Below are 45,878 nucleotides of genomic sequence, written 5' to 3'. Positions count from 1 at the left end.
CAGATCGCTTCAGCGTCGTTGCCGTCGTTCTTCTGCCGGCGCACAAAGGGCTTCACATATTGCGGGCTGATGATCTTCACCCGGTGGCCAAGTGCCTCAAACTTACGAGCCCAGCAGAACGCGCCCGTGCATGCTTCGACCACGATCGTGCAGCGCTCGACCTGTGCAACAATGTCGAGAAGCTGATCGCGCATCACCCGCCGCTTCAGCACGACGCTGCCATGATGATTGACCCCGTGAAGTTGAAACACGTTCTTGGCGATATCGATACCGAGCGTCTCGACGGTCATTGCAGCTCTCCTTCCTCTTCCAGGCTCTCAGCCTGAATGGTGGAGGGAGAGCCGTCCATCCCATTAGCTGGTATGACCGTTACCTTGAGGGCGGGCCGGAAGCGTTGGAAGATCGTCCATCCCGGCCAGGTCGCGTGTGGAACCGCATCGATGCCGATATCCAGGGTCAGATCATCGAGATGGCGCTGGAGCAATCCGAACTTTCGTCGCGCGAACTGGCAGTGCGCTTTACCGATGAGAAGCGCTACTTCGTCTCCGAAGCCAGTGTCTATCGCCTGCTTAAGGCCCACGATCTCATCACCAGCCCAGCCTTCATTGTGGTCAAGGCGGCTGATGAGTTCAAAGACAAGACGACAACACCCAACCAGATGTGGCAGACCGACCTACTTCAAGATCATCGGCTGGGGGTGGGTGTATCTGTCCACCGTACTCGATGACTTCTCTCGATATGTCATTGCCTGGAAGCTGTGCTCGACCATGCGCGCCGAGGACGTCACCGATACGCTCGAACTGGCCCTTGCAGCTTCAGGCTGCGACAACACCAAGGTGTTGCACAAGCCCAGACTGCTCAGCGACAATGGTCCCAGTTACATCGCCGCCGAGCTTGCCGAATGGATCGATGCCAACGGCATGAGCCATATCCGCGGCGCACCGCTGCATCCGCAAACCCAAGGCAAGATCGAGCGATGGCATCAAACCCTCAAGAACCGCATCCTGCTCGAGAACTACTTCCTGCCCGGCGATCTCGAGTGTCAGATCGAGGCCTTCATCGAGCATTACAATCATCGCCGTTATCACGAGGGCATCGGCAACGTCACACCCGCCGACGTCTACTTCGGACGTGCACAATCCATCATCAAACAGCGTGAAAGGACAAACGACAGACAATCGAATATCGGCGCTTGCTCCACCGCAAAATCGCCGCTTAACATCAACCAACAAATGAGGCCCGCTCTCCGCTAAATCTCGCCGCTCTTTGCGCCAAATGTTTTGATGACGGACACTCGCTTCGACAGCGCCCGGGGTCCGATCCTTCGGGAGGATGGTCATGCTTTCGGTCTTGCTGGCCTTCCTGTTCGCCCTGTATGCCTTCACCGTTGCCCTTCCCTTCGGGAAGGCTGCGCGGCTCGTCGCTGTCGCACAAATGATATTCGTCCGGCAGGACAAACACTCCGCGCCCGCCAGTTATCCCCGCGCGGAACTTGCACGATTTCCTAGCGTGCTACACGGGAAAGACCTAGCGGGGGCTGGGTGCAGAGAAAGGCCTCTTGCCCCCGCAGGATGGCTTTCTTTGTTGATGGGGGAATGTTGCTTGCGGTCGTCTTAGAACGGTGAAGCAGCAGGAAGAGCGATTGCGTCGGAAGCCCCTGCTTCTCCCCACCACGGAAACGTCGTTGGAGCCCCATTCTCGGTACAAGGCAGTGCGGAGGGCCGAGCCACACGGATACCTCACGACATCGGGCGCACGAGTCGGAGCGTACTTTGAAAGATTGCAGTCGGGGGAGTGATAGGATGCGCCTTATAAGTGCGTCTGAAAGTGTAAATGCGGGACGCCGCACGGGGCACTCCACCGTTTGCATTTTTTTGAAGTGCGCGGCGCCGCCTACAAAACCTCTCTGGACCTAGCTCATTGCTAGGAGGGGGGAAGGAGCCAAGGACGAGAACGGAGCAGCGGGACATACACCATGCGACGGGAGAGAAGGAAACGGAGTGGAGGGGGTAGGAGAGCGGAGCTTTTAAAAGCGTCGTAAAATATTTTCCAGAACGACGCTTAGGTATCAAAGGTAAGCTGCTGCAACGCCGGGTTCTTTAACTATATCTGGCCTGGCTAGAGGGTTTCCTCTCCTGCAGGTGCTGGGCGTCTAGTTCGTCCAGCTTCCCTTCGAGCGCTCTAAGCTCGTCCTTGTTGATGCCGATAGCGGCGGGGTCCGTCAGCCCAAGCGAAAGCCCGCGGTTACGGGCGATCTCCATGCGTACGTCATCGCATTTGCTGCACATGGCTCGTTCCTCGTTAGGCGGGTGAGCGCGCCGCTCTGTTGCCGCAATAAATCTTTCGGCGCGTATACTCCCCAGCTCGTATCCCAGTCCGACGCTTAATGCACGGTCTTTTCCGCGATGACGATGACCTGGCTTGTGTCAGGCGGAGGGCTGTCGTTGCAGGCGCACGGTATGCCCTCGGCGCATGCGCATCCCAGCTCATGGTCGTAGGGCTTGTCCGGATGGTTCTCGCACACCCATCTGATGCCTTGGCAGATAGGGCAGTCGTTCTTTGGGGCAAAAGCTGCGGGACCGTGCGTGGGGCCTCTTGGGGGAGAGGGCCCCGCCGCGCTAATATGTACGCCTCGACCATCTTTGAAAGCCCCTTGAACGAGCTTTGCCGCAGCAATCCCTCAGATGTGATGTCGCGGTAGCGGCCTGGTTTCCTTAATAGCTAGCGCAGCACTGCCTCGACAATGATGATGACGCGGCTCGTATCAGGCCGGTTGCTGTCGTTGCACTCGCAAGGCGCCGCGTAGCCGCACGCGCAGCCTGCCTCATGGCCGTACGGCCTGTTGGGATGGCGCTCGCACACCCAGCCGATGCCGAAGCAGGTGGGGCAGTTGTCTTTCATGAGAGCGTTCCTAGCGCCGGCCTTGCTTCGCCGCGGGATGGAGCTCCGCGAGAATCTTGGCCATTCTCTCTTCGAGAGCCTTGATGCAAGCTTCCGTGAGCTGATTTGCGATCCATTCTGCGGTCGGATGCGCGGTCAACCCCAAACCACAGGATTTGCCGTCGGCCGTGGCCCATGATCAGCAACCCATAGAGCAGTCGGAACGAGATTGTCGGCACCACGAACAGGTCCATCAGTCCGTTCTGGACATGGGCAAAGACAAGCCAGACGGCAGACGATGGCTAATAACGATGCCAGATGCCTTGGTAAAATAGCCCACTCATTCCATCACCGCCGGACATCGAAAGGTATGCGCAGTTGCCGGCGAACGGTGGACCCGTCCGCCGGGTCGATACCGCGATCTACTCGCCAGGCCGACCATCAAGGCCGAGGCCACGCTCGAGGGCGGCGATCTTAGCGTCTAGTTCAGTTAGCCAGTCTTTGGCGGCGATCATACGAGGCTTGCCCTGCCTGGCCTCCGACACAACCAAAGCTTCTTTCAGCCGGCGTAGACCTTGAAGTTCGAATGCCTTTGGTAGGCTCCCAACCATGGCGTCCTCCTTCATGCCGCTTCTGAGATTCGGGAGGTCGATCGGCGCCGAGCCGGCTTCCCGCCGGGTGGTCGCGGACCGCTGTCGAGTTCGGACAAAGCTTCCAGAATGTCGTCGATCAAAACTGGTTGGCGCCGTCCCGGAATTGCCCTCAGCGATGGGCACGAAGTGACAGCGGCGGCGTCCGAGGCCCAAGATGCCAATATCGATCTCTTCTCGGCAAGAGTCAGTTCTTTGTCCGCCAGGACGTAGCGGGGGTGGTCATAGATTGACCCGGGATGAAGGATTGCGTTGAGATCGTAAACGTTGTCGTCAATTGCATGGCCGCGATTGGTCATGTTGTCCTCCTCTCTCCTTTCGTTTCGGACGACGAAAAAATTAAGAATGGCTGTGGCGGCGGTCAAGATTTTGAAAGCAGAATTTTTCTAATCGCCTCCACTAGCCGACGATCTCGTTGCTCGAGAAGAACTGGGCGATTTCGACTACAGCGGTCTCAGTCGTGTCTGATCCATGCACGGAATTTTCGCAGACCGACTTCGCATAGAGCTTGCGAATGGTGCCGTCGGCCGCCTTGGACGGGTCGGTTGCGCCTATGATCTCACGATGCTTGAGGATCGCGTTCTCGCCCTCGAGCACCTGCACGACCACCGGCCCAGAAATCATGAAGTCGACGAGTTCTTCGAAGAAGGGACGCCTCTTGTGCACGGCGTAAAACGTCTCGGCCTGCTCACGGGTCATGCGGATGCGCTTTTGGGCCACGATCCGAAGCCCGGCTTTCTCGATCAGGGCGTTGATCGCGCCGGTCAGGTTTCGCGCGGTTGCGTCCGGTTTGATAATCGAAAACGTGCGCTCAATCGCCATGATATCGTCCTGATGTAGCGATCGTGGGAATTACGACGCTTCGCGGATACTCCACATGCGGTGTCATAGGTAATAAATTGGGGCCCCGTATCGGGAGTCCATTCGAAGGTAAATCGATGGGAACGTCCCGGCGCTGCTGTTTCTCCGCCTACTCAACCGCACAGTCCGCCACCTCACGACTCGAGATAGGTGTATCGCCGCCGCGCACCGCGCATCCCGCTTATGTTGGACTCGCTCGGACTGGATGGAGCGCAGCCGGCCAGGGGATCAGCGCCGCCGGTCGCTGCGCGCAGCCAGGAACCGCCAGGTCATTTCAGAATTAAACAGCCCGGACGGGCGGGCGTCCCCCCGTCTGTCCATTCAAGACGGCCCGTCGGCGATCCACCCCCGCCGGCGGGTTTCTCTTTGCGGAACAACTTTCGTCCAATCGTATTGAACCGCTGGAACGGTCTATCACTCACCGCCCGTTGTGATCCCCGAGCCCGAATTGGCCCCCGTGCCACCCATCCCGGCGGGCCTTTTGGGGATTCAGGAGCAAAGCTGTTCGAGCAGAACGGTACGCCCAGCGATTCTTTGGAACGAAGAGGCTTGCCCCTTAGCCCTCATCACCGCACGGACCGTGGCTTTTATCGGTGATGAGAACGCTGGTTTGCGCTCCCGCCCAACACAGGGGAGCGTGCTATGCGAAATCCTGATCCCATCATTGGAACGCCCGTGCAGGCCAGCAAAATCCCGAGTTGGAACATGTGAGCGGCCCCCAGAAGCTCTTTCTGCTTTTCATTGCCAAGGTTTTCTGGCTCTGATCGGACTGTTGGCCTATTTGCCGATCGTCGCGACGCCCTTCAGATAAACCCTCACCGAAGCGGATTCGAATAAGCAACAGCCGCGGGATCCGATGCTGACTCGAATGGTTTATCTGCCATTTCTGTATTTAGGGACGGTCGTCTTCGTCGCCATTTACATCTGAGTTGGCGCAAACGTCGCTGCGATAGGAGATCAGATGGATGAGCAGACCCTAGACCCTACGAAAGCCTTGGCCGATATCCAAGCACTGACTCGCGTTGCTCTAGAGAGCGCAGACCCTGCCGTCATGCGGCGCGATTTAGAGATGATCCTGATGATCACGGAAGAGGCGCTGCAGCCGCCGGATCCGCCGCCGGAGCGGGGTTTACTATTAGGTCGCAGCTCGCCATGGCAAAAATGCTTGGATACGACTGCTTCTGGCCATGACCCTCCGGCCTGGCACTCGACCCACCAGGCCCATTTGCTCCAATACATTTAGATCGCGACTTAAGGTTTTTTGGTCTTCCCGGCGTACTCTGTGAACTCGATCTCACCAAAAGGCCGTCCTCGCCCTTTGCGGGTTTTTTTCGGTGGAACAACTTTCAATTTGAGTGAATTGATTAGCTAGAACGGGGATAGCCATCCCATTGGGACGACCCGTTCTGCTTCCCGATAAACTTGGCCCGCCCTAACAGGCGGGCTTTTCTTTTGAAACTACATCCTCTCGCCTGCCCGGTTGATCGCTTGGTACGGCTGATCCCGTTCCCGAAAGGCCCGCTAATATTCCCCAACTCCGGCGGGCCTTTCGCTGTCTGATCCAGCCCGCTGTCTCCCTTCCGGCGGGCTTCAACCCGGTGATCCGCAATCTCGGAACGCTTCCCAACCCCAGGCATTGCTCCTTAGTCTGGCGCAAAGAACATACCCTACGCCAAGGCGTAACCTTCATAAACAGGAGATCAGCATGGATGAAGGCAGAGAAGATGAAATGCATCAGGACCCGACTAACAACCTGTTCCTCGCTGCAGGAAGTTTCGGACTTCTGGCGTCTCTCATCGGGTCCGGACTCATTGTAGCGGCGGTTAGCTTCTAGCCTACTTACGAACGGTCCAGCCAGCAGTTTGCGCTCGCATCCCGTCGGCAACCCATGCCGGCGGGTTTGCACATCAGTCGGCGCTTCGCAGCCGCTTCATCGTGAACTCCATCTCTCCGCCGGGAAGTTCGCGCCAGAATCAACCGCGGTCATATAGGCGGCAGCCGGAGCGCCACGATTCGACAGCATTTTCCGGATCGCGAGGTGCGGATTTAAACAATTTTAGAAGCCGGTGAAAACCTGTGTGAGGACTTTTTTAGCTACGGTACGGAACGTTTGGAGGAGATTGCTCGAATGCCCGCGCTGCTTGAAGACCACGGATTACCCCTTGTTCAACTTAGGGAGCGGAGGCGTGATCTAATCGTCGCACTGATCGGACAACATGGCCTGCCGTCGGAACAAGAGATTTCGGAAATAGCCTCCATCCAAAACGCAATCGCAGCCTTTGAGGCCGTTGTCGACGATCTGGACGCTGAGGCGGAAGTCGCGTCACGCGCGGAATAATGTTTCAGTCCAGCATTCTCCCGAAATCTCGCCGGGCCTTTTTAATGCTGTGCGTGCTTCCAGCTCCGCCTGATTTTCCGCGCTCGGTGCAACGACCGTCCGACAGGTCAAGGTACGGATTTGCGCACTGTCACCGCCTCTCCTCTCCTTCACCCTAACTCGACGTAAGCAACGGCAAGGGGAGCACGGCGGCCCATTCGTGTTCATGGCGAGGATCGTCTTTTACAAGGCGGTGGACGGCGAGACATCACCGCCAATTGGAAACCCGGAAGGCAAGAAGCCCACAAGTGGGGAAAGCGGAAGCTGGCGAGAGATCGATAACGAAAAATTTTTCAGCCGAATTCAAAAATCAGTCGTTAACGTTTTACCGTATCGTCTTGCTTCGCCTCCCGCCGGCAATAGAAATGAGTGACCAGCCGCACCTCGATCCTAAGAAAACCCTAGTTTATATCCGGACGCTGATCCGCCTCGCGTCGGGCAAATATGACATTGCCGTTTTACATAAGCTCTTGAAGGAAATGCATACTCTTAAAGATAAGGCCCTGCCTAAAGGCCAGAAATAGAAAACCCCGCCAGCTCGGAGCGGTGAAAGGCTGACTTGCAGCAACAGGGGGATTCGATGGAAGAAGATGAAAGCCAAGCCCAGCCTGAGGCGAAGCCAAATTCGCTTTACGACCTCCCCCTTGATACCGCAATCAAACTTCGCTGGGTGCTGCGTGACATCCGAGCGGGACGCATCAAGCTGCTGGCACCGTCCAGCGATGATCTGGCGTTACTTGAGCATCTTGGTTTGATCACGACGGAGAACGGCAAGCCAGTCCTGACCGACGCCGCGAATTCGGTAATTGGCAGCCCATGAATAGAAGCCCGCTCCCATAGCCTGCAAATGGAGGATGTTCGATGAAATGGGCCTTATTGTTTATTGCCATGGCGATGCTCACCAGCCCGGCCCTCGCCGTCTGTCGCGCCTGCTCCCGCGGTTGGGTGAAAGTCTCGCGCGCATAGCCGTCATCGGCCTTGGTCTGCCGGCGTCGCACTGCCATTCGATCAGCCAGGTCGCGGGGCGTTTTGGCCATGCAGGGGCACGCGATGTCCAATGGGCCTCTAGTTCTGACGATCACGCAATCCCTTAATGCCTTCGTTCTCTGCGCAATGTTCGCAGCAGTAGAATTTGCCGGCCGATTCAAGCCCGTGCCCTACGATTCGAATGCCGCAATGTCCGCACACCGGAGCTAAGGCATGAATCGCACATTCGAAACTGTCGTAGGTGTGGGTTTTACCACCCATGATCACTTGGAATGCCTTGTCGTAGTTATTCCCGCAGGTTTCACACTGAGACATACTCACTCTCCCAAAGGTAGTTGACGTTCAGTCAATCGCCGCTGACGGGGATCTGTTCCACTCCCGTGGGCTCGATACGCAGAAGCGCACGGCGATCTGGAACCCTTCCCCCACCTATGCATTATAGAGCCCGGATGGTTCCTTGGCCGGGTACCGTCTATCGCATCACTCCACCTAGCCCGTCACAACTTGGCGGCCTTTCTTTTGAAACCACATTCCCTCGCCTGCATTATACGGCCGGAACGGTTGATCGGCCGGAATCCCCGATCCCGCTCCCGAAAGGCCCGCTGTGACTGCAACCGGCGGGCCTTTTTGTGGACCCATAAGCGCCCCCTCCGCTCAAACAAGCACCTGACGTCACGGTTGAGACGGTGGACCTCCGCCGCCCGAGGTACGGATTCGCGTACTTTCCGCCGCTTCTCCCTCGCCCTAAATCGACATAAGCGACGGCAAGGGAAGGCACTTCTAGTGAATGACGCTCAGCGTATTTTAGTAGTCGGGCTGCTCTTGATGGCCGGCGCGACGATGTCGTTTGCTTTTTTGAATTTTGGCCAAGGCGCGTTTATATCGCTATCCTTGTTTTATTTGGTCATGGCAAAGATTCTACCATCGGACCCGGATATGGACTTTATACGACAAACGGAGTTCCCGGTGTTCTCTTTGGGCTAATAGCCCCGATATTCCTGTTTGCAATTTCCGTTTTTGTAGCACTCGGTGCCAGAAAGCGAGACTGATCAATACTAGCTTAAGCGTTCGTGCGATGGACGGGCCGGCTTCCTAACTGACCGTTGTTCGGAGCAGCCACATCACCTCCGGTAACGATTGCCAAATTCAATTTCGACTCGCGCGGCCGTGGTCCCTGGCACCAAAAGCGAGAGGAGTAGCTTCATGCTTAAACACCTCACCACCCTACAGGATCGCCTTTCGGCATGGGCCGACGACATTCGAGCGCAGGCAGAAACGATGGCGCCCGGGTCTGAAAAAGACGCTCTGCTCAAAAAAATTTCCCAGGCTGAGAAAGCTTCAGAGTTGGATAATTGGATCAACTCGCCGGAACGTCAACCGCCGAAGTGATCGTCACGGGACCGTTGTTTCGCGCCATCGCTTGATCTCAGCCCGGTTGACGGCACAGTCGGCAACTTCGCGGGTTGATATCGGAGGCTCGCCGCTGCGGACGGCACAGCCGGCCATATCGGCTTCAGTCGGCCCTGACGGGTCACAGCCGGACACGACAATCAACACCATCGTCACGGACGGGATCAGGAAGGCGCGCAGCATCAGCAACTCCGGCGCGGTGCGGCCGCAGCCGCAGGGGCAGCAGTAATGGAACGACTGCTCGCGATCGCTATCCGGCTCAGTGACGCGAAATGAGCCCGGGACCTTTCCGACCGCGGGCCTATCAGGATCGCGGAAGTCGTCCCAATTCTGAAGATTCAGAGCAGCCACAGGCGACGTCTTCACTTCTGCCATCACGCACCTCTCGGATCGACGATCGCCCAGCCCGCGGTTGATCTCGGATGGACGCGGGTACGATGCCGGCCGGAATTGGCATCGTAGACGAGCCAGGTCGGCCCGTTGATGTGGCGCAGGAGTACGAAAACATGATGCCGTTTGACAGCCGCAGCACCAGGCGCCGGCGACGTGCGCGGGAAACGAAACCAGTTGGCGGCACGCCAAAGCGATCGGACCGGCTTGCCGAAAATGCGCACCGCAGCGCCGCAGCCGCAGAAGGCCCGAGGCGGGCATCCCGGCGGATGACCGACCACCCTCCCCGCGCCTTCGGCCATGACGCGGTGAAGGCCGGGAGGCATAGGGCGAACAGTTCTTTCAGTTTTTGAAACAACTGATCCGCTATGGACGGCCAGCCGGTGATGATGTCGCGGCCGCGCGTGAGCCGCATGTGTCATCAGGACGCACAGCATCGCAGCGGCGAGAAGTCGCAAGATCATGGTCTCTCCGGTGATTTCAGATATGGTCAGAGAGCTGGCTCCAACCGGCAAGGGACTGCCGGCCAACGGCCCTCAATCCCATCGAAGGTCGGCAGTCCCGACTTACCGAACCGCGAAAATCAGATTTGGCGTCGGTACGCACAGTGGCTTGACGAATTGCTGAAGCGGATTGCAGCCGTAACACACCTCCGCCCTGTAAGCGATCGGACCGCTCGGCAGCCCGCGCGGCAAGGCGAAGGTTCGATTGAGATACCCATCGCGGACACTCTCCGACGTGGCGGCCGGTATCGGATCGTAGTTCGCGAGGATGATCTTGGTCTTCGGGTCAAAGAGAACCCGTTGAGCGATTCCCGGACATTCGCGGTTCACTTTCTTGAGCCGCCATTTGACGGTCACCTGATCGCCGTCATTAGCCGGCGACGGAACGACGAAGCTGGCATTCTCATCGTATTCGTAAGGTGGCGTCGTATCGAATGCCATGAAGACGACCGAGCCAGCCAAAAAGGCGATCAGTATTGCGATGGCCTTGCGGCTGTAGACGTGTGCTTTCGGGATCATGGTTTCCCCATCCACGGTCCGAATATCGATTTCCAATATGTCGCCGCGAAACCGAGCGCTGCTCCGATGACGGTGATCGAGAGCATGAACCCCTTACCGCTCTGGACATAACCTTCCATGCGGGCAACACGCTGTTCGAGCTTTAAACGTTCTGCTCTTTCCTCTCGCAGATCGCGCTCGACATCCTCTTTCTCTTTCGTGAGGGTATCGACCCTGACCGCCAGCACATCTAGGCTCGCCGCCTTGCTGCGTTCACCGCCGGTGAATTCCCAGGTTGGCGCCATTCCAGCATTCCCCATTAACCCAGTGTTGAATGCTGGCGTGCCTCATGACTTCCAGCCGCTTGTTGCCGACCGACAATCGGTTAGGCCCGGCTTTGTCGCTCGCGGCGACGGCCGGGCCGATCTATTGTTTCCCCTCCACGCCGAGGAACTCATAAACCGGATCACGCGGGGCGGGTGCTGGTTCAGCGACGACAGGCGCCGGCGATGCATCAATGTAAGGAACCGGCTCGACCGGCTTACCCGTGACGCGCGCTTTGACTCTCGAAAGGAAACTCGGCTTCTTCTTCGGCTTGTGGACCGCGGGCTTTTCCGTCTTCGGATCCTCATCAAATCCCGGCGGCCGAGCCGCCGGCCGTTTCCACCCACATCCGCCGACACCAGCCTCAACGTTGCCGTCGATGTAGTCCTGATCGTATGTCGTCTTGCCGCGAACCTCGTAGCGAGGGGCTTCGAAGATCCGACACTCACCGCCCGCTACACTGGCCGGAAGTTTGGTCCCAGCGCATCCCGCGAGCGCGACAGTCAAGAACAGCGCCGCGATACTCCTTGGCGCGGGCAATCGCTTTGCTGTCCTGCTTTGCAACGTCTGCCAGTGCGCGACCATAGCCTCTGCTCCAAACTTTGTAGTGCCAAATTCCGTAGACGGTCACGAGCGTTACGACCGAGACAGCGATGATGGAAAGCTTCTTTGCCCAACTAGCGAGTTCTAATGCTGAGAAGATTGTTTTGATCATTGTCGCGCCCCGGTCGTGACTGATGTCTTGATCGCCCTCATGCCAGTGAAGGCGTTGTATGCGAGGAAGGCAAAGCCGCAGCCGGCGAGCGCGATCCACAGCGAGATCGGAACGCTGGCGAGATGGCCCTTCACCGATTCCAGGAATCCCGGGTCGGTCGGCAGACTGTCTTTGTGATCGGTGAAAAATGACCAGGCTTGCGACACATAATCGCTGATCGACGTCCAGATCGCGGAGAAGAACGCTGCGACCGATGCCCAGGTCCGTGCTCGCCTGTGTGGCGCTGGTCGCGGGCGCGGTCATCGCCGTCATCTTTCATCCATTGTTCGTCGCTGGCGCGCTCGGCCTGCTCGGTCTGTTGTGGTGTGTCGGACGGGCAATCGAGGCACTGATGGGACGCGCGCCTTGACCAAAATCGAATGGGCTAGAATTCGCGACGGCAGCCAGGGCAAGAAGCGCGCCGGCTGGCTGCTCGACGGCGTCACCCATGACTGTATGCCGGAGCGTGGTCGGTGAACCGCGATCATATATCGGGACCGCGGGGCGGCGCTTGGAATGCGTCGACGATCAACGGCAGCCGAACACGGCGCAACGGAATCCTGCAGAACGATCTCTACTCCGGGCGCATCGTCTGGAATCGGCAAAGCTTCGTGAAGGATCCAGACACGGGACGGCGCATCAGCCGCGTGAACCCGCGCGAGCAATGGATGACGGCCGACGCCGAGCACCTTCGAATTGTTGACCCTGAGACATGGCAAGCCGTACAGGCGCGCATCGGCGAGCGCGCCGGCAGACCGCATAAGGCGCGGCCGGTGCATTTGCTATCGGGCCTATTGAAATGTGCTGCTTGCGGCTCCGGCTACATCGCCAGCTCTCGCGACAAGCGCGGCGTGCTGCTGGCCTGCTCGCGTTATCGCGAAACCGGACTGTGCGACAACAGCAAGTTCGTGGCGCGGGCATGGGTCGAGGAAAAGGTGCTGGCTGGGCTCGAGCAGCATCTCGCCGACCCTGAGATGGTCGCGGAGTATGTGCGGGAATATCACCGCGTGAGCCGTGAGCTTGACGCTGACGCTGCCGGCAAGAGCCGCGCATCGACAAGAAGATCGGCAACATAGCCGGACAGATCGCGCGCCTGGTCGACGCGATAGCGACCGGCACCGTGGAGCCCCGAAGCATCGCAGCCCGGCTTGGCGAGCTGGAGGTCGAGCGAGACCGGCTCGAGGCCGAAAGCGCGAGCATCATGCCCACGCCGGTCGAATTCCATCCCAACGCGGCCAGCGCTTATCGCGATAAAATTCGGTCGCTGAAGCAGACACTCGCAATCGCCGGCGAGGACAGCCGCCAGGCCGCATTCAAAGGGATTCGTGAAATCGTGGAGAAGATCGTCATTCACCCCGGCCGAAACCGGGAGGCGGCACGGCTGGAGATCTACGGCCAGCTGGCGGCGATTTTGAACCTCTCGGTAGCGTCAGCCGAGCCGGCCGACGCTACACGGAGGGTACTGGTTGCGGGGATAGGATTTGAACCTATGACCTTCAGGTTATGAGCCTGACGATTACCGAACCGCTTCCTGTCAAAAGAAACTGGAAAGAGTGCGACGGCAGAACGCCCTTCTGTAACTGGAATCTTGTCGTCGAAAGAGCAGCAAGATTGCTCAGAAACCACTGGCATTGCTGGGCGATCGGAGCGGTACTGTCAGCAAGTTGAGTGCCTGCTTCGCGGCAGCCCCGCCGGTGTATTCGCCGTGACGGGGCTTCGGTGGTGGCAGCGATGATGCTGCATCAACCGGAGAAGCCAGATGACCAAGACACAATCCCGCAAAACTGCAACTCGGTCGACGGCGTCCCGACGCGGAAAATTCGCGCGCCGCTCGGCGGCCAAGACGACCAAGGTTGCACCCGTTAAGAAAAGCAGTTCAGCACCAGCTCGATCGTTGGATCGGCAGGTCAAGCACCGCGCCGGCAGCAAGCAAGCTCGTGTCATCGATATGCTGATGAAGCCTGAGGGTACAACGATCGGCGACATTATGAAGGCCACGGATTGGCAGCAGCATTCGGTGCGCGGCTTTTTCGCTGGTGTCATACGGAAGAAGCTCAAGCTGACGTTGACATCGGAAGCTACTGAAGCCGGTCGGATCTACAAAGTAACTGCCTGCGCCGCGTCGATCGGATCGAAGCCTGACAAGGCCGCGGCCTGATGCCATGGCAGGAAGGTCAGGATCTCGAAAAGCCGTCAGTCGGGGCAAGATCAGCTTGTCATTGGAGGACGAGATTGCGCATCTGCGCAGTCTCGATCTGATCGGCCTGCAGTGCCGCTGGCGGAGTGCTGTGGGGCGCCCGGCCCCAGAGCACGTGCCCAAGCATTTTCTGTTCGGCATCCTCGCCTATCGCATCCAAGCCGATGCACTCGGGGATCTCGATGCTGCGACGGTTCAACTTCTGAAGCGTGCGGCTACCGTAGAATCTTTGGACCAAGTTTTGTCACTGGTAGCGGTTCAGGATCGGAAGATGCAAGGCGTGGTGCTCGGCACTGTGTTAACGCGGGAATGGAATGGCCAACATTATCGGGTGATGGTCGTCGACGACGGCTTCGCTTTTGAGGGCAAGACCTTCGACAGCCTGTCCGGGATTGCATTCGCCATCACCGGCACGAACTGGAATGGACCCCGCTTCTTTGGTCTGCGCGCCGGTAACGGCAAAGGTGTGCAAACATGAAGCCGGCCGACAACCGGGTCGTCCGGTGCGCGATCTATACGAGGGTGTCCACCGACTCCGGCCTTGATCAGGAGTTCAACTCGCTGGATGCCCAGTATGACGCGTCCCAAGCCTATATCCGAAGCCAGGCGCATGCAGGCTGGTCGCTGGTCAAGGCGCGATATGATGATGGCGGGTTCTCGGGCGGATCGACCGACCGCCCTGCCCTGCAGCGGTTGCTTGCGGATGTTGCGGCCCGCCGGATCCACATCATCGTCGTCTATAAGGTGGACCGGCTGACCCGATCGCTGGCTGATTTCGCCAAGCTGGTCGAACTGTTCGATGCCCATGGCGTCTCGTTTGTCTCGGTGACCCAGCAGTTCAACACCACCACATCGATGGGACGATTGACGCTCAACGTCCTTTTGTCTTTTGCGCAATTCGAACGCGAGGTCACCTCGGAGCGCATCCGCGACAAGATTGCAGCCTCTAAACGCAAGGGATTATGGGTCGGCGGCATGGTTCCGCTAGGCTACATCCTCAAGGACGGTCAGCTTCACCTTCACGAGGAAGAGGCCAATACCGTTCGTCTGATCTTCCAGCGCTATCTGCAACTCGGCAGCGTCAACCGTCTCGTCAAGGACCTCAAAGAACGAGGCTTTAAGTCCAAGGTCCGGCAGTTGGCGTCAGGCGGGACACGAGGGGGTGTGCCGTTCACGCAGGGACCTTTGTTTTACATGCTGCGGAATCGCTTCTATCTCGGCGAGGTCAAGTTTAAGGGCGAGATCCTCCCAGGGTCGCAACCTGCCCTGCTCGACCGCACACTGTTTGAGGCGGTTCAGCAAAGGCTGACCGAACAGTGGTCACATCGCACGACGACACGTATCCGAACCCGCGCTCTCCTTACTGGACTGCTGTTTGATGACGCGGGTCATCGGATGATCTTGACCTACTCCAGTCGGGACCGCGTTCGACACCGCTATTATGTCTCTGCGCCCTGCATCCGGGGTCAAACGGATGAGCCGGTTGGCACTGTCACCCGTGTGCCCGCGTCAGAGGTCGAAGCCACGATCTCCAAAGCGGTCATTGCCGACACGGACATCGATGAACCGCTTTCGAACGAAACGTTGTCTCGAGACACCCTTGAGCGGTTTGTCACCCGGATTGAGGTTCGCAAGAACCAGTTGGCCATTCATCTAAGGTCTGGCGAAAACGATATCCAACGGATCCAGAACCACCACCATCCGGATCCGGCTGAACAATCCGCCCTCACCTCGCGCACCATCGTCGTACCCTGGAAGAAGCCACCAAGGCCCACCCGAGAGATCTTGCTGCCGGCGAATACGCCCGAGCATCGCGCTCGGCCCATGAAGGCCGAACGCCGGTCGGCTCTCATCCGAGCGATCGGCCGCGGCCGTCTCTGGCTTCAGGAGATCGTCGAGGGCCGCGAGACGATTGAAAGCCTTGCCACCCGCCAACATTGCAGCACCCGACATATCAATATGACCATCTCCCTTGCCTTCCTTGCACCGACCTTGGTCACAACAGCCGTTGAAGGACGTTTCCCGCGCGGGATCGGTGTTGCTGCCCTCCGCGATGCGCCGGCTGAATGGTCCCAGCAGATGAGGCGGCTCGGCCTGGCGCCCACGGGCGCTTCCGATTCTGAGAACCGGTAACCGCGCCTTATTGATTGATCTGATTCCCAGGAACGGGAAATTGCGCCGCTGAGACAGCGTCCCCAAACCCGCCCAGGCGGGTCACAGAGACCGCGCCCCCGTAAATCAAAGTGCGGAAAGCCCGCCAGTAGCGCGCCTTTTTCGTCAGTCTCTGGAAACGCGAGAAATAGCAGACTAGGTGGTGGCGGACGCAGTCAGATGCGAACCGGTCTCTCCCTGCAATTTGGCGAAATGCAGGGAGATTCTTTAAAAGTGCAGCGAATGTGACCTTCGACGCGGCAAGCCAAAGGCGCTTTTTCAACAACTTAGTGGAATGCTCCCTACTCAAAAAAGCAGGGAGCATCCGTGTTGATGCAGGGATTAGGAGAGGACACTCTACCGGAAACCACGATCAAGATGCGAGAATCTCGCGGCCTCCAAGTTCATTCAAGCGATCTACCGATGCCGCTCGCGTTCGTGCGCCAGTGAAAATTGGCAGGGTTATACGCGCGGCGAAAAGCCTGTGCTTCTTTGTGCGAGGCCGTCATACAAATGCGGTCGCCTTCTGAACCAGATACTGCAGGATGATCTCTGGTGATTGCCGTCGAGTTCGCCGGTGCACTCTGTCGCGGAACCGGTCCTATCGGCAATCAGGTCCTGGCGCGAGCTGCCCGCGGCGTTTACGATGAAGCGGCCGCAGCGAGGGTATCAAAGGAAACGCCAACCGTGCGGCGAGGAGTTGATCCGGACGCCACCGCACGGACTTTAGGTAGGCCGCTGTCAGCGATCCAGGAACGTCCTCGCCGTTCCGCGCGCTTCAGGCTTTCGAGCCCAGAATGTTTCAATGACATTGATGCTCCAATGCGTCTTCCATGAAGCAATCGCAAAGTCGCGTTCCGCCTTAGAATCGTAGAACTCGCCGTCGACCCACGAACCGTCGGTTGTCCTCACGAATATGCCAAATATCGGTTTGCCCGTCGATGGATCGATGTCGTCAAACAGGTCTAGGCGCTCGGATTGCGGAGCTGCTCGTTTTGGAAAAGGGGTAACGTTGCTCATGCTATACGCTCCAGCAAGCCAAAGACGTAGCTGTCACCCCTGCCCCTCACAAGGGGCCGCATCATGCCGGGCAACCCGCAAATGCAAGTAGCGCGGAGCTTGCCGCGGGGCGCCGCTGTCGGGTTGAATTCAAACAAAACCCTTGGTCGCGTTGAACCATTTCACAGTACCAAATGGCACTATAGCACTCCTAGAATGATTTCGCTGAACCAATCGAAACGTTGACGCCTTTGAGCATAAGCGCCACCGCGCTTGCGTCGCCAGCCGGCGTTTTAACGCGGGCCTAGAGATCACTTGAACAGCGTCATCAATCTTCAGGAGTAACCATGGCCAAAAATGCAAAAACAACGGCAAAGAAGGCGCCGAAGAGCCCCGTAAAAACGAAGACAAGGAAGAACGCTGCCGCGACAATCGAAAAGAAACCAACTGGTCAGCCAGTTAACCTCATGACGCAGCCCATGCAGCTTCCACTCGTCGACCCGAACTTTCGCTTTGTCGAACGTCAGCCGGAGCAGCTGCATGCCTACGCCCGAGGGCTTTTGCAACATCTGCGTCAAATTCGTGCTGGAGGAAAGGCAGGAGGCTATCACATCACCACCGTAAAAGCGGCTGCGGTGTGGCTGATCGAATCGTATGCAGAAGCCGGCGTCGCGCCCGTGTCGGAAATGGCTCGACTGATCGACGAGATTGTTCAACCGCAACCCACCGCGAGCACGCTGCCTGTTCGTCGGTCGAGTGAAGACACTTACTGGGCAGCGATTGAGTTCGAGGCGGGGCATCATCTCGACCCAACAGCCAGGCAACCATCGGCGGCCTCTCTCTATGCTGTTGCTAAACATGTGCGGGCACGGTTCCGACCGCAGTACTCCTCTCAAAAGACCGCAGAAGCGACGGTTCGCGGTTGGCGGCGCCTTCTGCACTATCGCACAAACGTTGCGCTGCAACGGTCGAGCGCTCTTAGAGTGAAAACCTGATCGAAATTTTACGGTATGCGCCGCTTCACGCGATCGCCTATCTCCCTGTCGTAATCGCCACGGAGAACGCCGCGATGAACATGGTTCGCCGAAAAGACTTGCAACTATCGATCCGAGAGATCAAAATTAATCCGCGCAACGCGCACACCCATTCGAAGACCCAGATCCGCCAGATCGCGGAAAGCATCAGAGGTTTGTGCTTTGGCGCTCCCGTTCTGGTGGATGAGAAGTTGAACTTAATAGCCGGAGAGGGACGCCTAAAAGCGGCAGAACTTCTCGGCTTAGAGAAGATCCCGACGGTCCAGCTTCTCGGCCTCTCTGAGGTCCAGAAGCGCGCCCTAGCTCTCGCGGATAATAAGATAGCCAGCAATGCCGGATGGGACCGCAAGCGGCTGGCAATCGAGTTGCCTGAACTTGGCGAACTGCTGCTGCAAGAGAGTTTAGACATCTCGATCACAGGCTTTAGCCCAGCCGAAATCGACCAACTGCAAATTGACTTCGAAGAATGCTCGGCAGATCCGGCGGACGAGATCGCCCAAGGTTGGCAATCCGGCCCGATTGTCAGCAAGCGAGGAAGTTTATGGTTTTTGGACCAGCATCGGATTCTGTGCGGCGATGCACGTAGCGAAAATGATCTCGATCGCCTGATGGGATCTAACCGCGCGACATTCGCGTTCCTCGATGTACCCTACAACGTACGTGTGCGCAGCATTGGAAGCCGCGGGCGCATCAAGCATGCCGAATTCGCATTCGCATCCGGTGAGATGTCAACGTCGGAATATGGCGTGTTTCTGCGTCAAACACTGAGTAATGCAAGTCGACTCTCAGCAGATGGTGCCGTCCATTTTGTCTGCTGTGATTGGCGGCATGTAACCGACGTCGTGGATGCGGGCAGCGTCGCTTACGGCGACACACTAAACATCGTTGTCTGGGTCAAGTCGAACGCTGGGCAAGGCTCATTTTATCGCAGCCAGCACGAGTTTATCGTCGTATTTCGTGTCGGAAAAGCTGCGCATTTGAATAACATCGAACTCGGACGGCACGGCCGGTCGCGATCGAATGTCTGGCACTATCGAGGCGTGAACACATTCGGCGTCGGACGCATGCAAGAGCTTCGTGCCCATCCGACGGTAAAGCCGGTTGCGCTTGTTTCCGATGCGATTCGGGATTGTACGCGGCGCCGCGACGTTGTGCTCGATACCTTTTCCGGCTCAGGAACGACCATTATGGCAGCAGAGCGCGTTGGGCGGCGCGCTTGCGCGATAGAAGTGGAGCCTCGCTATGTAGATGTCGCTGTTCGTCGTTGGCAAGCCTTTACCGGAAAAGACGCGGTGGATGCCGAGACCGGATTGACCTTCAATGAGTTCGCGGAGCGAGCCGGTGCCGCTTCGGGCTCAGAAGATCGTCCAGCTGCGGGCGGTGATGAGATCGATACCAGCACGGCCTCTAAAGACGGCACCGATCGCGAGGACCCGGAAGATCGCGCGATATAACGCGCGCTAGATTCGCATTTAAACGGTCCGTACTGTCGCGTAGAGAGTCAACGATGACGCAAAAGCCACCTTCAAAAGCCGATCGCCAGAAAATCGACGATCTTCCCATGGATGCTGGATCTGTCACAACGCCATCGGAATATAAGGTCGGTCCGGGCCGTCCTCCGAAGGAGTTCCAATTCAAGCCCGGTCAAAGTGGCAATCCGAAAGGCGCCAAACGTAAGAGCCCCTCAATTACCCCTAACCTCAGGTCCGCGCTGCAGCGCGCGCTCGATAAGAAGGTACGGCTCAATCAAGGCGAACGTGAACAGACGGTCTCTATGGCGGAAGCCGGAATCAGGCAATTGGTTGCACAATTCGCTAGAGGTGACCGCTATGCCAGGCGCGACCTCATTGCTCTCGCTAATCAACTTGGTGTCGATCTCACGGCCGGTCAGGCCGACGCCGTTAAGGAAGCGATCGCTTCGGACCATCAAGCACTGCTCGACGCCTATGTCGATCGACAGTACGACAAGGTCATGGAACGCGAATCGGTGTTGGCGCCGCCGGAATTGCTGGACGATGATTCTGACGATCAGGATGGGACATAAGCCGATGCCCATAAGGCCTGACTTTCATTCGCAGGACGTTTTTCAAGCGCTGTTAGCAGAGGACCTGCTGGCTTTTTCCGAATTTTCCTTTTCCGTTGTTCGCCCAGGAACCCGATTTAAGCCCAATTGGCATATTGATGCGATCACCCACAAGCTGTCTGAGGTAGCGAAAGGTCGGGTGCGGCGTCTTATCATCACGCTGCCGCCGCGCTCGCTGAAGTCGCTATGTGCTTCCGTGGCCTTACCTGCATGGTTTCTTGGGCATCATCCTTGTGAACGAGTGGTGGTAGTTTCTTATTCTGACCTCCTCTCTCGCAGCCACGCCAATGACTTCCGCCGTCTGATTAATGATCCGATATATCAAGCCACCTTTCCAGATATGCGCCTCGATCGGGAGACAGACCGCGAGATCACGACGACCCAGCGGGGAAAACGGATCGCAACCTCAATCGACGGGACGCTTACGGGGCTTGGCGGAAACCTGATCATCATCGACGATCCACTCAAGCTTGGCGATGCCATGTCGGAGGCTGTACGGCTGCGGGTCATTGAGTGGTATCGCTCAACTCTGCTTTCGCGCGGTGACGACAAGACGATGACACGCATCGTGGTGGTGATGCAAAGGGTGCACCAGAATGATCTCATCGGCTACTTGCAGGAACAAGGCGGCTTCGACATTCTGAACCTTCCGGCCGTCGCTCAACGCTGCCAAAGCTACGAGCTGGGTTGCGGCCGCACTTATGTCCGAAAAAGCGGTGAACTCCTCCACCCCGAGCACGAACCGGCCGATGTCCTGATTGAGCTGAAGCGTGAGATGGGGCCTATCGCATTTTCAGCTCAGTATCAGCAAAGTCCCATCCCGCCCGGTGGTACAATCATCAAAAGGCGATGGCTGAACACATACGATAAGATATCGTCTCAAGAAGGCGACCGTATCATCATGAGCTGGGACATCGCCCTGAGTGAAATGGAGACCGGTGACTATTCCGCATGTGTCGTTCTACTGGCTCGTAAGGAGGTCATCTTCGTTCTCGACGTGGTGCGAGGCCGTTTTCCTTTCGGTAGGCTGAAGGAAACAATCATTGAGCTCAAGCGCAGGCACACCCCCCCTCCACTCTTTTGATCGAAAACTCGCCGATCAGCCTTGGTCTCATTCAGAGCCTACGCGAGCAATCAATCAACGTCGTGGCCTATAAGCCTGACACGGACAAGCTGGCTCGACTGATTGCCCAAACCGATCTGTTTGCCGGAGGGTCTGTTCGTTTACCCCAGCGCGCCAAATGGCGAGAGGCGTTCATCGCGGAGTTACTCGCCTTTCCAGGTCGGCATGACGATCAAGTGGACGCTCTCACTCAAGGGATTGCATGGGCACGTCAAAGCTGGAGCCGAAGGACTATTGTCACTGCGGCCGGAGGACATTTCTGAGTTTTGCGATTAAACGGTTGGGAGGTCCCTGCCCTCACCCCGGCCTTATATCAGCAGATCAACGTCTGACCGCAACGCTACCGTGCCTTTTGCGAAATGTGGCCGCGTGAGAAAATGCATTTGACCGGATCAACCTAGTCTGGGCGAGAAAGACCATCCGTGCGCAATTTTCCCGCTTACCCCCTAAGAGCCGGTCTTTTGGAGATGTTCCGCGACATGCGCACTAGCAGGCTGTTGAAGAAGTCCAGTCTGGCTTTAGGGACGGCTTGATTGCCGTTGTGATGGCGAACGTGATCTGGATCGAGCCGTTGAGCAGTTTGGCGTTCAGCGCGCCTTGCGCTCCGCTCTGTTTCCCACAGTGGGTCAGGTTCGACCTCTTTCTCCAGTGCCAATTATTCCGAACGCCGTTCGACTGTCAGGCCATCTCTCTTCGATCCTTCCTCCAACCCCGTTGGACTACGCGAACTATGCGCAGCGCTGATCTCGTTAAACCACGGCTACCGGGTAACTGCGTTCAAAGCGCGCTTCCTTGCGCAAGATGGCCCAAGCTATCCGCGCCAGCTTGTTGCCAAACTACTACGGCGTTACGGTGTACGCCCCGCTCGATCATTGCCTTTAGCCACTACCCCAGTGGCGTATCGCTTTGTGACAGCGATGGCAAAGCCGCGCGAGCGCCGTGGATGAGTAGAGTGCGCAAATAAACGTTGCCACGCTTGGAATTCTGAGAGCCGAGCCTTACCTCCCGTGCTTGATTGTTTCGGAACCAACCCGAGCCAGGCGCCCAGGGCCTTGGCCAGACTACTCCCCTTGAATTCGTACCTCGCCATGTGGATGTCCTCACTGAGCCTCTGCGCTCGATGCGCGCCCGCTCCGCCGGGCTGGCGGCGCGACGGCGAGTCGAGCGCGGCGATGTCGGCGTGGCCTGTTCGTCACTCGGCCGAATGTGGCTCAACGACAACACCAACATGAAATCGTGTGATTGATGCCGCAATAGCTCTCGTCTGGCTTCGTTCCGCCCCGATTGGATTGCGACTCTTGCGTGTCGGATTCGGTAGGCGGAGGACGATATGTTTTCCAGCAGCTATGCCAGAACTTCGTACGTCGGCATCGAAGCAATTTGCATTGGCCCGCCTTTGAGCTTGTGTTCTGGTGTTCGGTGCGCCATGCAACGGCTTGCCGTTGTTCTGGGGGCAGCTTCGCTTGCGGCCTGCACGCAAATCAACGTTGCTGCCAATAAATCCGAATTGATCTCGCCAGGTCGCCAGGGATCCCAAGAATACAATCGAACAACCATACCGTTTGCGCTGAAAAGGCGTGTGGCGGTCGCAAGAAAGCACACGCCTTTCGCGTCGAGCAAGAAAGCAGCTGCGTCACAGATCGCATCGCACGGGATCGCCAGCTTCTATACGGAAGGAACAAACACCGCGTCCGGCGATAAGTTCAATACGCACGAGTTAACGGCCGCCCATCCTACGTTGCCGTTCGGCACCCGGCTGCGCGTAACGAACGTCGCAAGTGGGCAATCCGTGACCGTCCGCGTCAATGACCGCGGTCCTTACGTTCGCGGACGAGTTGTTGACGTTTCCTACGCTGCGGCCGAATCGCTGGGGATGGTCGGAGGCGGTGTCGCAAAGGTCAAACTTGACGTCGTCCATTAGCTGGCACGACCGACCGACATGTACGTGACCATAACTCACAATGACCGTGACCCTTAAGTACGAGAATGATGACAAGCTCAGCCGGCGTCGACGTGGTTTTCTCTTTTGACGACCCAACTGGGCCTGATCAGGCGGTCCTGAAAGAGGCTGCTCGCCTTGGTTGTAAGCGAGCCCGTGAGCCCGGCGATGCCGGATGAAGCGCCGAACGTCTGTTCGAGGAACTGCTGGGAGACGAGCGCGTCACTGTCCGCGATGCGCTCGCGATTTTCGTCGCGACACTCGATCGCCCGACCGAAACTGGGGAGGCGCCCGCACAACCCTGTGCCTACCGCATATCAAATCCGGGCATATTGATGGTGCAGTCCGCCCAGGAACCGGCACACCGCGAGCCAGACCCTGGACGCTAGAAGTCCCACGGGTCTTGACCTGGGAGCGGCTTGACGTCTCCCCACTCGCCGGGTGCGGAGCCGAACGGATCTTTACTCGGGGACGGCTTACCCCGCCTTGTCGCCAGCCCGGCCGAGGCCGGTGAGGGGATGTCGGTCGGGACAGGTGCGGGCCGGCGCTTTTTGTTCACGGATTTCTTGACCCGTTCGAAAGCGGCAGTGTCCATCGTCAAGGTCAACTTGGCTCTTTTTGCGGATTGCACGAATGGCCGCACCAGACCCAGATCGTGCAGGGTTCTGATACATCGCACGAAGTTCTCCACCGATACCAGCGTGCGCGGGTTGGCAGATGCGGACCAAGCGGTCGCGCCGCTCGCCCCCTTGGTCGCTGACGATTTTCTGCCCTTGCGAGTCGGCGATTTCTTGCGTTTGGAAGCTGCGACGCGTCGCGATGTTTTGGGGGCCACGGGAGTCTCCTCTTTCACGGCTGGACCTGCAGCTTGAATTCCTTGCTCTTCTGTTGATCGATCGCGATGACGGCGAGAACCTCGGACGGGGTGCCGCCACCCGTCACGCGTCGCCCGGCGTACAGCAGGCCGGCCGGCTGTCGCGCCGTGGAACGCCGCCCGGCGATAATGGCGCCGCCGTCGCTTCCACGGCTGAACAGGAAGCCGCGCAGCGAGTCAACGCCCGCCACGTCCACGGCAAGGCCGATCGTGACCTGATGCTTGTCGCTGCGCCCGACGCTGAGATTGAGCGAAGCGTCAGCGACGCGCAAGAGAGTGCCGACCGGAGCGAAGACGACCTTCGGGGTGCCCGACAGACTGACCGTCGTGGTGAAGATCAGATCATCGGTCATGCTCGGCGCGGCGCCGGCTTTGCCCTCTTTGCCGGCCAGGCCTCCGAACAGCAGCAGCCTGCTGAAATCCTTGACGGTGCGGTCCACGCCGACACGGCCTACGATGGGATAGACGTAGTTCGGTCCGACGATCTGCCCGTCGCAGTAGCGGACGTTGCGCGGCTTCGCCGCGTTCAGATCGGCGAGAAGAAAGCCGAAGGTGTCGGTCACCGTGAATGTGCGCTCGTTCGACCGCCTGCGTTTGGCGTTGCCTTCGATGGGGGCCGTGAACTTCGGCATCACGTCACGCAGCAGGTTCACGTTAGCGATGAGGTCGTTGTCCTCGAAAATGTCGAAGTCGAACGTGTAAGCGGCGCCCGCCTTCAGAAGCAGGTCGATGGCGGCACGCTCCCGCACATATTGGGGTCCAGGAAACAGGCTAGAGTTGAACGTGTCCATCAGTTCCGGGTTTTCCGCGTAAAGCGCCAGCAGATGGTCGGCGATGGGATTGCGGACCCCCTCAGGGTACCCCGCGAACAGGCCGTCCGCGATAAAGACCAGAAAATCCTTCAAGGTCGATTTGACCGCCTCGCGCGTCTCGCACCGGATCTGTCGCACGATATGGGGAGTGTCGACGCCGGCGACCTGTTCCGGCAGTGGGTGGATAGCGCAGCCGCCGAGACTGGCGGAAACAACGGCGGCGGTGAGTACGCGACGGATCTGAATCATGGCACCCCCTGCCAGATGGCGCATTCTCTGAGCAATGACACGTCCAGCTTGCAATCAGAGATTTAGACATCGGACAAGGCGAAAGTCTGTAGTATTAACGCAACAGTTGTAATGTGTCCCGCAGCTTGTGCCGGTTCGGCAGGGCGCGCTTACTCGCGCCGCTTAGCAGCAGCGCGAACGCGGCAACACTCCAGCGACATGATTGATTGCTTCCTCACACAAATCATACGCACCACGGATGCCTTGGGTGGAGACGCCGGTCGGCGAATCCCGGCGATGTCCAGATTGGCAATCGTCTCGCGCGCAGCCGGTCAGCGTAGCAGCGGCATGGCCACGGTGGGGTCTCCGGGGATCACGGTGGTCTGGCGATCCGTCGCTGCCGATAAAGAGAAGTCCCGCATTCCGGCGACGTTGTCGTTTATCTGCTTCACGGCGGCCTGCCCTCCTCCGTAGAACGCGCAAGCTTCATTGAAGACGTCCTTCAGCGCGTAGCCGATGGGCGTGCGCATGTGCTGCTGATAAGATTCTTGTAGAGCGCGGCCCTGAGCACGCGGGTGATGACCTGCTTGTTCTTGGGGTCTCGCAGTGTCCAATCGAAGGTCGGCTCGACATGACCCACGAAAGCGCGCAGCTGGCGCGGCGCGCCAAGCAACGCCTTGGCAGCGGCGCCACCGTCGCCCCGGCGGCGCGCGCTGCGGCCTTGTTGTCGAGGGGAGCGGTCATTCCATGGCTGGTCGTTACCTTGAGGGAGGTGTTCCTTCCTACTGCACTGCGCTGAGCGCGGCCCCAGTGGCCTCAGCGAACTCGCCGCTTTAGGTCTTCATCGGCCACGAATTCCTGCCAGAGCTTGCCGGTAATCGCCTCGGCCATCAGCCAAGTAATGTCCGAAAGGCCATAGTCCATGCTCCACACCACTGGCGCCCGCGGCTTGGAGTTCTGTCCAGCCCAATCGCTGTTGAGCGCATTCACGTAGTGGCGCAGGCCTTCGTGAGGAAGGTCGAGGCGACCGACGAAGGTCGACATGTTGAGTGCCTATTGTGCCGCCCACGGAATCTGCTCCGGAGATCCGACGATCAGTAGACATTGCGGGATCCTGCACTTGCCGATACCGGGATTGGACGCCTGCACCGAGAGGTCCTGCAGCGGCATGTCCGGATAATAGAGTCGCAAATATCCCTGCTGCAGCTCGGCGCGATAGCGCAGGACAGGCGCGTTCTTGCGCGCCCTGAGCAGCTCGCGAATCAGCGCGGGTGCGTCGTCGCCCCCCTCGCGTTCTCGGAGGCGCTAATGTGATCATTGTCGGGAAGAACGATACCCCAACCGACGTCCGGATGACTCCAGTCGCGCTGGTCGGCAGGCGCGGAAGGCGCGAGCCATTGCAATTCGCGGCGGCCTTTTCGATCTGCGCCCACGGCGTGCGCTTGCGTAGCGCGTCCTGCACCGCCTTCGACCCGTCCCAGGCGTTGATCTGCAATGCCTCTTGTCGTCCGATTCGATCGGTCATGCAGCGCCTATCACCCCAAAAACGTTGGGCCGGATTTCCATCGGGACCGCAGGGGCCTCATCGAGCAGCTTGAGGATATTCTGGCGGATCTCGGCCGGCGTCGTCGGCGGCAGGATGCGCAGTGCCTCGGCAACCATTTCGATTCGCTGTTTCATTCTGGAATCGATGCAGCCGCTCCACCACCTTGCCGCCCGAACAGCAGTTCAGCACGGTCATTTTATCTGGACTACAACAAGAGCGGTGAACTTCATGGTCGCGCAGGTTGCAAGCTTTGACTTGACCAAGTTGGAAATTCATATCACAATTTCAAGTATTGGACTTACGACTGATTTATCGTTGCCAACTCCGAACGAGATTGATGTTTTGGAGAAAGCGCAATCTTCAACTGAACTGACGGAAAGATTCTGAAGCGACGCCGCACGCATGCCGTGCGATGGCGGATGTTTGTCTTATTGTTCGGCAGGAGTGTTTCAAACGAGAGGAAGCGAATATGGCCACCAATGAATCTCGGTTTTGTATGTGCCTTAATGCTCCCGATCCAAGCGCTCTAAAGCATTACAGGGCGGCGATTCTGAAAAACTCGCGGTGGCAACCGGGAGATAAAATCTCGATTCGGTTTCTCGATGGCGATCCCGCGCTCCAGCAGCGCGTGAAAAACGTGGCGCTTGAATGGACCAAAGTTGCCAATCTAGTTTTTGATTTCGTGAATCGGTCGCCGACCGATGTCCGTATCGCGTTTACCCAAGGCAATGGCTCATGGTCTTATATTGGTACGGTGTGTAAGACGATCCCGGAGCCACAGCCGACGATGAATTATGGCTGGCTTACGCCCGCTTCCGATGACGCAGAGATTCGTCGTGTCGTGCTCCACGAGTTTGGTCATGCTATCGGCCTGATACACGAGCACCAGAACCCGAAGGGCGGCATTCATTGGAACAAACCGGCGGTTATCCGCGACTTGAGCGGGCCACCCAACAACTGGGATGACGCGACGATCGAGAACAACATGTTCCGACACTATCCGTTGACTGACGTGATCCCGACTGACGTCGACGCGACGTCAATCATGATGTATCCGATCCCCAAGGCATGGACGACTGACGGCTTTTCGGCCGGTTTCAACGGCGAGCTTTCGGCCAGCGACAGAACGCTCGTGGCCAGTGTTTATCCGCCGTAGCTGCCATGAAAACCGATCATTTCGCGATCGTGATCGGCTTGTCGAGTTATCCGAACCTCGGTGACCCACCGCCGGATAATTTGCAAGGTCCGGAAAACGACGCGGATGCCATTGCTGCCTGGCTTACAGACCTCAAGGGCGGCGGGGTGCCTTCAGGCAACATCCGCATCATTCGCTCGCGTGACCTGCAATCGCCGCCCAAGGCCGAGCCGACGCGTGATCAGCTCGAAACCGCCTTTCTCTGGCTCGACAAGCTCGCTGCCGACAATCAAAGTGCGGGAAAAGGGCGAAAGGTCGGTGCGCGGCTCTATTTCTATGTTTCAGGACACGGCTTCTCGCCACGCTTTCGTGACGGTTGCCTGCTGGCTGGCAATGTTGCGGAGCGCCAGTTCAGTGCAAATGTATGCCCTTCGGCTTGGCTCGACTGGCTGAGGGACGCGGATTATTTCGGCGAATACGTGCTCTGGATGGACTGCTGCATGGATCGGCAGGTTTTGACGCCGCCAACAGCTCCGCCCCTTACATTCATGGGTGGAGGCGGAGCCGGGAAGACGTTTATTGTATTTGCCGCCTCTCGGCCGCTCAAAGCCGCGGAGAAAGAGATCCCGCCGGGCAGTGGGCAATGGCACGGGGTCTTCACGTGGAATCTGCTGCAGGGATTGCAGGGGGCGGCAGTAAATCAATTCGGACTGGTGACCGCCCGTTCGCTTGCCGATTGGCTACGCCAAGCGCAGTTGGGATGGCTCGACGCCGTCGACCGCAGTGGTGCGTCGGTCGCCAAGGAACCCGCGATCATCGAAAAGGACGAGAGCATTGTCTTTGCATCGGGTGTCGCGCCGCTCAAATTCGACGTGACGCTTCGCGTCAGTGGCGCGACTTCACCAACCGAAATTCGGCTTTGGTCCGGGTCGCCGCCGATTCCTAGTTCGTCGATCATGATCGCGCACGGTGGCTCGACAATCCAGCTTGCGCCCGGCCTGTACCTTGCCGAGGGCGCCGGTCTGCGTCACGGATTTGCGGTGACACGTTCCATGACCCTCGATCTCGAGGAGAGCGGTGAGCCCGTCAAACAAGCCGCTGGAAAATTCACGCTTTCGGTCGATCCGAGCGATGCCTCCGCGGACATCACGCTGCTTCGAGACAGGTTCGACGTCCTCATGGGCGGCAAAGCGCAACTCGTCTGTCCAATGCTTGATTTCGGACTATATGAGTGCCGGATCACGATCGGCCGCCAGATTGTCGAAAAGGTCATTCTTCTCGACAGGGACTGGCCGCCGAGTGCGAGCGCGCCAAGCCTTGAAGCAACCGCCGGCGAAGCGCCAGCCGCTGATGACCTGCCGCGGCTGCCGCAAATCACTTCGGCGGCGCCCCTGCCGGGGACTCGCGCAACCCATGAGTATCATCAAGCCGCCGCGAAAAGTCCGAATTACGACATCGAGGTCGGCGAGGGCGCCGAGCTAATGATCATGGCGCGGTGGTTTTCATCGGGCGCGGAGGCGCTGCCGCGTCGCATGCCGTGGGAGGGGGTTCTCGTTCTAGACGCTTCGAGTGCGGTTGTTGCTGACCTCACCGAGCAAGGGCGAAACTATAGTGTGAACGATCCTGTAGGAGCGTGCGCCATCTCGTTGGCCCCCGGTGCATACGAGCTGCGTTATCCCTATCCTCTCGGATCAGACACGCGGTTCGCCCAAAGCCTGATGCTGCCGCCCGGAGGGTGGCGCTTGGAAGCTTATGTACTTTATGACGCTCGCGATGCAGGCGCGCGACCTGCGGTTTCGCTGCTGATGAGGAAAACGGGAGCTTCCTGGGGTACAGATGATGATCTTCAACTCCAGAAAGCACTTGTGACCCTGGCAGACGAGCGTTCTGTTCAAAACCCGCTGTTGTCTGATCTTTTGCCCGGCAAATCCCTCAATCCGCTGGCGGGAATCGTCGACGCTCACCTTCTCCTGATGTCCGAAAACAAGGGAGGGACAGGGCTCAGCCAACTGAACGAGATTGTCGCGAAACTGCGAGCCATGGTCGGCACGGAACATCCGGATGTCGAAGCGCTCTCGCTTCGCTGTCCAAACCCATCGCTGCATACGAGGGCGCCAATCGGTGCGCCTCCGATGTTCGAACGAAGCTGGGAACTGCTGCTCGATGCGAGCCAGGATCATCCAGAGTTGATTTCGCCTACCCTATGGAAGAAGGTCCACGTGCGAGCGGCAGTGCCCCCCTATCTCGTATGGTGTCCTGACGAGGCGGTTCAGGCAGCATATCTGCGGGAGCTGGAAAAAACCGTATTCAATGAGAGGGCCTCTCCCGCGCTCGCTTCGCCCACTTCTTCGTCACTCGAGAAAACGTCCCGCACGAACCGATCCAGCTTCGAGAGTCTTGCGGGTGGCGCGAACAAAGGCCCCAGGACGCGCGCTGCGCGACGCCCCGAGCGAGCGAATATCCCGTTTCCGGAGTTCCCGCAGCAAGCGCCCGCACCCGTACCCGCTGCCGGCAGTGTCTCCGAACAGGAAATCGCACGCCGGGCGCGCGCCTTCCGTTTGCCGCCTGCTGCAGTCGAGGTCTTAAGACAGGAATTAGCAGCACGTGCACCCCTCCTCGAGTCAGAACAGTAGATCAATTTGTCAGGCGGTATCGATGGTCGGCGACCCCCGGGTTTGGCAAAGCGGCCGCGGAGGACTGTTCATCGACGATGCGGTCATATCCTTTCAGCGTTACCTATGTCCTTCGGATAAGTTCGTGGGTGAGGCTCCTTCGAGCCACGGTGCTCTGCCAATTGCCCCTGAGGGAGATCACTACCTTTTGCCTCTCCCCGATCAGGAGGCCTTTTGGGTAGGCATCATCCTTCCAAAGGTTTGGAATCGCCGTAAGCTGCACTTCACAGCGATGCAAGCCGATGGCAGCGTGTTGGTGTCGGAGCAGTTCACCCGACCCGGCATGTCCGTTGTCACGGGCATCAAGAGGTCAGACGGCCAATTCGACGTTTTTCGTCCCGAGTTGGTTTCGGAATTGCTGCTAACTAGCGCCGGCGGGATTGCACGCGTCGTCGTTTGCGATCCCCGGACCTTCGTCGTCCGCACCGGACAGGCCGCACCTGAGACTTTCGACCCCGATGCCGCTTTCGGCGGCTGGAGGCTGCCATAAATCTGATTGATCGTAGTTGTCCAGATTGGCAGCCCGGCTACAGCGCCGCGCGTTGGAACAACAAAAGCTTGATTGGGTGCATTGCTGACTATGCGCCTTCAATCGCTACGCCCGGTATTTGAAGGGCCGCCCCGTGCCGTTCTTGTGTAATTCGCAACAACGCATCAGCCAGACAGTCGTACAGGCGTCTCGCGAAGTGAAGTCAGAAAGGAGCTGACCTTCTTAAAGGTCAGCAGGAATCCGATGAAGATGCGACCCACATCACAAAAGATCAGCTACAAGCCGTGAGCAAGCACGCGCGACCTTCGTCTTATCACTGATACGACAATCCACGTGTTGTAGGGTCCGGAAGAGGTATGGGATATTGGCGTCAGTCAAGAAGACGGGAAAGAGGACCGTCTCACCCGTGTCATTCTGTCGAGTGAACGCTGCAAGGAATTCCATCTGACAGTTCTTGCTGGACCAAAAATCCGGTGAGTAAAGCGTTACGACGCGTTTTGATGCGTCCAGCGCATTAGCAACCGGCCATGTCCAGCTCGCGCCCTCGCGCAAGCTACGTTGGTCAAAAAAGATGCGGATCTGGCTCGATGAAGCTCGGAGCTCACTTACGAGGTAGTTGGCCATGTCGCTCTCCTTACGAGCGTAACTGACAAATACGTCGAAGTCGCTGCTATCGGAACTAGGAGCGCGTGTAGAGCGTGTGCCCTCAGATAATTGTTTGGATTTCTGAGCAGTAAACGTCGCTCGTGCCCGTTCAGCCGCCTCTTCGCCACGCACAACGATCTTGAGAAGACGCAATGGGAGACCACGTTCCATCCAGCTGATTGCAGCATGCAGAATAGCGCCGAGCATCTGCTCCTGGTTACACCCCTGGTCGCCTGTCCCAATTAGTGGCATCGCAACCGAGCTGCTTGGAAATTCGGTCAACAGGTATGGCGCGAGTGCGCGAAATAGATCATCTGTGATTTCAAAGGTAGTTCCGCGCCAACCGGACTCGACGCATAGAACACGTCGAAAAGTAAAATCGCCGGACACCGGTTTAGAAAGCTAGCATGAAAATTGCTGACGAAGGTCGGCTTGCTTGTCTCTGGCGAGATCTCCAACGGAAAGACCGGCGCGGTGAAGCGCACCGATTAATGAGCCTTGTGTTGGCAAATAGTCGTTAGGAAAGGCAGAGACCACGAGGACATCGACAGCATGTTCCTGGGGTATGCAAGTCAAGTCGCCCTGGAGAAGCTCAATCTTGCGAGGTTCATCAGGACGAACTACAGTCAGCTCTTCTAATAGTCTCATGGCTTTCTCAAACACTCCATCTCGGGGTTGCTTTATGCAGCGTCAGCATGTTCGGCTGCACTCCATAACGATGGTGTACGTCGCCCTGCGAACGATGGCGATATCTAAATAGGAGTTTCAAATCGACGAAGCGGAGACTTACAAGCCGTGCTTCGAGCGGCTGCGCCCCGTACACACTTCCGTCTCAGCCGCTTCGAGCTCAGCTATTAAGTAATAAAGGAACGCTGTTGCCCCAAGCCTCTTTTTTTCGCTTGTCGTTTTGCTAGCTGTCGGTCGCCTTTCGTTAGGCGCGCCGCAGGACGCATCCGTCTTTCTCACGCAACCCCGGTTGCGCCTCGCAGCTGCGCCGCGATCGAGCCGATCCCCCCGCCCAAGTCCGGGTGGCTAGCAAGTATATTTATCAGGAACTCCATCTGCTCGAGGACAGACGAGAACTGAAGCGCGGACGCACCACGGCGCCATGGTCGCAGATAAGCTGCGATCACCTGCTGCTGAACCTTTTCGTTGAGCTGACCCAACAGAAGCGCCCGTCCGAGCGCGACGTCCGCGAGGGCCACACCGTTCCAGAAATTTGGGTCGTAATTGTCGAGCGTCTGGGCTTCATTCTCGGCGCGAAGCAACCCTTCATCCAGATCGATGCCTAGCTCCTTGTCATTGGCCGCAATGCCGAACAGACCCAGAAGTGTATCCGCCAGCAGTTGATTGAGCAGCGAATAGGTGTCGAATTTCCCGCCTGCCTCTTTGCGCCTGAAGGCCTCGCCATAGCACCGGCGCATTTCCTTCAGTGCACCGATCCGTTCATCGCCGCTTGTAACTTGCGCGAGGCGCTTGCTGCAGCTCCCGAGCAATGACCAGCGTTCCGCCGTCACCCCGCCGTCGGCGAGCTTCGGCAGACTCATCAGCAGCGCAATTGCTTCATTGATCTCCTTCTTCGGATCACCCCGCTTTGCTTTTTCGATGGCCGCCCGACGTGCCATTAGGTTTGCAAGCTGCTCGATGACGCGAATCGGCGCCTGCGCCTGCTCCGCCTTGAGCGCAAGCGTGTAGGCCTCGATCGCCTTGTCGATCAGCTGCATCTCCGCATAGGCTTGCCCCAGTACCGCCTGCAGCTCGGGATTGTCCGCCCACTTGGTCGCAAACGAACTGGCCGCGATCGCGAGGAGCCGTTCTCGCAACGGCGCTGGATCGCGCGTCGCCAGCGTCTGGGTGTCCTGAACGATGTCCCGGATATCGGCGATTAGTTCCTCGACGTGCACATACTTGTCTTGCGTGCGCGGAGACTGGGTCCGTGCACCGTCGAGGAACAATCGAAAGGCGGGATCGCCGTAGCATTGATAAGCGCCCCAAGTGTTTGTCCCGGGGAAGCTCTCGAAAACCGCGCGCCTTGCAGCGAGCGTGGCGTCGCCGAACGAAGCTCCGGCCAGGAACTGATTGTAAAACACTTCGGCGAAACACTTGGCGGCGCCGTCGTCGACCGCCCAACCGGCGGCGATCACTGCGCGCCCACCGAGCTTGATGAATGCCGTCGCGATATTGGCGGCCAGTTCATGAAAGCGGGCGGTTGCCTTGCGTTCAGCGCTGGGATCGATGTGTCCCAGATAGCAGCAGTTCATGAACACGAAATCGGGAATCGCCTCCATTTGCGCGACGTCCGCAGGCTCGAAAAACGATCCGTGCTCGATCGCCATGCCGGTAACCATGCGGTCGCCACGCTTGACGTCCACGGCTCCATGACCCGCCAGATGCAAAATCCGCCAGCGACCGCACAGGATCGCCGGAAGGCTGCCGCGGGTGTCGGCGCACTCGATGCGGTCCATTACCTCGAAGCACTGCTTCTCCAGCAAGCCGGCGACCAGCCTCGCTTCCTCGGCTGCCCCTTGGAGCGGGGGAAATTCCGGAAGTCCGGTTGGTGGATTGCCCACGACCAGCGCTGTCGTCCCGGTCGCCACGATCGACCGCTCGGGGGTGTCAGTCCCGGTGAGCTGGCGGACCATTCCGGCGCGTACCGACAATGGCTTCTCGTCGGCGCGTCCGGGCCGGCACAGCAGTTCCCAAGGATAGCTCGCGGTGACAGGGTCGAGGACCAGGACTCGCCCGCGGTCATCGCCCGTCTCGCGCTTGAAGTCTGCGGGCAGCAGCAGTTCATAAAGCGTGCCAGCGGCGGAGTGCTCTTTCGTTCCGAGCTTCTCGGTCACGGCGCTCGTCACAAACTCGGACACCTTGTACTGGTTGGCGACCGGGCGTACCGGAAGTCGTGCGCGATCGGTGAGGTCGGAGAACTGCAGCTTGCCGCCCTCTAGCGCTTCGATCTTCAGCCGTCGCCACCATGACGAATCCTCCAGCGGCGGTGACTGGCGGCGTCCCCCGTTTTTGGTTTGCACCAGGCCGTCGAATGAAAAGTTGGGATAGGCGCCTGGTCTTCCCGGTTCGAGGCGTGCCATTGTATGCGCGACCGCGATCGCCCGGTCACGGTACAGTTCGACAAACTCGACGTCGGTAAATGCATCGTCGCCCAGCATCAGGTTGGCGTATTTCAGCGCGTCGAGTAGAGCCGAGACGGCGTCGGCCGTCTTCAGCCCGCCTTCGCCAGTGCCGATCACGACCATTGAGATTCCCATCTCGCCGGCCGGCAGCATGCGGCTTTCCCGGACCGCAAGCGCGTAACGCCGCAGCGCCTTTGAAACCGTGCGATTCAGATCCCCTGGCGTGAGCGCGCCGATCGCGCCGAGACCGATGACGACCGCGCCCTTCGGCACCCCGGTGGGGTTCAGGACGATCTCCGCGGTGCCGATCCGGCCCGGATAGACGCGGGTGTCGCGCCGGCGGCTGAGCCGGCCATTTAGAGCCCGATCGAGTTGACCCTCGCCGCCGGCCAGCGTGTCACCCTCGTAGTGCCCGACTGCGACAGGCCAGCGCGAGAAGGCGAGATTGCCATGCGTCAGTCGGATGATGGTTGTGCGTCTGATTTCGACTGCCGGCCGGCGCGTATAGCCCAACGCAGCGGCGACGATTTCTTGCCCGTCCGGAAACATGCTCGGAGTGTCCTCGCGCAGTTCGAGGGGCACGCCGCCGGCGGATGGTGACGGCGGCTGTTGTGGCAGGCGGCTGGTCGTCCCGCTCGCGAGCAGCTCCATGTAGGCGTCAAGGGCGGGCTCGAACGCGGCGAGTTCGCCGGGTTGAGCTTGTGCCCACCAGGTGTTTCCCGGTACGGCAGCGGTGGCCGCCGTTTTCGCCGACGCGCTTTCGGCGAAAAACCGTACCTTGTCATTCTCCACAGTCATCGATAGGGCAGGTGTTCCGTTCACCTGCACCAGAGGGAGCTTGAGAGCTGCAAGGGAGCCCATCTTGTCGCGCTGTTTGCGGGCTGCCTCCAGCAGCGCATCGGCGGGTGCGCCGGCTCCGTTTGTTTGCAAGCGCTGCCACAGCGCCCGGTCGAGTAATTCTGCCGGGAGCACGTCGATCAGCCCCGGAAAGGCCTGGAATGCTGAGGTGATGTCCTTGCTTGCGGGCGCGAAGGTCAGGAGCGCTAGGTATTGGGTCAGCCGGTCGAGCCCAAGCAGAAGGCGGGCGATGCGGGCTGAACCGCCGAGCGGCAAGTCGAGCAACAGGATGCGCGCACCGGGGCGGCCCGCGAACTGTTCGCGAAGATCCTTGTTGACGGCGAATCCGGCAGTCGCGACAAGTCCTCCCGCGCCGTGAGCAATGATCCTGACCGGTTGCGTCGGATTTGCCGCCAGCTGGGCCCGCACCAGTTTGGCGAAGTGGCCGCCGCTGTCGGCCAGGGACAGGCGCCAGTCATAGGCAAACGGTACGACATCGCACGATTCCGAAAGGCGCTTCACCAGAGGTGTGTAAGCGTCGGCGACAAGCGTGTCGGGCGTGAGCGGGAAGTCGGGATCAAGCTGCAATTGTTTGAACTCGGCGAGTGCGGCCAGATCCATCCAGATGCGCATGCCATTCGCGGACAGATGCGAGCCCATGCAATCCGGAATTAGGATGACGGCGGGACGGGGCGCGCCGGCGCGCTTTCGCGACAGGAAGTCGCTGACTTCCTGCGTCGGTTCGATGCGTTGAAATCCGGCATCGTCATCGGTCGAACGCAGTAGCGCATCGGTCATCTTGCCCAGGGTCTTGTCGTTGCGGAAATAGTTGAAATGGCTGACCGTGTCTGCCCTGTCGAGGAAAAACCGAGCGGCCCGGTTGGTGCGCGCTAGCCCGCCGTACATCGATAGGGTGTCGACGACGAGGTCATGATCGCCGCCGTAAAACCAGTCCGCGGCCCTGAGGCCGAGCCGGGCGATGAGGGACGCGCCTTCGATGTCGCCGGCAATGACCGACAGATCCGCCTTGGTTTCGATGCCCGGCCGGTTCAGCAGCATGGTCAGCAGCGAGCCCGGCATCATCGCCTCCAGACCGGGGACCGATCGCGGGTCGGTCCGTGTCTTTACCACAGCGAGCAAAAAACCCTTCAGGAACTGGTAAAGCTGCGAACCGCCAAGGCCGGTCAGATCGAGAACGCTGGTCGCGAGTGACAACCAGTTATCGAGACGTCCCGAGGCCAAGGTAGTCCCGGCGGCCGGGCTGGCGACCCGGACGAACCGTTCCATGATCGGCCGCTTCTCTTGGAGTAGGCGACCGAGTTCGGCGAGTTTAGCGAGTTGTTCGCTGTAGTCTTGCCCAACGCCATCCGCGCGCAGTTGAATCTTACCGATCTCGTCTGCAAACAGCGCCTTGCCGTCAGCTCGCTGGGGCCAGCAGAGCAGTTCGCCGATCATCCCACCTCGGGAGTGGGTTACGACATGCAGGCGCGCCCCTGCGGGCAATGCCTCGAGCGCATCGATGGCATTGTCGATGGGGCTTACGCTCAGGGTCGGGTGGTCGAACGCGACGATGCGATTGCCATATGTGTCCCGGAGCTTTTTGACCGTCGCGACGCGCGGTGCGGCGGTGCCCGGTTTCGACCAGGGGATCGCACCGAAACCCCCTACGGTGCTGGAGCCTGTTCCGTGGATGAACAGCAGGATTGGGTCGCTTCCGGTCAGATCGCTCGCGGCAATCGGATTTGCACCGAACTCGCCATTGTCGAGCGACCAGGTTCGCAGGCCGTATTCGTCCTTGCGCCGGTTGTCGAACATTTGGGCAATCGGTTTGCCGGCCAGGCTTCCGGCGACATCGCCGAGCGCGGAGAGGTCGAGATCAAACGTGCGCACGGACTCGATGGTCGTCCCGTCCGCGCCGGCCCGGGTCGCCGGCCCTGGCAGGAAGACCGGCAGCGCGATTGTGTCCGCATCCTTTCCGGCACCCCGGGTGCTGGTGGTAGGCAGATCTGCCGCGAGTTGGTCGTACCGATGGTAGAACCGCGCGCCAGTATCTAGCGTCAGCTCGACGAGCGTATCGGCGTTCACATCGAGTTGCTGGATTGGTTCACCGGCGCGGCGTGCGCCGACCCGGACGGCCTGCGGATTCTCCGCTCGCGCACCAAATTTGTGCAGCTCTCCAAGGTCCGGTTGGGGTGGAGCCGGATCGGTAGCCCCTGGAACGAGAATGCGCACCATCGTCAACCCCCTGCACCGCGCGACCAATCGGCAAAATCGCTTGCCGGCGGTCGAGCCAAGTTTGAAGCAAATCGCGTTTCAAGAAAGAAATGCGGCTGCCCCTGCGCGACCGTCCGCCGCGCCTTAAGCCGCCGACATGAGCGTCGGGTCCGACAGCGCTTTGACGGCATCTTCGAGCGCCTTGGCGTTGTCGCTCAGCTCGTGCTCGGACCGCTTCATCAACTGCGACACGCGCGCGCAGCACCGCGACAGGAATTCGATGTTGAGCAGCCGCATCGCGTTGAAGGCGGTCCGGTACCGCTCGATGTCCGTCCCGTCGAGGCCTGGCGCAACCACCGTTTTTCCGTCCGGAGCGAGGCCCAATGATTTGTAGATTTCCCGCATCAGCAGCGGCCAGTAGTCGAGCAGCTTTGCCAGCCGTTCGGCTTCGGCATCGTCGAATGCCGCCAGGAAATCTTCCGTGGTGATGTTGCCGCGCGTGCGCGATTCCGCCGTGAGGTCCTCTATGATGCGGGGGATCTGCTCGATGCGCCGCTGCCATTCCTCCTGCGACTGGAGATCGAAGTCGCCAGGAAATTTCTGGATCACCTCGGACCTGAAGCGGTATCCCATGCGTATGGCGGTGAGCAGCGAGTGCTGCCGAATCGGCAATCCCGTCAGCGGCCCGCCTACTTCCTCGATCGCCAGGAATTCGCCGCAATAGATACCGTCGCCCTGGATGCGGGCGCGAAGCAGCAGGGTCCGGTAGCGTCTACCACCGCGTCCAATCAGGACGGTCTGCGGCGCCACCAACTGGTTTTCCCGCGAGGCGAGAATGATCTGGCGGGCTTCCACCAGCCACTTGTAGACGAAGTTCTGTCGTCCCGTGTCCGAGTAGGCCAGCTTCTGGATCTTGCACCAGGGCACCGACGGGGCCTGAACGGTGAACAGATCGCCCAGCACGGTATCGTCGCCAGTGAACGCAGCCTCAGCAGGGATTTCGCCCTTGGCTAGGTCGGCATCGGACGCAATGAAACGGACGCGCGAATAGCCGTCGAATTCCCGGATATCGCCGAACAGGCCCTGTTCCAGCGAGTCGACCATCTGCCGCAGCTCGACGGCGTCGAACTGGATGACGTTTTTTCGCAACAGCTCGATCAGTTCCCTGATGAGCTGATTCTTGCTGGTCACCATCTGCAAATGGCTGAGCGGGCTCGGCGGGGTGACATTCGGGCGAATGAGACAGTAGGTCTGCCGGTCGGACGCCCGGGCACTGGTGGCGGCGAAATAACCGGCCTCGTAGAAGCACCACGACCAGTCCTCGTAAGGCGCGCCGTAGATCAGGAACAGGCTTTGGCCGTCACGCAAATGCTTCTCGATGGCGGGCCGCCATTCATTGCCGCGCGGGATGTCCTCCGAGATGAAAACGTCGATCTGGCCATGGGATGCGGCCTCAATGACCTGCTTCAACGCGCAGGCAATGCGGCCGTATTCGGCGCGATGGCTGACAAATACCGGTTCAAGAGCCATGACGCGCTCTCCGAGGTTCTATCAGGTCAACCATACGGGTGACCGCGGGTCAAAATCAGGTCAAACCGCTCGCCGCTTCGCAGCAACGAAGCCGTATATCAGCAGTAGTGCCGACGGAGCCGATGAAACCGGCGCCTTCGCTCGTTTTATACCAACCGAGAGCTTGCTCGAGGTAGGAGGCTACGAATGAGCCCACGATGCCAAGGACGGTCGTCACAATGAAGCCTGAGGGCTCATTGTCGCCAAGTATGGCGCACTTCGCTATGACGCCCACAAAAAGTCCGACGGTGATCGTCCAGAATATGCTCATTTTTCATATGCACAATTTAATTGTGGCGTGAGGGTAAAAGCCCATAGAATTGCTAGGTGCCTGGATTTCTGTTTGATCTAGATCAATGGTTGCTTGCCCAAACAGCGCTTCGAAATATGAAAAGGGTTGTTGCGGAGCGACGAAAAACTGCCAATAGATTTGCTCGATTTTGATTTCATGTGCTCTCCTGAACCTCCGAGATCTCTCCCGTATTTCCTGACCACAATTTCTGAAAGTCGCCGATCTCTTACAACCCAGTCCCAGCCTTGGGTGACGCTGATGCCTAGGAGTGTTTCGGCTCTAGAAGATTAGGCGATAACCGTCGTCTACGGCGACTATCAGGCTTCGACAAATCATCACAACTCGGTTACGCTCGCGGCCTAAATTGGCAATGGTTCTTGCCGACGATCCGCCTCAGAACGTCGCGCTCTTCAGTGGTCATATGATCGACGCGCCCCATCGGAGGACACCGAGATTTCCCCCAGCGCCGGGTTTACTTTGCAAACTGCCAAAGCTGTATCAGGGCTGCTTAGAACGTCGACTCTTGGGCCGGATCGGACGTTTACGGGCCTGCCCGCTGTTTGATCGCCCAGAACCGAAAGGCCTCGGCCTCGAACGGGTCCGGCTCTGTCGGTGGCGGGATCAGCCTCGCGCCCTCGCGGCGGAAATGATCGAGGCCACGGCCCAGCCTGCGGCCTGCCAGCGTGTGCTGATCGAAGGCCCAGTCCGGTATCTCCGGTTTGAAATCCTTCAGCAGTGAGCGCAGCCCGATCGCTGCGCCGAAGTGGCAGCCAGCACGGCTTTTCGGCGCGCGCGCCATCATGCGGATCGCGTTAGTCGGAACGAGATTGTCGGCACCACGAAAGGTCCATCGCCGCGATCCCGTCAGCATGGTTACGAAGGAACGTCTTCCATCCTTGTGACGGAGAGGCCCGCCTCCGCGCCATATACTTGGCGACGCTGGTCTGGCCGATCTCGGTACCAAGCTTGAGAAGCTCACCATGGATTCTCGGCGCTCCCGACCGCGCTGGCAGCTTTTGAGAATTTGCTGTTATCGAAGCGCACCAGACAGGTCTTGGAGACCGATGCCGGCGCCACATGCACGCACGCCTCTGTCCGATGGGTCGCCGCCCGCGGGTAGGTCAAGTCGTCCTTGCACGGTTCGCAAAAAGTCTGTCATCGTCGCATCGTCCCGATGCGTGTCGAGCATGCGTCTAGCGAGCTCGAGTGCCCGACGGTAGTGAGTAAGCGCTGGCTCGAGATCCGCGCGCAGTTCAAGCGCCTCACCGACAAGTTTTTCGGATCTCGCGACGCGCAGGATTGTCCCAAAATCATGTGGGTTCTCGTCTAGAAGCTTATTCCGAATCCGTAGAGCTTTCTCGTAGTTGAGAAGCGCTGCGTCCGTTGCACCTTGACATCTTTCAATAACTGCAACCTTGTTATAAATTACGGCGAGGCTGTCGCGCCATCCTGCACTGGTCGGGGCCCCGCTGATCAAATCTTCCATAGTTTTGACCGCCAAACTGTACTGCTTAAGCGCTGCCACTGAATCGTTCCGAGCGCTTGCAAGATCCCCAAGCGTCTCGTGGGACAAGGCCAAGTCCTTTCGCCACTTCGCATTGTTTGGGTCGAGCTCGACCAGATCCCTACGCAGGCTGAAGGCGTCGTTGAGATTCGCCTCGGCCGCAGCCACATCGCGCTTTTTTAGGAACACTATCCCGAGATCATGATAGGCCCACGCCAGGTCGTACTTGGCCACGCGATCGGCTGGGTTGCTCTTGGTAAGCGACAGGCGCAAGTCCAAACACGGTCTGAAGTTCTTCAGCGCATCATCGAGGTTTCCCTCGTCCAAATAGTACCCGCCGATCCAGAAGTACGCCCAACTCAGCATGCGTTTCCAGTCGGAATTATCCGGATTAGTTTCCACCAACTGCTTGCGAATAGCCAAAGCAGTCAAGTAGCTTTCCAGCCGCTTCTCTCGCTGCCCGAGCGCTTCGTGCGCGACGCCGATACTCACATGGATTAACGACAGTTTGTACTGCAAATCGAGGTTGCTAGGATCGATAGCGCGTGCGCGCTGCTGCTCCTCAAGGGCTCGATTGTGACTTGCCAGCGAGTCCGACGCCATGCGACGCACCATTTGGATCTCGCCGATATTGTAATACGAGGATGCGAGGTCGCGATGGGAGATAGCACTGTTTGGCTCGCGATCGGCTAGGGGGTACCGGATAGCGAGCGCTCGACGGAAGCTCTCCATCGCAGGCTCAATCCGGCCCTGTTGCTGGCGCACCAGGCCGATATGCTCGATCTGGTCGGCAACCCCACGCTGCCAAGTAACCGCGGCGGGATCTTTCGCGGCAAGGCTGCGGTATATTTGCAGGGATTCCTCGTAGGCGCTGCTGGCCTGGTCCAATCCCTTAGCCTTCAGGTAGGTCTCGCCGAATTCGCTCATCATTTGGGCGCGATATTGACTGAATTTGGGATCGTCGCCGACGGCAGAAGAGAGTTCGTCAAATGATCTCTTTGTCGTTTGCAGCAGTCGTTCGAGCGTCTGGATTTGAATGCCCTGGACGCTGCGAAGATCGGTGGCGATCAGCTTCACCAAATCCTCGGCGCTTCGTCGGGCCAGACCGAGCCGGCTTTCCGCGGCGCTCCGCGCCTTGGCGGCCTGCATCGCTTCCCAGACGGCGGCGCCGGTGATCGCCAGCAGAACACAAGCCGCCGCGAGGCTCACGCGACGCCTGCGGCGGCTGGCGGCTTCGGCCCGAGCAATGCTTGCAGCGATGTACTCACGCTCCTCGCTATTGAAATCCTGTGGTTGACGTTCAATCAACCATTGACGGGCGCGGGTTAGGTTCAATCCGCTAAGCAAACCTTCGTCCTTCTGCCCAGGACTGGCGTTGCGCCAATTCGCGATGTCCTCAGCGAGTTGATCCTTACCGATCAGGAATTGGCGGTCGGCTTCAAGCCAGCCCCGCAGCGCGGGCCACTCGCGCAACAAGGCTTCATGTGCCACTTCGATAATGTCGGCATCGGCGTCGCTGGACGAACGCCGGTCGCGCAACAGGAGGCGGGCTTCGACCAACAGGTCGACCGCCGCGAGCGAGCGAGCAGGCAACTCGGTCCTGACCGCCACGCGACGCACGAACTGGTCGGCTTTGTTGACGCGGGCAAGGTGCGGGATGAAGGTCTCTCGGAGCAAGGAGTCGAGCGCGGCCTTGTCGCGCGGGAGCGCGCCCAACCTCATACCCTGCTCTAAGACCTCAGACACTGCTGCGTTAACAGCTCCGCTGAGCCGGCCGAGGCGGTCATATTGGGCGAGCGTGAGCTTCCCCTCAGCGCCGTAATCCTGTAACATACGCCCTAGCGTGAAAGCGAGCAGGGGAAGCGAGTCTGGGCCGCTCGAATCTTCGAGCAAAGCGTCGACCAGGTCGGGATCGACTTTGATCGGAGGCTTGGCAATGCGTGCAGGACCTTCGATAACGACGCGCATCGAGCCAACCGGGAGGGCCGGGAGATCGTGGGGTACTTTCCGCACCGTGACAAGCCTCGGTTCGTTTTGGAGGTGCGGAAAAGAATCTGATCGCATCGCGACAATGATGATCACCCCCAAGTCTTGGGCTGACGCCGCAGCAATGAGGTCCATGAAACGGCCGGCCTCCTGCCTGCCCTCCTCGTTGAACAATTCCTCGCCCTGATCGACCGGAATGACGACCGTCGGCAATTTGCCGGTATGCTTGAGGAGGGCTGCCACCCTTGCGGCGCGCAGACTGGCGAGCAGGCGGAAAAAGCCGTTCGGCGCCGCGTTGACTAAATCGGCGATTCCGGCGCGAGATCGCGGCAAGCCGCGAACGGGCTCCGAGTCATCACGGGTCTCGGCCAAAGCAGATTCCAGCGCAACAAACAATCCGAACTTTCCGGTAAGCGCCGCCCGTTCGGGGCGGATCACTGGAAGTAATAGGAAATTGCGATCGTCGCGTTTGAGTCGGGGCCATAACCCGGCGCGAAGGTAGGACGATTTCCCGGCGCCGGACGCGCCGAGAATGACCAACATGCGCTCAGCTCCCACCTCGCTCATTGTCCGCAGCCGATCTAAGCCGCGTATGATTTGGGCTTCGCGTCCGAAGAATATTGCCGCATCCTGCTCAGTTAGCGGTTCGAACCCGGGAAAAGGACGCCTACCCGGCGAGAAGGGAAATGTCTCAGGATCAAGCCCGGCTCGTTTTAGCCCATGCTTCAACCGTTCCCAGCCGTATGGGTCCCTAACCAAGTCGACGACCTGATGATTGGCGGTTATCTCGCTTGGCAAAGAGCGAAGGTCAATGTCGGCAACAATAACGGGGAAAATCGGCTTGCCCAGCTGCTTGGCGAGCAAGAACTCGTTGAAACACCAGCTAGACGCGATCCATTGTGGCGAGATCAGAAACAGCACGGCCTCACATCGATCAGCGGCAGCCGCAAGCGCCTGACGCCAGAGCTCGCCTGGCGCCAGGCCGGACTGTGGATCTAGGTCAAGGAAGACATCGGTCCAGCCGTTTTCTGCAAGCCAATCGCGTACGGCGAGGGCCTTATCGTTGTTGAGACTCGAGTGGCTGATGAAAAGGCAGCCCATTGATCGCGCCATCAGTATCAGGCCAACGACAGCCGAAGGCGGACGAATGGCCGGCGAACTATCAACGGTTAGCGTGCCACAATTGTCACGAAATTGCCACATATTTGAAGACCACGTTGTGCGGCGCGATCCTGGCATTGCCCGACCAAACAGACGGTCTTGGAAGTGCTCGAAGCCGAGCGACTGAAGCGCCTACCGATGCCGGCTGAGGCCAACGGATTTCGTGTTCTTCCCATGTCTAGGCGGGATGCGGTCGGTCTCGACCTAGCGGCCCAATTTGTAGGGACTGAAGAAGGAATCGGAGATAGAATTTGCGGTTCTGAACAAACAAAAGAGGCAGCGCTGTGCGGCAACTGGGATTGGCAGTAATTGGCGCGACATCCTGCTTGGTCGCGACAGCCGGTGGTGGTGCCGAACGGTCACGATTGCCGTCTAAATTCGTTTACTTGAGTGACATCGATGCAAGTATACTCCAGGACATTCGCTACGCAGGCCGAGCAAATTTTACAGGCGCGCGGGTGCCTGGATATGTCGCGGGCGAGTGCATCCTTTTGCGGCAAGTCGCCGAGGCCTTAAAGCTCGTACAGGCCGACCTGCGGCAACGCAGTCTCTCCCTCAAGGTCTACGACTGCTATCGTCCAGTCCGCGCGGTAAGATCTTTCATGCATTGGGTAGGGAATCCTGAACCGGGCGAGGCGCAGTTTTGGCCCAGGACACAACGCAGCGATCTGGTTAAGCTCGGCTACATTGCGAGTAGCTCCGTACATTCGACGGGAGCAGCGGTTGATTTGACGCTCGTTAAGCTTCCGGTTGCATCCTCGAAGGCAGATCCAAATGCGACTTACGCGCCTTGCAATGCAAGCACGTCGCGCGAGCCTGACAACAGCTTGGACATGGGGACGACCTTTGACTGCTTCGATCCGATGAGCCATACGGCTAGCAGCGAAATAACCTCGGAACAACGTGAAAATCGGCGCCTGTTGGTCGGTTCGATGGCGGCCCACGGGTTTAAGAACTATGACCGCGAGTGGTGGCACTTCACCTATATCGAATTGCCGTCAATTCCAAAAGTACAGGATTTCCTGGTGGCGAAATAAACTACGTCGAATACGGAGATAGTGCAGCCTGAACCTTGTGCCTACCGCAAATTAATCCGAACATATTGATGTGCAGTCCGCCCAGAATTGGTCGACAGAGAATGCGTCCAGCTGTCTCGACGGCACGTGATATAGGCGCGTCCTTGTTCAATGACAAATGGGTGCACGCGCGGTTGTAGTAGTTCATATACAAGAGCAGCACGTGACGCAGATGGCGTTCGCCGAATACCGCTGAAATTCAGCCGCTTCGGTGATTCTGGTTCATCACGATACCCTGCCGCTCCAGCATGATGTGGATCCTGCGGTAGCCGAACCGCCGGCGCTCCGCCGCCACGGCCTTCATCGCCTCGCGCAACGGACCGTCGTCCGGACGGATGCTGGTGTAGCGCACCGTTGAACGGTCGATGCTTAGAGCCTGGCACGCCCGACGCTGGCTCACCCCATGCACCTCGCAGGCGCGAGCCACCGCTTTCCGCTTCGCATCGGGCGTCTGTGCGTGGCGGTGACAAAGTAGGCCACGGAGCGCCGGCGTGATGTCGGTGCGGGCGGAGTAAAAACCGTCCAGTGGCTAGGTTGATCCCTTTG

General features: G+C 58.9%; 51 protein-coding genes and 3 pseudogenes. 25 read left to right on the top strand and 29 right to left on the bottom strand.

Going from position 1 to position 45,878, the window contains the following annotated elements:
* The coding region (locus GGQ85_RS16575) for an IS110 family transposase (RefSeq protein ID WP_510184776.1) at positions 1–290 on the bottom strand (290 nt) is incomplete at its 3' end.
* Between the two features lie 68 nt (positions 291–358).
* On the opposite strand from GGQ85_RS16575, the pseudogene GGQ85_RS16570 reads away from it, so the two are divergent.
* A pseudogene (locus GGQ85_RS16570) lies at positions 359–1,219 on the top strand (transposase); the annotation flags it as partial.
* Between the two features lie 880 nt (positions 1,220–2,099).
* Here the strand turns inward: GGQ85_RS16570 and GGQ85_RS16565 are convergent.
* The 5 genes from GGQ85_RS16565 to ndk all read right to left on the bottom strand — a co-directional run bounded on the left by GGQ85_RS16565 (position 2,100) and on the right by ndk (position 4,352).
* The gene (locus tag GGQ85_RS16565) at positions 2,100–2,288 is read right to left on the bottom strand and encodes a hypothetical protein (RefSeq protein WP_309775447.1); all 189 of its coding nucleotides are present in this window, start codon (positions 2,286–2,288) and stop codon (positions 2,100–2,102) included.
* A gap of 433 nt (positions 2,289–2,721) precedes the next feature.
* A complete protein-coding gene (locus GGQ85_RS16560; protein WP_309775446.1) occupies positions 2,722–2,901 on the bottom strand; it encodes a hypothetical protein in 180 nt (59 codons plus the stop codon).
* A gap of 401 nt (positions 2,902–3,302) precedes the next feature.
* Positions 3,303–3,491: a hypothetical protein gene (locus GGQ85_RS16555; RefSeq protein WP_309775445.1), complete on the bottom strand. Its 189-nt coding sequence runs from the start codon at positions 3,489–3,491 to the stop codon at positions 3,303–3,305.
* A gap of 11 nt (positions 3,492–3,502) precedes the next feature.
* The gene (locus GGQ85_RS16550; RefSeq protein WP_309775443.1) at positions 3,503–3,829 is read right to left on the bottom strand and encodes a hypothetical protein; all 327 of its coding nucleotides are present in this window, start codon (positions 3,827–3,829) and stop codon (positions 3,503–3,505) included.
* A gap of 100 nt (positions 3,830–3,929) precedes the next feature.
* Positions 3,930–4,352: a nucleoside-diphosphate kinase gene (gene ndk, locus GGQ85_RS16545; protein WP_309775442.1), complete on the bottom strand. Its 423-nt coding sequence runs from the start codon at positions 4,350–4,352 to the stop codon at positions 3,930–3,932.
* Positions 4,353–5,352: 1,000 nt separating this feature from the next.
* Between ndk and GGQ85_RS16540 the strand changes: the two genes are divergently transcribed.
* The 5 genes from GGQ85_RS16540 to GGQ85_RS16520 all read left to right on the top strand — a co-directional run bounded on the left by GGQ85_RS16540 (position 5,353) and on the right by GGQ85_RS16520 (position 7,588).
* The gene (locus tag GGQ85_RS16540; RefSeq protein WP_309775441.1) at positions 5,353–5,634 is read left to right on the top strand and encodes a hypothetical protein; all 282 of its coding nucleotides are present in this window, start codon (positions 5,353–5,355) and stop codon (positions 5,632–5,634) included.
* A gap of 462 nt (positions 5,635–6,096) precedes the next feature.
* Positions 6,097–6,225: a hypothetical protein gene (locus GGQ85_RS16535; RefSeq protein ID WP_309775440.1), complete on the top strand. Its 129-nt coding sequence runs from the start codon at positions 6,097–6,099 to the stop codon at positions 6,223–6,225.
* Between the two features lie 294 nt (positions 6,226–6,519).
* Positions 6,520–6,729 (top strand): hypothetical protein, encoded by a 210-nt coding sequence (locus GGQ85_RS16530; protein WP_309775439.1) that lies wholly within the window; start codon positions 6,520–6,522, stop codon positions 6,727–6,729.
* A 287-nt stretch (positions 6,730–7,016) separates the two neighbouring features.
* Positions 7,017–7,292 (top strand): hypothetical protein, encoded by a 276-nt coding sequence (locus GGQ85_RS16525; RefSeq protein ID WP_309775438.1) that lies wholly within the window; start codon positions 7,017–7,019, stop codon positions 7,290–7,292.
* Positions 7,293–7,348: 56 nt separating this feature from the next.
* Positions 7,349–7,588, top strand: a complete 240-nt coding sequence (locus tag GGQ85_RS16520) for a hypothetical protein (RefSeq protein WP_309775436.1) — start codon at positions 7,349–7,351, stop codon at positions 7,586–7,588.
* A gap of 245 nt (positions 7,589–7,833) precedes the next feature.
* Here the strand turns inward: GGQ85_RS16520 and GGQ85_RS21115 are convergent, their stop codons facing one another.
* Entirely contained in the window at positions 7,834–8,070 is a 237-nt protein-coding gene (locus tag GGQ85_RS21115; protein WP_510184775.1) for a metallothionein, read from the bottom strand.
* Positions 8,071–8,958: 888 nt separating this feature from the next.
* On the opposite strand from GGQ85_RS21115, the gene GGQ85_RS16515 reads away from it, so the two are divergent.
* Positions 8,959–9,144, top strand: coding sequence for a hypothetical protein (locus tag GGQ85_RS16515; RefSeq protein WP_309775435.1), 186 nt, complete (start codon positions 8,959–8,961; stop codon positions 9,142–9,144).
* Positions 9,145–9,147: 3 nt separating this feature from the next.
* Here GGQ85_RS16515 and GGQ85_RS16510 read toward each other — a convergent pair whose 3' ends face one another.
* The 6 genes from GGQ85_RS16510 to GGQ85_RS16485 form a co-directional block, all read right to left on the bottom strand.
* Positions 9,148–9,540 (bottom strand): hypothetical protein, encoded by a 393-nt coding sequence (locus GGQ85_RS16510; protein WP_309775434.1) that lies wholly within the window; start codon positions 9,538–9,540, stop codon positions 9,148–9,150.
* The gene (locus GGQ85_RS16505; RefSeq protein ID WP_309775433.1) at positions 9,540–10,019 is read right to left on the bottom strand and encodes a hypothetical protein; all 480 of its coding nucleotides are present in this window, start codon (positions 10,017–10,019) and stop codon (positions 9,540–9,542) included. Before GGQ85_RS16505 ends, GGQ85_RS16510 begins: the two co-directional genes overlap by 1 nt.
* 102 nt (positions 10,020–10,121) lie before the next feature.
* Entirely contained in the window at positions 10,122–10,577 is a 456-nt protein-coding gene (locus tag GGQ85_RS16500) for a hypothetical protein (RefSeq protein ID WP_309775432.1), read from the bottom strand.
* The gene (locus GGQ85_RS16495; RefSeq protein WP_309775431.1) at positions 10,574–10,861 is read right to left on the bottom strand and encodes a hypothetical protein; all 288 of its coding nucleotides are present in this window, start codon (positions 10,859–10,861) and stop codon (positions 10,574–10,576) included. Before GGQ85_RS16495 ends, GGQ85_RS16500 begins: the two co-directional genes overlap by 4 nt.
* A gap of 121 nt (positions 10,862–10,982) precedes the next feature.
* Positions 10,983–11,465, bottom strand: a complete 483-nt coding sequence (locus GGQ85_RS16490) for a hypothetical protein (RefSeq protein ID WP_309775430.1) — start codon at positions 11,463–11,465, stop codon at positions 10,983–10,985.
* A 126-nt stretch (positions 11,466–11,591) separates the two neighbouring features.
* Positions 11,592–11,801, bottom strand: a complete 210-nt coding sequence (locus GGQ85_RS16485) for a hypothetical protein (protein ID WP_309775428.1) — start codon at positions 11,799–11,801, stop codon at positions 11,592–11,594.
* Between the two features lie 47 nt (positions 11,802–11,848).
* Between GGQ85_RS16485 and GGQ85_RS16480 the strand changes: the two genes are divergently transcribed.
* The 6 genes from GGQ85_RS16480 (at position 11,849) to GGQ85_RS16455 (ending at position 15,964) form a co-directional block, all read left to right on the top strand.
* Positions 11,849–12,004, top strand: a complete 156-nt coding sequence (locus GGQ85_RS16480; protein ID WP_309775426.1) for a hypothetical protein — start codon at positions 11,849–11,851, stop codon at positions 12,002–12,004.
* Positions 12,005–12,107: 103 nt separating this feature from the next.
* Positions 12,108–12,710 carry a recombinase family protein gene (locus GGQ85_RS16475; protein WP_309775425.1) on the top strand — a complete coding sequence of 201 codons (603 nt, stop codon included), beginning with the start codon at positions 12,108–12,110 and terminating at the stop codon, positions 12,708–12,710.
* Between the two features lie 44 nt (positions 12,711–12,754).
* Positions 12,755–13,141 (top strand): hypothetical protein, encoded by a 387-nt coding sequence (locus tag GGQ85_RS16470; protein ID WP_309775424.1) that lies wholly within the window; start codon positions 12,755–12,757, stop codon positions 13,139–13,141.
* Between the two features lie 252 nt (positions 13,142–13,393).
* A complete protein-coding gene (locus GGQ85_RS16465) occupies positions 13,394–13,792 on the top strand; it encodes a DUF3489 domain-containing protein (protein ID WP_309775423.1) in 399 nt (132 codons plus the stop codon).
* Positions 13,793–13,796: 4 nt separating this feature from the next.
* The gene (locus tag GGQ85_RS16460; RefSeq protein ID WP_309775422.1) at positions 13,797–14,309 is read left to right on the top strand and encodes a DUF2924 domain-containing protein; all 513 of its coding nucleotides are present in this window, start codon (positions 13,797–13,799) and stop codon (positions 14,307–14,309) included.
* Positions 14,306–15,964: a recombinase family protein gene (locus tag GGQ85_RS16455; RefSeq protein ID WP_309775421.1), complete on the top strand. Its 1,659-nt coding sequence runs from the start codon at positions 14,306–14,308 to the stop codon at positions 15,962–15,964. The genes GGQ85_RS16460 and GGQ85_RS16455 overlap by 4 nt, the downstream gene beginning before the upstream one ends.
* Before the next feature lie 759 nt (positions 15,965–16,723).
* Here the strand turns inward: GGQ85_RS16455 and GGQ85_RS16450 are convergent.
* Positions 16,724–17,002 (bottom strand): hypothetical protein, encoded by a 279-nt coding sequence (locus tag GGQ85_RS16450; RefSeq protein ID WP_309775420.1) that lies wholly within the window; start codon positions 17,000–17,002, stop codon positions 16,724–16,726.
* Between the two features lie 326 nt (positions 17,003–17,328).
* Here GGQ85_RS16450 and GGQ85_RS16445 point away from each other — a divergent pair, with 326 nt between their 5' ends.
* The 5 genes from GGQ85_RS16445 (at position 17,329) to terL (ending at position 21,484) form a co-directional block, all read left to right on the top strand.
* On the top strand, positions 17,329–17,976 hold the full coding sequence (locus GGQ85_RS16445) for a hypothetical protein (protein WP_309775419.1): 648 nt from the start codon (positions 17,329–17,331) through the stop codon (positions 17,974–17,976).
* Positions 17,977–18,050: 74 nt separating this feature from the next.
* Complete coding sequence (locus GGQ85_RS16440) at positions 18,051–19,469, top strand: site-specific DNA-methyltransferase (RefSeq protein WP_309775417.1); 1,419 nt, start codon at positions 18,051–18,053, stop codon at positions 19,467–19,469.
* A gap of 53 nt (positions 19,470–19,522) precedes the next feature.
* Positions 19,523–20,059, top strand: a complete 537-nt coding sequence (locus GGQ85_RS16435; RefSeq protein WP_309775416.1) for a DUF5681 domain-containing protein — start codon at positions 19,523–19,525, stop codon at positions 20,057–20,059.
* Entirely contained in the window at positions 20,031–21,182 is a 1,152-nt protein-coding gene (locus GGQ85_RS16430) for a terminase (RefSeq protein ID WP_309775415.1), read from the top strand. The genes GGQ85_RS16435 and GGQ85_RS16430 overlap by 29 nt, the downstream gene beginning before the upstream one ends.
* Positions 21,179–21,484, top strand: coding sequence for a phage terminase large subunit (gene terL / locus GGQ85_RS20925; protein WP_374708911.1), 306 nt, complete (start codon positions 21,179–21,181; stop codon positions 21,482–21,484). The genes GGQ85_RS16430 and terL overlap by 4 nt, the downstream gene beginning before the upstream one ends.
* A 486-nt stretch (positions 21,485–21,970) precedes the next feature.
* Here terL and GGQ85_RS21090 read toward each other — a convergent pair.
* Positions 21,971–22,290: pseudogene (locus tag GGQ85_RS21090) on the bottom strand (transposase); the annotation flags it as partial.
* A 510-nt stretch (positions 22,291–22,800) separates the two neighbouring features.
* Between GGQ85_RS21090 and GGQ85_RS16420 the strand changes: the two are divergent.
* Entirely contained in the window at positions 22,801–23,142 is a 342-nt protein-coding gene (locus GGQ85_RS16420) for a septal ring lytic transglycosylase RlpA family protein (RefSeq protein ID WP_309775413.1), read from the top strand.
* A gap of 77 nt (positions 23,143–23,219) precedes the next feature.
* Here GGQ85_RS16420 and GGQ85_RS16415 read toward each other — a convergent pair whose 3' ends face one another.
* The 4 genes from GGQ85_RS16415 to GGQ85_RS16400 form a co-directional block, all read right to left on the bottom strand.
* A complete protein-coding gene (locus GGQ85_RS16415; protein ID WP_309775412.1) occupies positions 23,220–23,459 on the bottom strand; it encodes a hypothetical protein in 240 nt (79 codons plus the stop codon).
* Positions 23,460–23,545: 86 nt separating this feature from the next.
* On the bottom strand, positions 23,546–23,995 hold the full coding sequence (locus GGQ85_RS16410) for a hypothetical protein (RefSeq protein ID WP_309775411.1): 450 nt from the start codon (positions 23,993–23,995) through the stop codon (positions 23,546–23,548).
* A 14-nt stretch (positions 23,996–24,009) separates the two neighbouring features.
* Positions 24,010–25,119 (bottom strand): Y4kA family protein, encoded by a 1,110-nt coding sequence (locus GGQ85_RS16405; RefSeq protein ID WP_309775410.1) that lies wholly within the window; start codon positions 25,117–25,119, stop codon positions 24,010–24,012.
* A gap of 287 nt (positions 25,120–25,406) precedes the next feature.
* On the bottom strand, positions 25,407–25,604 hold the full coding sequence (locus tag GGQ85_RS16400) for a hypothetical protein (protein ID WP_309775409.1): 198 nt from the start codon (positions 25,602–25,604) through the stop codon (positions 25,407–25,409).
* Positions 25,605–25,705: 101 nt separating this feature from the next.
* On the opposite strand from GGQ85_RS16400, the gene GGQ85_RS16395 reads away from it, so the two are divergent.
* Complete coding sequence (locus GGQ85_RS16395; protein ID WP_309775408.1) at positions 25,706–25,873, top strand: hypothetical protein; 168 nt, start codon at positions 25,706–25,708, stop codon at positions 25,871–25,873.
* Between the two features lie 17 nt (positions 25,874–25,890).
* On the opposite strand, the gene GGQ85_RS16390 is transcribed toward GGQ85_RS16395, so the two are convergent.
* Both GGQ85_RS16390 and GGQ85_RS16385 read right to left on the bottom strand, forming a co-directional pair.
* On the bottom strand, positions 25,891–26,118 hold the full coding sequence (locus GGQ85_RS16390; RefSeq protein WP_309775407.1) for a hypothetical protein: 228 nt from the start codon (positions 26,116–26,118) through the stop codon (positions 25,891–25,893).
* A 477-nt stretch (positions 26,119–26,595) separates the two neighbouring features.
* On the bottom strand, positions 26,596–26,754 hold the full coding sequence (locus GGQ85_RS16385; protein ID WP_309775406.1) for a hypothetical protein: 159 nt from the start codon (positions 26,752–26,754) through the stop codon (positions 26,596–26,598).
* Between the two features lie 10 nt (positions 26,755–26,764).
* Between GGQ85_RS16385 and GGQ85_RS16380 the strand changes: the two genes are divergently transcribed.
* From GGQ85_RS16380 to GGQ85_RS16365, 4 genes are all read left to right on the top strand, one after another.
* Positions 26,765–27,007, top strand: coding sequence for a hypothetical protein (locus GGQ85_RS16380; protein ID WP_309775405.1), 243 nt, complete (start codon positions 26,765–26,767; stop codon positions 27,005–27,007).
* Positions 27,008–27,089: 82 nt separating this feature from the next.
* A complete protein-coding gene (locus GGQ85_RS16375; RefSeq protein WP_309775404.1) occupies positions 27,090–27,776 on the top strand; it encodes a M12 family metallopeptidase in 687 nt (228 codons plus the stop codon).
* A 5-nt stretch (positions 27,777–27,781) separates the two neighbouring features.
* Complete coding sequence (locus GGQ85_RS16370; RefSeq protein ID WP_309775403.1) at positions 27,782–30,388, top strand: caspase family protein; 2,607 nt, start codon at positions 27,782–27,784, stop codon at positions 30,386–30,388.
* Between the two features lie 124 nt (positions 30,389–30,512).
* Positions 30,513–30,917 carry a hypothetical protein gene (locus GGQ85_RS16365; protein WP_309775402.1) on the top strand — a complete coding sequence of 135 codons (405 nt, stop codon included), beginning with the start codon at positions 30,513–30,515 and terminating at the stop codon, positions 30,915–30,917.
* 261 nt (positions 30,918–31,178) lie between these two features.
* Here the strand turns inward: GGQ85_RS16365 and GGQ85_RS16360 are convergent, their stop codons facing one another.
* The 7 genes and pseudogenes from GGQ85_RS16360 to GGQ85_RS20920 all read right to left on the bottom strand — a co-directional run.
* Positions 31,179–31,769, bottom strand: a complete 591-nt coding sequence (locus tag GGQ85_RS16360; protein ID WP_309775401.1) for a toll/interleukin-1 receptor domain-containing protein — start codon at positions 31,767–31,769, stop codon at positions 31,179–31,181.
* A gap of 195 nt (positions 31,770–31,964) precedes the next feature.
* Positions 31,965–32,210 carry a macro domain-containing protein gene (locus tag GGQ85_RS16355; RefSeq protein ID WP_309775400.1) on the bottom strand — a complete coding sequence of 82 codons (246 nt, stop codon included), beginning with the start codon at positions 32,208–32,210 and terminating at the stop codon, positions 31,965–31,967.
* A 314-nt stretch (positions 32,211–32,524) separates the two neighbouring features.
* Complete coding sequence (locus tag GGQ85_RS16350; protein ID WP_309775399.1) at positions 32,525–37,765, bottom strand: DUF7379 domain-containing protein; 5,241 nt, start codon at positions 37,763–37,765, stop codon at positions 32,525–32,527.
* A gap of 123 nt (positions 37,766–37,888) precedes the next feature.
* Positions 37,889–39,274: a toll/interleukin-1 receptor domain-containing protein gene (locus tag GGQ85_RS16345; protein WP_309775398.1), complete on the bottom strand. Its 1,386-nt coding sequence runs from the start codon at positions 39,272–39,274 to the stop codon at positions 37,889–37,891.
* 55 nt (positions 39,275–39,329) lie between these two features.
* Positions 39,330–39,584: a GlsB/YeaQ/YmgE family stress response membrane protein gene (locus GGQ85_RS16340; protein ID WP_374708909.1), complete on the bottom strand. Its 255-nt coding sequence runs from the start codon at positions 39,582–39,584 to the stop codon at positions 39,330–39,332.
* Between the two features lie 562 nt (positions 39,585–40,146).
* Positions 40,147–40,476, bottom strand: a complete 330-nt coding sequence (locus GGQ85_RS16335; protein WP_309775397.1) for a hypothetical protein — start codon at positions 40,474–40,476, stop codon at positions 40,147–40,149.
* A 456-nt stretch (positions 40,477–40,932) separates the two neighbouring features.
* Positions 40,933–44,196, bottom strand: a pseudogene (locus tag GGQ85_RS20920) (nSTAND1 domain-containing NTPase); the annotation flags it as partial.
* 386 nt (positions 44,197–44,582) lie between these two features.
* Between GGQ85_RS20920 and GGQ85_RS16320 the strand changes: the two are divergent.
* On the top strand, positions 44,583–45,293 hold the full coding sequence (locus GGQ85_RS16320) for a M15 family metallopeptidase (RefSeq protein WP_309775394.1): 711 nt from the start codon (positions 44,583–44,585) through the stop codon (positions 45,291–45,293).
* 238 nt (positions 45,294–45,531) lie between these two features.
* Here the strand turns inward: GGQ85_RS16320 and GGQ85_RS16315 are convergent, their stop codons facing one another.
* Positions 45,532–45,732 carry an IS3 family transposase gene (locus tag GGQ85_RS16315; protein ID WP_309775393.1) on the bottom strand — a complete coding sequence of 67 codons (201 nt, stop codon included), beginning with the start codon at positions 45,730–45,732 and terminating at the stop codon, positions 45,532–45,534.
* Positions 45,733–45,878 lie beyond the last annotated feature (146 nt).

Source organism: Nitrobacter vulgaris, assembly GCF_031453995.1.
In the GTDB taxonomy this organism is placed as follows: Bacteria; Pseudomonadota; Alphaproteobacteria; order Rhizobiales; family Xanthobacteraceae; genus Nitrobacter; species Nitrobacter vulgaris.
This window is presented reverse-complemented; position numbering and strand designations above follow the sequence as displayed.

Excerpts from the sequence above, each read along its gene's own strand:
- GGQ85_RS16565 (WP_309775447.1), bottom strand. The coding sequence starts at position 2,288 with ATGTGCAGCAAATGCGATGACGTACGCATGGAGATCGCCCGTAACCGC.
- GGQ85_RS16560 (WP_309775446.1), bottom strand. The coding sequence starts at position 2,901 with ATGAAAGACAACTGCCCCACCTGCTTCGGCATCGGCTGGGTGTGCGAG.
- GGQ85_RS16555 (WP_309775445.1), bottom strand. The coding sequence starts at position 3,491 with ATGGTTGGGAGCCTACCAAAGGCATTCGAACTTCAAGGTCTACGCCGG.
- GGQ85_RS16550 (WP_309775443.1), bottom strand. The coding sequence starts at position 3,829 with ATGACCAATCGCGGCCATGCAATTGACGACAACGTTTACGATCTCAAC.
- ndk (WP_309775442.1), bottom strand. The coding sequence starts at position 4,352 with ATGGCGATTGAGCGCACGTTTTCGATTATCAAACCGGACGCAACCGCG.
- GGQ85_RS16540 (WP_309775441.1), top strand. The coding sequence starts at position 5,353 with ATGGATGAGCAGACCCTAGACCCTACGAAAGCCTTGGCCGATATCCAA.
- GGQ85_RS16535 (WP_309775440.1), top strand. The coding sequence starts at position 6,097 with ATGGATGAAGGCAGAGAAGATGAAATGCATCAGGACCCGACTAACAAC.
- GGQ85_RS16530 (WP_309775439.1), top strand. The coding sequence starts at position 6,520 with ATGCCCGCGCTGCTTGAAGACCACGGATTACCCCTTGTTCAACTTAGG.
- GGQ85_RS16520 (WP_309775436.1), top strand. The coding sequence starts at position 7,349 with ATGGAAGAAGATGAAAGCCAAGCCCAGCCTGAGGCGAAGCCAAATTCG.
- GGQ85_RS21115 (WP_510184775.1), bottom strand. The coding sequence starts at position 8,070 with ATGTCTCAGTGTGAAACCTGCGGGAATAACTACGACAAGGCATTCCAA.
- GGQ85_RS16515 (WP_309775435.1), top strand. The coding sequence starts at position 8,959 with ATGCTTAAACACCTCACCACCCTACAGGATCGCCTTTCGGCATGGGCC.
- GGQ85_RS16510 (WP_309775434.1), bottom strand. The coding sequence starts at position 9,540 with ATGGCAGAAGTGAAGACGTCGCCTGTGGCTGCTCTGAATCTTCAGAAT.
- GGQ85_RS16505 (WP_309775433.1), bottom strand. The coding sequence starts at position 10,019 with ATGATCTTGCGACTTCTCGCCGCTGCGATGCTGTGCGTCCTGATGACA.
- GGQ85_RS16500 (WP_309775432.1), bottom strand. The coding sequence starts at position 10,577 with ATGATCCCGAAAGCACACGTCTACAGCCGCAAGGCCATCGCAATACTG.
- GGQ85_RS16495 (WP_309775431.1), bottom strand. The coding sequence starts at position 10,861 with ATGGCGCCAACCTGGGAATTCACCGGCGGTGAACGCAGCAAGGCGGCG.
- GGQ85_RS16490 (WP_309775430.1), bottom strand. The coding sequence starts at position 11,465 with ATGGTCGCGCACTGGCAGACGTTGCAAAGCAGGACAGCAAAGCGATTG.
- GGQ85_RS16480 (WP_309775426.1), top strand. The coding sequence starts at position 11,849 with ATGCCCAGGTCCGTGCTCGCCTGTGTGGCGCTGGTCGCGGGCGCGGTC.
- GGQ85_RS16465 (WP_309775423.1), top strand. The coding sequence starts at position 13,394 with ATGACCAAGACACAATCCCGCAAAACTGCAACTCGGTCGACGGCGTCC.
- GGQ85_RS16460 (WP_309775422.1), top strand. The coding sequence starts at position 13,797 with ATGGCAGGAAGGTCAGGATCTCGAAAAGCCGTCAGTCGGGGCAAGATC.
- GGQ85_RS16455 (WP_309775421.1), top strand. The coding sequence starts at position 14,306 with ATGAAGCCGGCCGACAACCGGGTCGTCCGGTGCGCGATCTATACGAGG.
- GGQ85_RS16450 (WP_309775420.1), bottom strand. The coding sequence starts at position 17,002 with ATGAGCAACGTTACCCCTTTTCCAAAACGAGCAGCTCCGCAATCCGAG.
- GGQ85_RS16445 (WP_309775419.1), top strand. The coding sequence starts at position 17,329 with ATGGCCAAAAATGCAAAAACAACGGCAAAGAAGGCGCCGAAGAGCCCC.
- GGQ85_RS16440 (WP_309775417.1), top strand. The coding sequence starts at position 18,051 with ATGAACATGGTTCGCCGAAAAGACTTGCAACTATCGATCCGAGAGATC.
- GGQ85_RS16435 (WP_309775416.1), top strand. The coding sequence starts at position 19,523 with ATGACGCAAAAGCCACCTTCAAAAGCCGATCGCCAGAAAATCGACGAT.
- GGQ85_RS16430 (WP_309775415.1), top strand. The coding sequence starts at position 20,031 with ATGATTCTGACGATCAGGATGGGACATAAGCCGATGCCCATAAGGCCT.
- GGQ85_RS16405 (WP_309775410.1), bottom strand. The coding sequence starts at position 25,119 with ATGCGCCATCTGGCAGGGGGTGCCATGATTCAGATCCGTCGCGTACTC.
- GGQ85_RS16400 (WP_309775409.1), bottom strand. The coding sequence starts at position 25,604 with ATGCGCACGCCCATCGGCTACGCGCTGAAGGACGTCTTCAATGAAGCT.
- GGQ85_RS16395 (WP_309775408.1), top strand. The coding sequence starts at position 25,706 with ATGACCCACGAAAGCGCGCAGCTGGCGCGGCGCGCCAAGCAACGCCTT.
- GGQ85_RS16390 (WP_309775407.1), bottom strand. The coding sequence starts at position 26,118 with ATGTCGACCTTCGTCGGTCGCCTCGACCTTCCTCACGAAGGCCTGCGC.
- GGQ85_RS16385 (WP_309775406.1), bottom strand. The coding sequence starts at position 26,754 with ATGAAACAGCGAATCGAAATGGTTGCCGAGGCACTGCGCATCCTGCCG.
- GGQ85_RS16380 (WP_309775405.1), top strand. The coding sequence starts at position 26,765 with ATGCAGCCGCTCCACCACCTTGCCGCCCGAACAGCAGTTCAGCACGGT.
- GGQ85_RS16375 (WP_309775404.1), top strand. The coding sequence starts at position 27,090 with ATGGCCACCAATGAATCTCGGTTTTGTATGTGCCTTAATGCTCCCGAT.
- GGQ85_RS16370 (WP_309775403.1), top strand. The coding sequence starts at position 27,782 with ATGAAAACCGATCATTTCGCGATCGTGATCGGCTTGTCGAGTTATCCG.
- GGQ85_RS16360 (WP_309775401.1), bottom strand. The coding sequence starts at position 31,769 with ATGCTCGGCGCTATTCTGCATGCTGCAATCAGCTGGATGGAACGTGGT.
- GGQ85_RS16355 (WP_309775400.1), bottom strand. The coding sequence starts at position 32,210 with ATGAGACTATTAGAAGAGCTGACTGTAGTTCGTCCTGATGAACCTCGC.
- GGQ85_RS16350 (WP_309775399.1), bottom strand. The coding sequence starts at position 37,765 with ATGGTGCGCATTCTCGTTCCAGGGGCTACCGATCCGGCTCCACCCCAA.
- GGQ85_RS16345 (WP_309775398.1), bottom strand. The coding sequence starts at position 39,274 with ATGGCTCTTGAACCGGTATTTGTCAGCCATCGCGCCGAATACGGCCGC.
- GGQ85_RS16340 (WP_374708909.1), bottom strand. The coding sequence starts at position 39,584 with ATGAGCATATTCTGGACGATCACCGTCGGACTTTTTGTGGGCGTCATA.
- GGQ85_RS16335 (WP_309775397.1), bottom strand. The coding sequence starts at position 40,476 with ATGCTGACGGGATCGCGGCGATGGACCTTTCGTGGTGCCGACAATCTC.